53 protein-coding genes and 1 pseudogene (1 of these 54 cut by a window edge) are annotated in these 57,671 nt (G+C 36.7%); 28 read left to right on the top strand and 26 right to left on the bottom strand.

Annotated elements, in window-relative coordinates; genetic code table 11:
- Window positions 1-191: the start of a transposase gene (locus HMPREF9699_RS04475; protein WP_002662764.1), read on the bottom strand. It extends 406 nt beyond the left edge of the window; 191 of the gene's 597 nt are visible here — the first part of the coding sequence; the start codon lies at window positions 189-191; its stop codon lies off the left edge, out of view.
- Between the two features lie 75 nt (window positions 192-266).
- Window positions 267-608, bottom strand: a pseudogene (locus tag HMPREF9699_RS11560) (transposase).
- Here HMPREF9699_RS11560 and HMPREF9699_RS11420 point away from each other — a divergent pair.
- Window positions 567-692 carry a hypothetical protein gene (locus HMPREF9699_RS11420; RefSeq protein WP_260182244.1) on the top strand — a complete coding sequence of 42 codons (126 nt, stop codon included), beginning with the start codon at window positions 567-569 and terminating at the stop codon, window positions 690-692. The pseudogene HMPREF9699_RS11560 and the gene HMPREF9699_RS11420 overlap by 42 nt on opposite strands.
- Window positions 693-892: 200 nt before the next feature.
- On the top strand, window positions 893-1,141 hold the full coding sequence (locus HMPREF9699_RS04470; RefSeq protein ID WP_034985595.1) for a hypothetical protein: 249 nt from the start codon (window positions 893-895) through the stop codon (window positions 1,139-1,141).
- Here the strand turns inward: HMPREF9699_RS04470 and HMPREF9699_RS04465 are convergent.
- Window positions 1,138-1,719, bottom strand: a complete 582-nt coding sequence (locus HMPREF9699_RS04465) for a DinB family protein (protein ID WP_002662762.1) — start codon at window positions 1,717-1,719, stop codon at window positions 1,138-1,140. The genes HMPREF9699_RS04470 and HMPREF9699_RS04465 overlap by 4 nt on opposite strands.
- Window positions 1,720-1,753: 34 nt before the next feature.
- On the bottom strand, window positions 1,754-2,296 hold the full coding sequence (locus tag HMPREF9699_RS04460; protein WP_002662761.1) for a Crp/Fnr family transcriptional regulator: 543 nt from the start codon (window positions 2,294-2,296) through the stop codon (window positions 1,754-1,756).
- Window positions 2,297-2,425: 129 nt separating this feature from the next.
- Between HMPREF9699_RS04460 and HMPREF9699_RS04455 the strand changes: the two genes are divergently transcribed.
- From HMPREF9699_RS04455 to HMPREF9699_RS04440, 4 genes are all read left to right on the top strand, one after another.
- Window positions 2,426-2,638, top strand: coding sequence for a hypothetical protein (locus tag HMPREF9699_RS04455; protein WP_034985592.1), 213 nt, complete (start codon window positions 2,426-2,428; stop codon window positions 2,636-2,638).
- A 247-nt stretch (window positions 2,639-2,885) separates the two neighbouring features.
- Window positions 2,886-4,361 (top strand): 3'-5' exonuclease, encoded by a 1,476-nt coding sequence (locus HMPREF9699_RS04450; RefSeq protein WP_002662760.1) that lies wholly within the window; start codon window positions 2,886-2,888, stop codon window positions 4,359-4,361.
- Window positions 4,362-4,384: 23 nt separating this feature from the next.
- Complete coding sequence (locus HMPREF9699_RS04445; protein WP_002662759.1) at window positions 4,385-5,068, top strand: DarT ssDNA thymidine ADP-ribosyltransferase family protein; 684 nt, start codon at window positions 4,385-4,387, stop codon at window positions 5,066-5,068.
- Window positions 5,068-6,588, top strand: a complete 1,521-nt coding sequence (locus HMPREF9699_RS04440; RefSeq protein ID WP_002662758.1) for an ADP-ribosylglycohydrolase family protein — start codon at window positions 5,068-5,070, stop codon at window positions 6,586-6,588. Before HMPREF9699_RS04445 ends, HMPREF9699_RS04440 begins: the two co-directional genes overlap by 1 nt.
- A gap of 140 nt (window positions 6,589-6,728) precedes the next feature.
- Here the strand turns inward: HMPREF9699_RS04440 and HMPREF9699_RS04435 are convergent, their stop codons facing one another.
- Window positions 6,729-9,185 (bottom strand): M1 family metallopeptidase, encoded by a 2,457-nt coding sequence (locus HMPREF9699_RS04435; RefSeq protein ID WP_002662757.1) that lies wholly within the window; start codon window positions 9,183-9,185, stop codon window positions 6,729-6,731.
- A 372-nt stretch (window positions 9,186-9,557) separates the two neighbouring features.
- Between HMPREF9699_RS04435 and HMPREF9699_RS04430 the strand changes: the two genes are divergently transcribed.
- The 3 genes from HMPREF9699_RS04430 (at window position 9,558) to HMPREF9699_RS04420 (ending at window position 13,957) form a co-directional block, all read left to right on the top strand.
- On the top strand, window positions 9,558-10,457 hold the full coding sequence (locus HMPREF9699_RS04430) for a pirin family protein (protein ID WP_034985589.1): 900 nt from the start codon (window positions 9,558-9,560) through the stop codon (window positions 10,455-10,457).
- A 117-nt stretch (window positions 10,458-10,574) separates the two neighbouring features.
- Window positions 10,575-11,426 carry a hypothetical protein gene (locus tag HMPREF9699_RS04425; protein WP_002662755.1) on the top strand — a complete coding sequence of 284 codons (852 nt, stop codon included), beginning with the start codon at window positions 10,575-10,577 and terminating at the stop codon, window positions 11,424-11,426.
- A 251-nt stretch (window positions 11,427-11,677) separates the two neighbouring features.
- The gene (locus HMPREF9699_RS04420; RefSeq protein WP_002662753.1) at window positions 11,678-13,957 is read left to right on the top strand and encodes an NADP-dependent malic enzyme; all 2,280 of its coding nucleotides are present in this window, start codon (window positions 11,678-11,680) and stop codon (window positions 13,955-13,957) included.
- A 113-nt stretch (window positions 13,958-14,070) separates the two neighbouring features.
- On the opposite strand, the gene HMPREF9699_RS04415 is transcribed toward HMPREF9699_RS04420, so the two are convergent.
- From HMPREF9699_RS04415 to HMPREF9699_RS04370, 10 genes are all read right to left on the bottom strand, one after another.
- Window positions 14,071-17,220 carry an efflux RND transporter permease subunit gene (locus tag HMPREF9699_RS04415; protein ID WP_002662751.1) on the bottom strand — a complete coding sequence of 1,050 codons (3,150 nt, stop codon included), beginning with the start codon at window positions 17,218-17,220 and terminating at the stop codon, window positions 14,071-14,073.
- 402 nt (window positions 17,221-17,622) lie between these two features.
- On the bottom strand, window positions 17,623-18,672 hold the full coding sequence (locus HMPREF9699_RS04410) for an efflux RND transporter periplasmic adaptor subunit (RefSeq protein WP_002662749.1): 1,050 nt from the start codon (window positions 18,670-18,672) through the stop codon (window positions 17,623-17,625).
- 216 nt (window positions 18,673-18,888) lie between these two features.
- The gene (locus HMPREF9699_RS04405) at window positions 18,889-20,223 is read right to left on the bottom strand and encodes a TolC family protein (RefSeq protein ID WP_002662747.1); all 1,335 of its coding nucleotides are present in this window, start codon (window positions 20,221-20,223) and stop codon (window positions 18,889-18,891) included.
- Between the two features lie 67 nt (window positions 20,224-20,290).
- On the bottom strand, window positions 20,291-20,908 hold the full coding sequence (locus HMPREF9699_RS04400; protein ID WP_034985586.1) for a TetR/AcrR family transcriptional regulator: 618 nt from the start codon (window positions 20,906-20,908) through the stop codon (window positions 20,291-20,293).
- 121 nt (window positions 20,909-21,029) lie between these two features.
- Window positions 21,030-22,109, bottom strand: coding sequence for a diphosphomevalonate decarboxylase (locus HMPREF9699_RS04395; RefSeq protein WP_002662744.1), 1,080 nt, complete (start codon window positions 22,107-22,109; stop codon window positions 21,030-21,032).
- 86 nt (window positions 22,110-22,195) lie between these two features.
- Window positions 22,196-23,209, bottom strand: a complete 1,014-nt coding sequence (locus tag HMPREF9699_RS04390; RefSeq protein WP_002662742.1) for an SDR family oxidoreductase — start codon at window positions 23,207-23,209, stop codon at window positions 22,196-22,198.
- A gap of 4 nt (window positions 23,210-23,213) precedes the next feature.
- Window positions 23,214-23,987, bottom strand: coding sequence for an alpha/beta fold hydrolase (locus HMPREF9699_RS04385; RefSeq protein ID WP_002662741.1), 774 nt, complete (start codon window positions 23,985-23,987; stop codon window positions 23,214-23,216).
- Window positions 23,988-24,145: 158 nt separating this feature from the next.
- A complete protein-coding gene (locus HMPREF9699_RS04380; RefSeq protein WP_002662739.1) occupies window positions 24,146-24,451 on the bottom strand; it encodes a DUF6922 domain-containing protein in 306 nt (101 codons plus the stop codon).
- A gap of 68 nt (window positions 24,452-24,519) precedes the next feature.
- The gene (locus HMPREF9699_RS04375; protein ID WP_002662737.1) at window positions 24,520-25,239 is read right to left on the bottom strand and encodes a pyridoxine 5'-phosphate synthase; all 720 of its coding nucleotides are present in this window, start codon (window positions 25,237-25,239) and stop codon (window positions 24,520-24,522) included.
- Window positions 25,240-25,320: 81 nt separating this feature from the next.
- Window positions 25,321-26,586 carry a mechanosensitive ion channel family protein gene (locus HMPREF9699_RS04370; protein ID WP_002662736.1) on the bottom strand — a complete coding sequence of 422 codons (1,266 nt, stop codon included), beginning with the start codon at window positions 26,584-26,586 and terminating at the stop codon, window positions 25,321-25,323.
- A 74-nt stretch (window positions 26,587-26,660) separates the two neighbouring features.
- On the opposite strand from HMPREF9699_RS04370, the gene HMPREF9699_RS04365 reads away from it, so the two are divergent.
- From HMPREF9699_RS04365 to HMPREF9699_RS04335, 6 genes are all read left to right on the top strand, one after another.
- Window positions 26,661-27,149 carry a DUF456 domain-containing protein gene (locus tag HMPREF9699_RS04365; RefSeq protein ID WP_002662733.1) on the top strand — a complete coding sequence of 163 codons (489 nt, stop codon included), beginning with the start codon at window positions 26,661-26,663 and terminating at the stop codon, window positions 27,147-27,149.
- A 124-nt stretch (window positions 27,150-27,273) separates the two neighbouring features.
- Window positions 27,274-29,604 carry an ATP-dependent helicase gene (locus HMPREF9699_RS04360; protein ID WP_002662732.1) on the top strand — a complete coding sequence of 777 codons (2,331 nt, stop codon included), beginning with the start codon at window positions 27,274-27,276 and terminating at the stop codon, window positions 29,602-29,604.
- A 644-nt stretch (window positions 29,605-30,248) separates the two neighbouring features.
- Window positions 30,249-30,743, top strand: a complete 495-nt coding sequence (locus HMPREF9699_RS04350; RefSeq protein WP_002662728.1) for an RNA polymerase sigma factor — start codon at window positions 30,249-30,251, stop codon at window positions 30,741-30,743.
- Entirely contained in the window at window positions 30,736-31,419 is a 684-nt protein-coding gene (locus tag HMPREF9699_RS04345) for a hypothetical protein (protein ID WP_002662726.1), read from the top strand. Before HMPREF9699_RS04350 ends, HMPREF9699_RS04345 begins: the two co-directional genes overlap by 8 nt.
- A gap of 118 nt (window positions 31,420-31,537) precedes the next feature.
- Window positions 31,538-32,410, top strand: coding sequence for an SDR family oxidoreductase (locus tag HMPREF9699_RS04340; protein ID WP_002662724.1), 873 nt, complete (start codon window positions 31,538-31,540; stop codon window positions 32,408-32,410).
- Window positions 32,411-32,479: 69 nt separating this feature from the next.
- A complete protein-coding gene (locus tag HMPREF9699_RS04335) occupies window positions 32,480-33,460 on the top strand; it encodes a pyruvate dehydrogenase complex E1 component subunit beta (protein WP_002662722.1) in 981 nt (326 codons plus the stop codon).
- A gap of 555 nt (window positions 33,461-34,015) precedes the next feature.
- On the opposite strand, the gene HMPREF9699_RS04325 is transcribed toward HMPREF9699_RS04335, so the two are convergent.
- The 5 genes from HMPREF9699_RS04325 to panD form a co-directional block, all read right to left on the bottom strand.
- Complete coding sequence (locus tag HMPREF9699_RS04325) at window positions 34,016-34,780, bottom strand: 3'-5' exonuclease (RefSeq protein ID WP_002662718.1); 765 nt, start codon at window positions 34,778-34,780, stop codon at window positions 34,016-34,018.
- Between the two features lie 33 nt (window positions 34,781-34,813).
- Window positions 34,814-35,533: a CDP-alcohol phosphatidyltransferase family protein gene (locus tag HMPREF9699_RS04320; protein WP_002662716.1), complete on the bottom strand. Its 720-nt coding sequence runs from the start codon at window positions 35,531-35,533 to the stop codon at window positions 34,814-34,816.
- Window positions 35,534-35,615: 82 nt separating this feature from the next.
- On the bottom strand, window positions 35,616-36,806 hold the full coding sequence (sucC, locus tag HMPREF9699_RS04315; protein WP_002662714.1) for an ADP-forming succinate--CoA ligase subunit beta: 1,191 nt from the start codon (window positions 36,804-36,806) through the stop codon (window positions 35,616-35,618).
- A gap of 87 nt (window positions 36,807-36,893) precedes the next feature.
- The gene (locus tag HMPREF9699_RS04310) at window positions 36,894-37,892 is read right to left on the bottom strand and encodes a lysylphosphatidylglycerol synthase transmembrane domain-containing protein (protein ID WP_002662713.1); all 999 of its coding nucleotides are present in this window, start codon (window positions 37,890-37,892) and stop codon (window positions 36,894-36,896) included.
- A gap of 5 nt (window positions 37,893-37,897) precedes the next feature.
- Window positions 37,898-38,248, bottom strand: coding sequence for an aspartate 1-decarboxylase (panD, locus tag HMPREF9699_RS04305; protein ID WP_002662712.1), 351 nt, complete (start codon window positions 38,246-38,248; stop codon window positions 37,898-37,900).
- A gap of 422 nt (window positions 38,249-38,670) precedes the next feature.
- On the opposite strand from panD, the gene HMPREF9699_RS04300 reads away from it, so the two are divergent.
- A complete protein-coding gene (locus HMPREF9699_RS04300; RefSeq protein ID WP_002662711.1) occupies window positions 38,671-38,973 on the top strand; it encodes an HU family DNA-binding protein in 303 nt (100 codons plus the stop codon).
- 50 nt (window positions 38,974-39,023) lie between these two features.
- Here the strand turns inward: HMPREF9699_RS04300 and pdxH are convergent, their stop codons facing one another.
- Entirely contained in the window at window positions 39,024-39,668 is a 645-nt protein-coding gene (gene pdxH, locus HMPREF9699_RS04295) for a pyridoxamine 5'-phosphate oxidase (protein ID WP_002662710.1), read from the bottom strand.
- A gap of 27 nt (window positions 39,669-39,695) precedes the next feature.
- Here pdxH and HMPREF9699_RS04290 point away from each other — a divergent pair, with 27 nt between their 5' ends.
- The 7 genes from HMPREF9699_RS04290 (at window position 39,696) to HMPREF9699_RS04260 (ending at window position 46,066) form a co-directional block, all read left to right on the top strand.
- Window positions 39,696-40,244: a YqgE/AlgH family protein gene (locus HMPREF9699_RS04290; protein WP_002662709.1), complete on the top strand. Its 549-nt coding sequence runs from the start codon at window positions 39,696-39,698 to the stop codon at window positions 40,242-40,244.
- Window positions 40,245-40,274: 30 nt separating this feature from the next.
- A complete protein-coding gene (locus HMPREF9699_RS04285) occupies window positions 40,275-41,279 on the top strand; it encodes a long-chain-fatty-acid--protein ligase (RefSeq protein ID WP_002662708.1) in 1,005 nt (334 codons plus the stop codon).
- A gap of 113 nt (window positions 41,280-41,392) precedes the next feature.
- A complete protein-coding gene (locus tag HMPREF9699_RS04280; RefSeq protein ID WP_002662707.1) occupies window positions 41,393-42,319 on the top strand; it encodes a T9SS type A sorting domain-containing protein in 927 nt (308 codons plus the stop codon).
- Window positions 42,320-42,444: 125 nt separating this feature from the next.
- Window positions 42,445-43,212 (top strand): class I SAM-dependent methyltransferase, encoded by a 768-nt coding sequence (locus HMPREF9699_RS04275; RefSeq protein ID WP_002662706.1) that lies wholly within the window; start codon window positions 42,445-42,447, stop codon window positions 43,210-43,212.
- Window positions 43,213-43,334: 122 nt separating this feature from the next.
- Window positions 43,335-43,706 (top strand): BlaI/MecI/CopY family transcriptional regulator, encoded by a 372-nt coding sequence (locus HMPREF9699_RS04270; protein ID WP_002662704.1) that lies wholly within the window; start codon window positions 43,335-43,337, stop codon window positions 43,704-43,706.
- Window positions 43,706-45,211 (top strand): M56 family metallopeptidase, encoded by a 1,506-nt coding sequence (locus tag HMPREF9699_RS04265; RefSeq protein ID WP_002662703.1) that lies wholly within the window; start codon window positions 43,706-43,708, stop codon window positions 45,209-45,211. Before HMPREF9699_RS04270 ends, HMPREF9699_RS04265 begins: the two co-directional genes overlap by 1 nt.
- A gap of 12 nt (window positions 45,212-45,223) precedes the next feature.
- Complete coding sequence (locus tag HMPREF9699_RS04260) at window positions 45,224-46,066, top strand: GLPGLI family protein (RefSeq protein WP_002662701.1); 843 nt, start codon at window positions 45,224-45,226, stop codon at window positions 46,064-46,066.
- 138 nt (window positions 46,067-46,204) lie between these two features.
- Here the strand turns inward: HMPREF9699_RS04260 and HMPREF9699_RS04255 are convergent, their stop codons facing one another.
- Genes HMPREF9699_RS04255 through HMPREF9699_RS04245 form a run of 3 tightly spaced genes read right to left on the bottom strand, consistent with a single transcriptional unit; the run spans window position 46,205 to window position 49,906 of the window.
- Window positions 46,205-46,708 carry a hypothetical protein gene (locus HMPREF9699_RS04255; protein ID WP_002662699.1) on the bottom strand — a complete coding sequence of 168 codons (504 nt, stop codon included), beginning with the start codon at window positions 46,706-46,708 and terminating at the stop codon, window positions 46,205-46,207.
- Window positions 46,709-46,718: 10 nt separating this feature from the next.
- Complete coding sequence (locus tag HMPREF9699_RS04250) at window positions 46,719-48,014, bottom strand: AAA family ATPase (RefSeq protein ID WP_002662697.1); 1,296 nt, start codon at window positions 48,012-48,014, stop codon at window positions 46,719-46,721.
- Complete coding sequence (locus tag HMPREF9699_RS04245) at window positions 47,981-49,906, bottom strand: ATP-binding cassette domain-containing protein (RefSeq protein ID WP_002662695.1); 1,926 nt, start codon at window positions 49,904-49,906, stop codon at window positions 47,981-47,983. Before HMPREF9699_RS04245 ends, HMPREF9699_RS04250 begins: the two co-directional genes overlap by 34 nt.
- Before the next feature lie 281 nt (window positions 49,907-50,187).
- On the opposite strand from HMPREF9699_RS04245, the gene hutI reads away from it, so the two are divergent.
- Genes hutI through HMPREF9699_RS04230 form a run of 3 tightly spaced genes read left to right on the top strand, consistent with a single transcriptional unit; the run spans window position 50,188 to window position 53,669 of the window.
- Window positions 50,188-51,423: an imidazolonepropionase gene (hutI, locus tag HMPREF9699_RS04240; protein WP_002662693.1), complete on the top strand. Its 1,236-nt coding sequence runs from the start codon at window positions 50,188-50,190 to the stop codon at window positions 51,421-51,423.
- An 11-nt stretch (window positions 51,424-51,434) separates the two neighbouring features.
- Window positions 51,435-52,346 (top strand): formimidoylglutamase, encoded by a 912-nt coding sequence (gene hutG, locus HMPREF9699_RS04235; RefSeq protein WP_002662691.1) that lies wholly within the window; start codon window positions 51,435-51,437, stop codon window positions 52,344-52,346.
- A 24-nt stretch (window positions 52,347-52,370) separates the two neighbouring features.
- Window positions 52,371-53,669, top strand: a complete 1,299-nt coding sequence (locus HMPREF9699_RS04230; protein WP_002662689.1) for an aldehyde dehydrogenase family protein — start codon at window positions 52,371-52,373, stop codon at window positions 53,667-53,669.
- A 151-nt stretch (window positions 53,670-53,820) separates the two neighbouring features.
- Here HMPREF9699_RS04230 and HMPREF9699_RS04225 read toward each other — a convergent pair whose 3' ends face one another.
- On the bottom strand, window positions 53,821-55,458 hold the full coding sequence (locus HMPREF9699_RS04225) for an ABC transporter ATP-binding protein (RefSeq protein WP_081580579.1): 1,638 nt from the start codon (window positions 55,456-55,458) through the stop codon (window positions 53,821-53,823).
- Between the two features lie 198 nt (window positions 55,459-55,656).
- On the opposite strand from HMPREF9699_RS04225, the gene HMPREF9699_RS04220 reads away from it, so the two are divergent.
- A complete protein-coding gene (locus tag HMPREF9699_RS04220) occupies window positions 55,657-56,076 on the top strand; it encodes a CD225/dispanin family protein (RefSeq protein ID WP_245946063.1) in 420 nt (139 codons plus the stop codon).
- On the top strand, window positions 56,073-56,492 hold the full coding sequence (locus tag HMPREF9699_RS04215; RefSeq protein ID WP_002662684.1) for a DUF2752 domain-containing protein: 420 nt from the start codon (window positions 56,073-56,075) through the stop codon (window positions 56,490-56,492). The genes HMPREF9699_RS04220 and HMPREF9699_RS04215 overlap by 4 nt, the downstream gene beginning before the upstream one ends.
- A 270-nt stretch (window positions 56,493-56,762) precedes the next feature.
- On the opposite strand, the gene HMPREF9699_RS04210 is transcribed toward HMPREF9699_RS04215, so the two are convergent.
- The gene (locus HMPREF9699_RS04210) at window positions 56,763-57,314 is read right to left on the bottom strand and encodes a hypothetical protein (RefSeq protein ID WP_002662682.1); all 552 of its coding nucleotides are present in this window, start codon (window positions 57,312-57,314) and stop codon (window positions 56,763-56,765) included.
- Window positions 57,315-57,671 lie beyond the last annotated feature (357 nt).

Below are 57,671 nucleotides of genomic sequence, written 5' to 3'. Positions count from 1 at the left end.
CACATCCCGATGAGTAGCATTTTGAACAGCAGGAGTCCATCGTAAGGTTTTTCACCCGAAGCGGAAAGCCCTTTTTGATAATGTTGGTCAATGATAGCGGAAATGAGGTTCCAATCGATAATGGTATCAATTTGTGCGTAAAAAGTGCCTTTTCGGGTGCGTCTTTCTACATCGTAAGCAGTAAAGGACATAGCGGATAGGGTTTTGGTGCGTTTTATAAAGTGAATAAAAAATATAATTAATTAATATTCAAATAATTAACATTTTTAGGAAAATTTACCTTTCAAAGGTCTCTGCAATTTAAAACCGTAAAACCATCCCATAGAAGACTTTCCTCTTTCTGCTATTCATTTGAAAACCTTATGATTATGTATTCGTTGATTCTTGCAGACTTTTAATGTGGTACTATCAATAAAGCTAATTCCAGTACATTTCCCCAAGCATTTTTGCTTTAAAAATAGAAAGAAAACTAAAAAATAACGATGTTTTATCTCTACAAATCTGCTGTAAGACAATGTTTTAGGAAATAAATCTTTCCAGTATTCGCAAACAAAATTTTGATAGTAATGCTTAAAAGTTTTATGATGTCCAAGATGGAAGCCTATCATAATGGTAAGAATCTCCGCATCGGACACTGTACATGGACGATTGCGAGCTTTTTTGCCATTGTTACCAGTGCCGATTTTCTTTAATTTTCTGATTTCTACATCAAGTTACCTCAATTTATTTATTTGTTTTCAGCGGTTTCGGTGATTACTTCGTAGTTCTTTACAAAAATCATCTACTTTTACAAAAATATCCGTAACTTGCTGTCTCAAATCAATCCATAGGTAATAATTCGGTTTATATATTTAATTTTCAAAACTTTAAATATACGAACTATTACCTTTTTTTGCAAATATTTTTTAATTTTTCTTATCCCGAACTCAGGTTAAATACTTACCTTCCTATTCCCGAAGTGATTACAAATACCATTACCCTCACAGCAAAAGCAGCATTGCATCTTACGCTATTTCTTATAGGCAGTACACTCTCTTATGAAACCTTAAGAAATGTAGGTGTAAAACCTCTGATTTTTTCCGTTTTACTATGGATAGGCATTAGTCTTTTAGGGCTTTTAATGGTGTATGAAATGAGCTAAGCTTTTGAATTTCTTCGGATTTCAAGTGTGTTTTTTTTATTTGCATCCAAAATATCTTGTACTTGCTTCATATGTCGCTGATTGTGGTAAACCACAAACTGCAAAGTATCGCCCAAACGAAGACGCAGGAATCTGGAAATGGAAATTTTGGTTTTTAGTTGAGTCAAATCCGTAGTGTGGGCTTTTTGTAGTAAATCAAGGAGTTGGTTTTGCTGACGGATAAAAACTTGCAAACAATTCTTTGTAAGCCTACACCCTTTGGGATTCATTTTAGTGGCGGTTTTCATTTTGTTGAGCCTAGGTTTGGGCTGAATAAGTTTCACAAAATAATTGCCTAAAAATCCGCTTTTGAACAGATTACGGTTGCTTTCATCAGCTTTTGCTATACACGAAGCTATTTCGGGCAGATAAAAATTTCCGTACAAATTCAGGTGTTCGATACATTCCAAAATACTCCAAGTATCATCACTGGGGCTATGGTTGAGTTCTGTTTCGGATTTTAGTAGCAGTGCTTCTGCAAAGGTTTTATTTTCAAGCGTTATTTGGGTAAGCGTGTCTAACAATTGTTTTCTGTCCATCTTTTTTGGGGCAAAGGTCAGCAAAATGGAGGTGCTAAATCTTGATTGGCGTCAATGTTTTTTTGAGTCTGGAAAGCGTCTCTTCGGTCATTCCCAAATACACGGCGATGTGCCTGTGCGGAATTTGCTGAAAAAGTTGGGGGTTGCGTTTCAAAATTCGCTGGTAGCGTTCTCTGGGCGAGGATAAGAGCAAATCTTGTTCGCGTTCCAATTGGTCAACAAGCAGTTTTTCTAAAATTTTGGTATAAATCCACAAGTTTTCGGAAGATTTTTGTGCAAATACCATAAAATCCGACTTAGAAACCACCGCCAAACGACACTTTTTGATTGCCTGAATATACAATTTGGATTTCTGTTCTGTCATAAAAGAATCCAATGCCGTGATTACATCATTCTCGTACCGGAACCTCAGTATTTTGTCTTCATTTTCGGTAAAAAATCCGATTTTCAAACTCCCTTCTTTTACAAGATAAATATGCGTATTTTTCGTATCGGGCGTTTTTAAAAACGCTCCTCTTGGGATTACGATTTCCTTTCCCAAGGAAAAGTTTTCCGTAAAAATCGTATGGAGATTCATTTTTGATTAGCTGTTTTTTTTGCAAAGGTATCAAGTTTCGAATGGTTTTGGAATCAAGAGATTAAATATTTCAGTATGTAACAAAAACACTTTACTTTTGCTGAAACCTCAATTTCACAGACTATAACAATGGGAAAATTTATTGATTATATACAAGCCTTAGTTGCGAACTGCTCCGTAGCCCTCTCGGATTTGGAAGATTTTTTCTCTTTAAAATCTTTGGAGAAAGGCGAAATTTTACTATCAATGGGAAGTATTGTAAATATTATTATTTTGTTAATCAAGATTGCTAAAAAAAATGTATATATTTGCAAAAAAAATAGCATAAAGATAAAGAAATAGTTTTTTAATTAACATAACGATATAACCAGCTTCCGGCTTTTATTCTCACCAAAAAAATCCGCCATTTTTTTAAAACAAACGAAAATAAGCTCACGGAGGTTCACGCGTATAGCGTGGACTTTTTGTTCCTTATTTGTGTGTTGGGTTCTTGGTGGAGCCTTTTGGTAAATAAGCAACAACGAAACAGCTATGTTTTTTATTTGCTTATCTTTGAATGATTTCCTGTGCCGAAAATCAACGAAAAAGTATGGCAATAAAACCAATCAAACTCACAGGCGAACAGAAAAAAGTATTGTTCCTTCCTACAACAGAACCTATTCAGATAAAAGGTGTTGCAGGTAGTGGAAAAACTACTGTAGCTCTTTACCGAGCGAAACATTTGATAGATACACATTCTGATTTATTTTTAGAAACCAAAGTTGCTATTTTTACTTACAATAAGACTTTGGTAAAATACTTAAAATCATTGGCTCCTTTCGTTTCGGGAGGTTATCAAAAAGATTCTGATGAAATCAACCCAACAAAGCCAAAAGGGTTAGACATTTTTATTACCAACTTTCATAGTTGGGCTTATCGTTTTATAGAAAGTAATGATATTTCTTTAAGAGGAAGATTGATTAATAAATGTACGCAGCAATTTGTAATTAATGACTTAAAATCAAAATATTCAGATTACAATATTTCCAACAAATCTGATGACTTTTTTATTGAAGAAATCTCTTGGATGAAAGGAAAGATATTTAAAACAAGAGAAGAATATTTAGAAGCAAAACGAATAGGTCGAGGAACAAACGATAGAATTACAAAAGCAGATAAAGAAATCATTTGGGAAATATTCAGTGAATATAATATTTATCTCAAAAACAACAATTTGGTTGATTTTGATGATTACGCTTTGATTAGTCTAGATATTATTGAAAATAATACAAGCTTTATAAAGCCTTTCTCTCATATTGTTGTAGATGAAGCACAAGATTTGAATAAAGCTCAAATTCTTGTTATAACCAAATTGGTTGCTGACGAGACTAAAAGTATTTCCATTTTGGCAGATGCCGCACAACGAATTTACAAAAGTGGTTTTAGCTGGAGTGAAGTTGGATTGAATGTACGTGGAGGTAGAACAATTGAATTTAAGAAAAACTATAGAAACACAGTACAAATTATAAAAGCAGCTCTCTCATTATTGGAAAAAGAAGATGATAAGAGTGAGTTTACAACTGTTGAGGCTGCACGAAAAGGGGAAAGTAAACCTATACTCGGCTATTTTAGTAACTGGAATGAACAATGTGATTTTATTCTAAAAGAGCTTAAACAAATAGCAATTGATGATGATTTGGGGTCAACAGCTATTCTACACAGAAGAAATGGCGGGCTAAATCAAATAGTAAATTTTTTATATCAAAATGGCTATAACTATCAAATAATAACAAAATCAGAAAATATTAATTTTAATGACGATAGTATTAAAGTATGTACACTTTCATCTGTAAAAGGATTGGAATTTGACAATGTTTTTATTATAAACCTTGATGAAAATGTTATCCCTCACCCACAAGGTTTTGTTGATGAAGATGATGAGTTCCATATTTCAACTGAAAGAAGATTACTTTATACATCTATGACAAGAGCAAGGGAAAAACTATATTTATTATCTTGTAGCAAATCTACTCGTTATCTTTCAGAAATCAATAAAGACTATGTTGAAATAATTGATAAAAGATAGACATTACATTGTATCTTAGAACTATGAAATCTAAATCAAATTTTATAGAATTTCAGAATGAAATCAGTCAAAGAGGGATTGAATATTTAATTCACTTTACACCCACAATTAATTTGCTAAGCATCTATGAACAAGGTAAATTATTATCAAGAGCATTGCTCGAACAATTTGATATTGAGCAAACAGATATATTTGATTATGTAGAGTTTACAGATGAAATACGATTTGATGATAAGAAGAATTATATCAATCTTTCCATTCAATACCCTAATTCATTTTTATTCAACAGGTTTCAGCAAAAAACAATAAATATGATTCATATTCGGTGGTGTGTAATAAAGATAAATCCTAAATACATATACCATCAGGATACTTTATTTTCTGTTACAAATGCGGCAAATAGTCATAACAAAAAGCAAATAGGAATTACAGGTGATATTGAAAAATTTAAAAAAATGTTTGATGAGCAAATTCAAGTTGTAACTTCTTATAATTCAAGGGTAGTATCAAGAAATGGATTATTAACAAAATATCCAACAGATGAACAAGCAGAAGTTTTGGTAAAAAATGAAATTCCCATTTCAGATTTTTTGCAAATTTGTTTTAGAAACGAAAATGAATTAAATAGTACAAAAGCGGCATTATCAGGGTTTAATACCGAAAACTTTATTGTTGATGAATCGCTTTTTAAAAGTGTTAGAAAATAATGAATGCGATATCAAAATATAAAGGAAGTATTAAATTATCAGCTATAGGAGATGCCTTAGGTTGGATAACTGAATTTGAAAGAAATACAACTTCATTAAGGGAAAAATATGGTGTTGAAAGGATTGAAAAATTCTATACTTGGAAAAAGTATGTTGGAGGTCGATTTTACGGATATTTAGATAACATAAAAGAGGGATCATATTCCGACGACACGCAATTACTATTGTCTGTTGCAAGAAGTATAGAAAAAAATGGAAATGTAAATCAAGATTATTTTGCGAAAATAGAACTTGCAAATTGGCTTGAATATGCAAGAGGTGGTGGAAGAACAGTAAAAACAGCAGCTGAAAAAATTCAAAGAAAATCAGTAAAATGGTTTTCAAACTTTTACAAATTCAAGGTTAATGGTAAAAGCTACGATTATAGACAGAGTGGAGCCAATGGTGCCGCTATGAGGGTGTTACCTATTGCATTGGCAAATTTGGGAGATACTAATAAAATCAAAGAAGAAATATTTTGTAATAGCATTGTTACACACGGACATCCAAGAGCTATTTTAGGAGCTATGCTTTATGGATATGCTATTAATAAAATCATCACATTAGATCCTAAAGATTTCAGTTGGGAAAATTATTTGACTCATATAGGAAAAAATTTCCCAGAAAAATTTGCTCTTACTTTTCTAGACAAATATGAAATAAAAGAATGGCTAAATGAATGGAATAAATCAAGTGAGGAACCTTTTGAAAAAATATATTCCGAAACTCTAATTGAAACTCAAAATTATTTGAGACTTATTTATCAGCAAATTAAACAAGATACTACCGTATTTGATACGCTGACAAAGTTAGGGTGTTATGCACCTGAGACAAAAGGCTCTGGTACTTCTACTGTTCTTGCAGGAATTTATCTTACTTTAAAATATCATAATAACCCATTACAAGCTGTTATAGAAGGGGTTAATTCTCTTGGAACTGATACTGATAGTATTGCTGCCTTTACAGGTGGTTTAATTGGTGCTTTGCACGGACAGCAAATTATTCCTTCAAAATGGAAAAATGTACAAGATGAATCCTATTTAAATACAATTTCAGAAAGACTTTTAGCGATTTCAGAAGATAGATATATAGAACAAACAATACAAGACTTTCCAAGTATTAAAAATATAAATGATATAAAAAATGATAATTTACAAATTTCTGATGAAGTACATTTTATTCCATTAGGAAAGGGAAAGATAGCATCCATTGATAGGCAAGACACCCTAACAAAAGGAAAATACAATGTAATAATTGAAATTATTTTTGAAAGTAACCAGAGTATTATTATCTCAAAACTATTTAATTATTCTAATGAAAATACCCAAAAAAATACTGATTATAAAGGTGATATACTAAAATTAGCAGAAAAAAAGCTAAATCCTAAAAATTTTGCTCTATTTAAAAAATACATTGAGAATAAAAGTATAGATAATTCTTTGATAAAAATTCTACAATTGATTATTGAAAATAAAGAATAACCCCCTTTCAGCACAAATTTCTAAAAATCAAAAAATGGAGCAACACCTTAAAATTTGATGTCGCTCCATTGAATTATTTTACTTGGTTTAAAGTTGCTTTAAACCCGTTTCAAAAGCACTTTACTAAAGGAAGTTCCCGATTAAAACAAGGCTTTTACTTCTTCCAATAGCTGTATTTGTTGTTGTACGGAGGCGGTTGGGGGGAGTTTTCGTTTGGCGGCGATGCCCTCGTCCATAACTTTGATGGTGGCTTTGTTGGCTTCTGAACCTTTGTCGGAATACGGAGCCGCCGCTCTGAAAGATTTGGCAATGATTTCTACCAAAGCCTTATCGTCTAAGCTCATTGCCCATAGGTAGCCCTTGCGGAAAATTTCAGCTTGTTTCGGGTTGTCCTTTTCTATGAACGGATAATAAATGATGTACGGAAGCACTTTTGGTAAATATTTCTCCATTTTGTTGTCCACGATTACGGAAAATACCCAAACCAATTGGTCGGAAGTGAAATTTTCGGGAGCGGATTTCAATAGGAAGTTTTTAGCTCGTGTAGGGTCTATTTTGCCGATGCCGTTAAGTGCTGCATTTTGTATGGCTGCCGAATGTACGCCCAAAGCATTTTCGAAAACAGGTAAATATTTTCGGTTTTGGGTCGCTGCCAAAGTCCACATTGCTGCCGATTTTACCAAATTTTTAGGGTCGGTTTTGGCAATTTTTTCTATCTCGGCAAATTCTTTTTTGCTCAATTTCTGACCTGCCAAAGCATTCAAGGCTTTAATTCGAACTTGATAGAAAGGGTCTTTTATCGCTTTCATTAGCAATAGATTATCCTGATTTTCTTCTGCAAATTCTACTGCTTGCCATCTGCTTTTGAAATCTTTGGCGTGTTGGTACTGAAAGGCGTATTCAGCAGGGGTTTTGTACGATGCTTCCACCCAAATAAGAACACCTCTCGGATTGACATTCACCAAATTAGGGTTTTTCTTCGCCGAGAAATAAAATTCGTTTTCCTTTTGAGCTTTTACCCAAACTTGGTGTCTGTGGTAGGTTCCGTTTTCATAAATATCCACTTCCAAAGGAAACTCAAAAAGCACATCTTCTTCCTGATTTTGAATGATTTTCAAATGGACTTTCTGCGTTTTTGTATCGTAATTTTTTTCCACAGCCACGAAAGGATGCCCGTGAGAGAAAAACCACTGATTGAAAAACCAATTGAGGTCTTTTCCACTAACTTTTTCAAAGGAAAGTCTTAGCTGATGGGCTTCTCCTGTGCCGAATTCATAAGTTTTTAGGAAGTCTGTAATCCCTTGAAAAAAAGCCTCATCGCCCAAATAATCGCGAAGCATATGCAGAATCGCACCGCCCTTGTTGTACGACACCAAATCAAACATATCTTCCTTGTCATCGTACCCAAAACGCACCAAATTTTTCAGAAAATCCGTTGAGCGGTGGCGGTATTGTCCCACTTTATTGTTGAGGTGATAGTCGGCGGCATCTTTTCCGTATTTGTATTCGTACCAAAGATACTCGGAATAATTGGCAAAAGATTCATTGATGGTGAGGTTTGCCCAGCTTTCGGTGGTTACCAAATCGCCAAACCAATGATGCCCCATTTCGTGAGCGATGACGGCTTCCCAATAGTTTTCGTCTGCCAAAACTTCGCTCGGCTGATGAGCAGACTCGGCGTGACTTACCGCTGTGGTATTTTCCATTGCCCCCGCCACAAAATCGCGAACTACCATTTGAGCGTATTTCTGCCAAGGGAAATCATATCCGAATTTTTTAGAGTAAAACTCCATCATTTCCGCCGTGTGACCAAAGATTTTTTTTGCCACCGATTCGTATTCTTTTTCCACATAATAATCCACAGGAATAGTGCCTCGCCACGGCGTGTCTTTCACTACGGCGAAATCTCCCACACCCATAAAGAAGAGGTACGGAGCGTGAGGCTTATCCATCACCCAATGGTCTGTGCGTAGGTGATTGGCCTCTTTTACGGAAGATTTTAAAATCCCGTTGGACAGGGTTACGAATTTATCGGGAACAGTCATATAAATTTCCTGCGTGGTCTTTTGGTTGGGCTTGTCGATGGTAGGAAACCAGCACGATGAAGATTCGGTTTCGCCCTGCGTCCAAATTTGGGTAGGCACATCAGGAATTTCTCCTTTCGGATTGATGAAATACAAACCTTTAGCATCACTTCTTGTCCCCTCTTTTTCAATGACTTTTTCAGGCTGTGCCGTATAGCGAATGTACACGGTGTAGTTTTCGTTTTTCTGATAGATTTTATCCAATTTTATTTTCAGAAAATCGTTTTCATAGGCATATTTCAGCGGTTGGTCATTGAGTTTTACCTTGTGGATGAGCATTGATTTGGCATCTAAAATCAGGCTATCGGTGGCATAAAAATAAGGCGAAGCCGTGAGCCATTCCTCCCCATTTAGGGTTTGATTCTCAAAGTTAAAGCCTACTTTGAGTTTGGTATGTTGGAGTTTGGTTTTCATTTCGGGAGTCGCTCGGTGAAGGGTTCTCCCCGAAGTATCGGTTTGGGCGTAAAGACAAGTCCCTCCCCATAAAGCAATGGCAAAAAGTATGTATTTCATATTATCCTTTTTTGGTGCAAAAATACAAGGTTTTTTGAAGCGGGATACGATTTTCTTTGATTGTGTTTTTTTGTTTCTATAATTCAACTTATAAAGCTATTTCGACTTATTGAGTAGTAAGCATTCATCAAAAAAATAAAAAGTCAAGACGAATTCTATTAGAAGACCCTTCTAAAAAAAATGTTGTCTATTTGATCCAAAAATAGAAGTAATTAAGCCTCCGAATAGAATACAAAAGATAAAAAAGCCATAAAAATGCTTCTTTTTTATTTTCATCACAAAAAGTTGGATTATATCGTTATTACCCTATGTCAATGGCAGGGAATGAAAAATACGCTAGTTTTGCAGCATAGAACGATTAAAATCAAAAATATGTCAAACATCGGAATTATATTAGAAGAAAAAGCAGCAGATATCGGCAACTTTTTGGTAGGAAGATTACTTCCTTTTCGCGAAAAACGAGCAGTAGGACCTTTCGTGTTCATCGACCATATGGGACCTGCCGACCTGAAAGATTATCAGAATTTGGATGTGGCACCGCATCCGCATATTGGGCTTTCTACGCTCACTTATTTGTTCGAGGGGTCTATTTTTCACAGAGATAGCATCGGTTCGCAAATGGAAATTCAGCCTGGAGCGGTCAATTGGATGACGGCAGGAAAAGGCGTGGTGCATTCCGAGAGAACGCCTGATTACCTAAGAAATACGGAGAAAAAACTACACGGACTCCAAATTTGGGTGGCTCTACCGAAACATTTGGAAGATTGCGACCCTAGTTTTCATCACATCGAAGCGGAGGAACTTCCGCATTGGGAGGAAAATGGCGTACAGGTAAAACTGGTTGCTGGAGAGGCTTTTGGGAAAAAATCGCCCGTGCCTGTGCATAGCCCGTTGTTTTTCATTGAACTGAAAGCCAAGGAGAAAACCAAACTCCACATCGGCGAAGACCTCTACGGAGAAGCGGCAATGTATGTACTGGAAGGCACAGTGAACATTGAGGGGAACGACTATGGTTCTAAACAATTGTTAGTGGCTAAAAACAGTAAGTTATGCGAGTTTGAGATGAGTGAAAATTCGGTAGTTTATATTTTCGGTGGAGAGCCTTTTCCTGAAGAACGATTTATGTTTTGGAACTTCGTGAGCTCCGACAAAGAGAAAATAGAAAAAGCTAAACAAAATTGGAAAGAACAAAACCACGAAGCCTTCCCAAAAGTCATTGACGATGAAGACGATTTCGTGCCACTGCCTACTTATCCGCTGAAAAGTAAGTAATTTTAACTAAAAACTATCCCAAAAAGGATGGTTTTTTAATTTTTGCATTAAAACTAAGAAAAATCTTATTCCTTACTCGTAAGAAATGCGTATTTTCGCTCTCTAATAATTGATCATATGATAGCCATTATAGATGGAGGTTCTACTAAATGTGATTGGGTGCTCATTACGCCTGAAGGAAAAGAAACGGCAAGATGGGAAACCACAGGGTTAAATCCTAACCATATTTCTAAAAATCAAATCATTGAAGTACTACAGAATCAAGACTACACTTTTCCCGTTTCAGAGGTAAAAAGCATTTATTTCTATGGTTCTGGATGTGGTATAGAAAAGAATCAGAAAGTACTGGCAGAAGCATTAGAGGGCGTATTTCCTATGGCAGACATTACCGTAAAGGAAGATATGCTGGGAGCAGCCTATGCGGTGTATAATGGAAGCCCTGCATTGGTAGCCATTTTAGGTACAGGCTCTAATATTTGTTTTTTTGATGGAGAAAAGATTCGTTTAGATATTCCGTCATTGGCATTTATTATGGGAGATGAAGGCAGTGGCTCTGCACTAGGGAAAGCTTTGGTAAAAAATTTCTTTATGAAAAAATTACCTCAAGATTTACATGAGGCTTTCGCTTCTGAATATGGATTAACCATAGAGGAACTCATACAGAGATTATATCATCAGCCTAAAGCCAATGCTTTTTTGGCATCGTTTAATGGTTTTTTGGTCAAGCACAAAGCACACGCATTCGTGCAGCAGCTTATTAAAGAAGAGTTTAAGCATTTCCTCTATTTTCAGGCGTCTGCTTATCCTGAGAGTAGCACTTTGGAGATTCATTGTGTAGGTTCTATCGCGATGATTTATTCGGATTTGCTTCGGGAAGTAGCTCAAGAAATGGGAATGAAAATAGGAAATATCATTCAGAAACCGATAGATGGTTTGGTGGACTATCATAGGAAAAAACTCGGCTTATAAACCTTGAAGATAGAGGTGTTTTTTCATTGTCCCTAAAAAGCACGCTAGGTTTTATTCAAAAGTATGCTAGGTTTTGTCCAAAAGTACACTAGGTTTTACTCAAAAGTACACTAGGTTTTCCCAAAAATCTCGCCTGCTTTTAATAATAACTCAAATAGGATAAAAAAGGAAAAATCCTTATACTTATCAGAATAATAAATTACAATTACCAGAGGGGCATCATTTACTCCTCTTATTTATCACTCAAAATTATGAACAATAAAAGAGATGAAAAGGCTTTCAATAAAGCCGCATTACAATACCATCAGGCAGAGCCTAAGGGGAAAATAGTAGTAGTGCCTTCTAAACCTCACGCTTCGGCAAGAGATTTATCTTTGGCCTATTCTCCAGGGGTAGCCATTCCTTGTTTGGAAATAGAAAAAGACCCTAAAACTGCATACGAATATACAGGAAAAGGAAATTTAGTAGCTGTAATTTCTAACGGAACTGCCGTATTAGGGCTAGGAGACATTGGGGCAGAAGCCTCTAAACCCGTGATGGAAGGAAAGGGGCTTCTATTTAAAATCTTCGCAGATATTAATGTTTTTGATATAGAAATAGATGAAAAAGACCCTGATAAATTCATTGAAATAGTAAAAGGCATCGCCCCTACTTTTGGAGGAATTAATCTGGAGGACATCAAAGCACCAGAGGCTTTCTATATAGAACAAAGATTGAAAGAAGAATTGGATATCCCACTCATGCATGATGACCAGCACGGTACGGCCATTATTTCCGCTGCGGCGTTGCTCAATGCTTTGGAAATTGCAGGAAAAGACATCGGTAAGGTAAAAATGGTGGTCAATGGTGCAGGGGCAGCAGCTATTGCTTGTACCAAGCTCTATATCGCTCTCGGGCTGAAAAGGGAAAATATTATCATGTGCGATAGTAAAGGGGTTATCAATGAAAAAAGAACGAATCTAACGCCTGAAAAAGTGGAGTTTATCTCTACTACCTCTGCACAAACGCTGGAAGAAGCACTGATAGGTGCCGATGTTTTCGTGGGCTTGTCTAAAGGAGATGTTCTTTCACCAGAAATGCTCCTTAAGATGAATGAAAACCCTGTGGTCTTTGGCCTGGCAAATCCTGACCCAGAAATTAATTATGATCTTGCGGTGAAGACCAGAAAAGATGTCATCATGGCCACTGGACGCAGTGATTTCCCTAATCAGGTGAACAATGTACTCGGTTTTCCTTATATCTTCCGTGGTGCTTTAGATGTTCAGGCTTCTGGAATTAATGAAGAGATGAAGCTGGCAGCGGTAAAGGCCATTGCAGAACTCGCCAAAGAGCCTGTTCCAGAAATGGTAATGCTTGCCTATAACTTAAAAAATCTTTCTTTCGGAAGAGAGTATTTTATTCCGAAGCCTTTTGATAATAGATTGATTACCAAAGTATCCATAGCAGTAGCAAAAGCAGCAATGGAAAGTGGCATTGCAGGTAAACCGATTACTGATTTTGAGCAATATGAAACTCAACTCCTCGATAGAATGGGTAGAGACCAAAAGCTCATCCGTATGATGCAAAACCGTGCTAAAGCAAATCCAAAGAGAATTACTTTAGGAAATGCTGAGGAATACAATGTACTGAAGGCGGCTCAGATTTTATATGAAGAAGGCATTGCTCATCCTATTTTATTAGGCGAAAAAGAATTCGTGAAAGCCCAAATGCAGAAATACGGAATAGAAATAGATGTGCCTATCATAGACCCTAATAGTGATGAAATGAATGATAAAAGAGTGGAATACCGCGAAACCCTCTGGAAACTTCGTCAGCGTAAAGGGATTAATGAATATATTGCCAAAAGATTAGTAAGACAGAGAGATTATTTCGGGCCACTGATGCTGAAACATGGAGATACAGATGCACTGCTCATAGGATATTCTAAAAACTATAGAACGGTGATAAAACCGGTAATGGAAATCATAGAAAAAGAACAAGGCGTAGAAAAAATAGCTTCTATGGTAATGGTGCTGAGCGATAAGAAACAATACTTCTTTGCTGATGCCTCTATTCAGCCGAATCCTTCTGCGGAAGAGTTGGTAAGCATCGCTAAAATGTCAGAACTTACCGTAAAGACCTTCGGAGTACAGCCAAGAATAGCCATGCTTTCTTATGAAAATTTCTCTGGAAACTCTGAAATATCTAAAAAGATGGCAAAAGCTGTGAAAATACTCCATGAAAAATATCCTAAGATGATAGTAGATGGAGAGGTACAGCCGGATTTCGCCATGAATGAAGACCATCTGGCAGACTATCCGTTCAGTAAATTAGGAAAAAAACCTGCCAATACTTTTATTTTTCCTAATCTAGAAAGTGCGAATATTTCTTATAAAATATTGAGAGGAATGGGAAATACAGAAGTCATTGGTCCTATTGTTATGGGACTAAAACAGCCTGTCCATGTACTTCAGATGCGTGCAAGTGTAGATGAAATAGTGAATTTGGCTACCATTGCCGTTTTAGATGCTCAAAAAAGAGAAAAACAATAGTTTCTTTAGCTTTGCTTTTTCATGGTAGTTATACTTAACTTCCTAATTCATATATCAATAAAAGGGACGGATATAATCCGTCCCTTTACTATTATAATATTTTATACCGCCTCTTACCTCATCTCCACTTCTTTATGTTCATATTCTTCTTTCATTTTTGCCTCTACATCGATGGTTTTATGCCCAAAGAAACGCTCCTCTAGGCTTACGAAAATCATATACACCACAGGTACAATGATAAGGGTAAGGAATAAAGATGAAATAAGTCCACCAATGATAACAATGGCAAGACCATTATTCATAGATGAGGCTTCGCCGTCTGCCAATGCGATGGGCAACATCCCGATAACCATCGCTATGGTGGTCATCAAAATCGGACGGAGACGAGCGTGGTTCGCCTGTACCAATGCATTAAATATGGTTTCGCCTTCGTCTAATCGGTGGTTCGCAAAATCTACCAAAAGAATTGCGTTTTTAGCTACCAATCCTACCAACATAATAATCCCCAAGATGGTAAAAATATTCAGCGATTGATTGGTAAGTGCCAAGCCCCACAATGCCCCAATGAAAGATAAAGGAATGGAAAACATCACGATGAATGGACGAATAAAGTCATTGTACAAAATCACCATCACCATATACACTAGCATCAAGGCGGCCAGCATTGCTACTCCCAAAGTACCAAAGCCTTCACTCTGGTTCTCCATATTACCACCCCATGCCCATTCTACGCCTGCAGGTTTTTGTACTTTTTCTAGCTTAGCAGTCCATTCGTTCGCTACATCACCTCCCGTTCTACCTACTACTTGGGAATTTACCGTAACCGATGGCGAACGGTCATACCTTTCTAAAAGCGATGGTCCAGAAGCATAATTAACATCAGCAAACTGAGCCAATTTCACTTTCATTCCTTGCGGATTCAGGAAAGTAATATTTCTTACATTGTCTATATCGGTACGGAAAATATCGTCCAAAATCACATTGATATCGTATTCATTATTCCCTGTACGGAATTTAGAATCCGTATTTCCACTGAAAGCTGTTCTGAGCGTTTGCCCCACAGTAACTACATTCAGTCCTAGTGCCGTCATTTTATCCCTATCTACCTGAATGGCAATCTCTGGGTTACCATCTTCCACACTCAGCTCAACCTCGCTGGAGCCTGGCACAGTCTTTAGGAGGGCTTCCGCTTCTCGGGCATATTTCATCACATCTTCTAGTGTATTTCCTGTGATATTCATCTGGAGTGGTGCTTGTTCTGCCCCCATGATGCCCATTGGTACTATTTTTATTTTCACCCCTGCCAGTTCTTTTTCTAGCTCTCTTTTCAGTTTTGCTGCATATACTTTGGTAGATTTTTCCGCTCGCTCATCTTTATTTACCATTTCTACGGTAATTTCAGATTTGTATGCAGTAGCCTGAGACGCTCCCATTCCCGAGCTGGATTGTCCTACGGTAGAGATAGTCTGAATTACTTCTGGTTTTTGATTAATAAAGGCTTCAGCTTTCTGAGTAGCAAAATTGGTCTGTTCCAATGACGCATCTTTATTCAGCTCAAACTGAATCAAAAACTTGCTTCGTTCCGTAGATGGGAAAAAATCTCCACCGATGTAGCCCAAGAACAATAGAGCGAAAGAAGAAGCAAAAAGAACGAAAGTAACAATAAAGGTTTTGAGTTTATTATTCAATGCCCACTTCAGTAAATTAGACATCCAATGGGTGAATTTGTCCAATTGTCTCTCAAATGCATAAATAATCTTACCAAAGAAATTATTAGGACTAATATGCTCTAATTTCCCAAATCTAGAGAAAAGCCAAGGCACTACCGTAAAAGATACCAATAAAGATAATAAAGTAGAAATCACTACCACCACCGCAAACTGACGGATAATATTAGCTACCATTCCTGAGCTCATCGCTATGGGGAGGAATACCACTACTATCACCATGGTAATAGCCGTTACAGTAAAACCAATCTCCGATGCACCATCATACGCCGCACGGTATTTATTTTTGCCCATCTCCATATGTCTGTGAATATTCTCTATCACCACAATGGCATCATCTACCAAGATACCTACCACGAGGGAAAGTGCCAAGAGCGACATTAAATTCAGCGTATAGCCAAAAATCATCATTCCGATGAAAGTAGCTATCAAGGAAGAAGGAATGGCTACCATCACAATCAAGGCATTTCTAAAAGAATGTAAGAAGAACAGCATCACAAATGCCACCAAACCAATGGCGATAAATAAGTCTTTCATCACTGAATTAGCTGCCTCTAATGTAAATATAGAAGTATCATCAGCCAAACTAATTTTCAGACCTTGTTTTTCATATTGCTTTTCTATTTCCTTTATTTTAGCCTGAATCAATGAAGAAACTTCTACCGCATTCGCCTCCGATTGTTTTTGCACCTGAAGTAAAAGCGTATTTTGGCTATTGATTCTCGCTATTTTAGAAGCCTCTTTTTGGGTGTCTTGTACATCGGCTACATCGGAAAGTAAAATATTGATTCCGTTTTGGGAAGCGATGGTCAAGTTTCTGAGCTGCTCTACGGAAGAAATGTTTCCAGATAGCCTTAGCAAAGTAGTATTATTCAGAGTCTTAAGGTTCCCTGTAGGAAATTCCATATTGGAAGCCTGAATAATTTGCTGAATTTGTGGTATAGAGAGCCCATAACCTTCCGCCTTATCTTGGTCTATGCTCACGCGGATTTCTCGTTCTCTTCCACCCACTATATTCACCTGAGCCACCCCCGAAGTACGAGCAAAAGCGGGCTGGATTTTTTGGTCTACCAAATCATACAACTCACTATCGGATAAATTACCCGTAACCCCCATTGTGGCAACAGGTAAATCCGAAAGGGAAAATTTAGAAATAGACGGTTCTTTGGCATCATCTGGTAAATCTGAACGAATGGCATTAATCTTCCTTTGGGCATCATTAAGGGAATTATCTACATTTGCCTCATTGGTCAAAGTAATAATCACTACTGAAAGTCCCTCATAAGATTTCGCCTGTATTTTTTTCACATTTTCTAATGATGATACAGCATCTTCTATTTTTTTGGACACGGTGCTTTCCACCTCTGAAGGTCCTGCACCAGGATAAATAGTACTGATACTAAGCACCTTAATGTCCATTTTAGGAATCAGCTCATAGCTGAGACTCTTATAACTGAAAAGCCCTCCAATGATGAGTGCTGCAAGCATCACAATCACCAAACTGGGTCTTTTTATGGATATTTCTGCTAATTTCATTATATGTTATTTAATTTAATTTTAGAACTTGTTTAGACTTTTTGGGCAATAAAAATGCTATAAGCCGTAAGCAATAGGCAGGAAGCAGGAGGCTATATACCGAAGGTCTCCAATGCTTCATTCCTTGTCTTTCTTTGCTAAACACTTGTGCCTTTGTTCCACTTTTTATATTTCAATAGCTCAATTTGTTTTTCTTTGTGATTAAAAGTTAAGTGGATTTAGGCTAAATTTCAAAAAGATAAATACGAAACAAAACCTTCATCAAAGGGAAGTTTAATTTTCATCGGGACGCAGTAAAATTTTCGTCGGGACGCAATAAAATTTTCGTCGGGATGTAGCAAAATTTTCATCAGGACGAAAATTTATTCCCCTCTCGGTATAATATCTCTTCCCTTTTGGGTATTATTTCAATACACTTACTTTCGCTCCATTCGTTAGGTTAATTTGTCCCGATGTGATGACGATATCTCCCGCTTTCAGCCCTGAGATGATTTCTACCTTATCCCCGTAATTCACACCACTCTGTACAGTAACCTGCTGAGCTACGCCATTTCTATTCACAAATATTTTATTCTCACTGACCGAGCCTACGAAAGCCTCTCTGGGCACTGTGAGTACAGAAGATGATTTTCCTCCAAAATGAGCTGTAGCGTACATTCCTGCTTTTAGGGTATTGAGGTCATTATTTACAGTAATTTCCACAGGAAATTTCATTGCTCCCGTTGCAGCCGGTGCGATAAAGGTAATGGTACCATTAATCTCCCCATCTAATACCGATGGTTTTACCTTCACCGTTTGCCCTACGGAAAGCTGTGTAACCATGTTTTCATCTACCTCTACACGAAGTTTTAGCGAACCAATGTTCACCACTTCTACGATGGTGGTTCCAGCTCCTACCACCGTTCCTACTTCAATGTTTTTTCTATTCACCACGCCACTAATTTTAGAACGCACGGTAGTATCTCCAGAATTCAACTGAGCCGACTGTAATTGCATTTTGGCTTGTTTCACTTGAAATCTCGCTTGGTCTAGTTGAAGTGCGGTAACTCCTCCCGTTTTATACGCTTCTTCATATCTATTTAATGCCGAAACAGCTTGTTCTAAAGCGATTCTGGCATTATTAGTACCTACATCTTGCTTATCTCCTTTCAGCTTCGCGATGACTTGCCCCGTATTTACGCGGCTACCTTCTTTCACATAAAGAGCGACCACTTGCCCTCCAGTTTCTGCAGCTACTACCCCTGCCGTAGCGGGTAAGAAGTTACCATTAACAGAAAAATCTCCATTCATCATTTCTTGCTGTACCACAGCGGTACGAACGGATATACTAGGATTTTTCTCTGCCACGGCAGCTACTTGTGCTTCATTTTTTGCCTTATTCTTGTTAAGAACCATGACTGCTCCCGCAATTACAAGAGCCAATACTAAAACGGTGATGATTATTTTTTTCATTGTGAATTAAATTAAAAAGATTATTAAGCAGTAGGCTGTAAGCTATAAGCAGTAAGCTTTTAACTCTATGACCTTACTTTCATTATGAATTAAATTAAAAAGATTATTAAACAGTAGGGGTAGGCTTTTGGCGGATGGCTATTCGCTTATAGTTATTAGCTTTTGGCGATTAGCATTTAGCTTTATAACTTTATAGCCATTTTAGCCTTTTAGCAACTATTTCAACCTTCCCAACTTTCCTTGTGACTTTAAAAGTTCTATTTCTGCGAGTTTATATTCTAGTTTGGCTTTGGTAAGATTATTCCTAGCATCTGCAAGATCTCTTTCTGCATCTAAAATATCATTCAGTGTAGCCAAACCGAACTTATAGTTATTTCGGGTATTTTCCATTACTTCATTAGCTAATTTTACATTGGCTTCCTGATTAGAAATGGTGATGGCAGAATTTTCCAACTGAGACAATGCATTTTTGTACGCTAAATCCAGCCCCAATTCTGTCTCTCTAAGGTCTGCCTGAGCCTTTTCTATCTCGATTTGATTTTTTTCTATTTTTGATTTTGTAGCAAATCCATTAAAAATAGGAATGCTAACATTCAGGCTCACAGAAGCTACATCAGACCAGAAAACGCCATTATTAGAACCGTTCCACCAAGGCATATTTTTCCCTTGTCCGAACCAGCTATAGTTTCCTGTGAGTGCTACCGATGGATAATACTCAGACTCTGAGGCTTTCTTTTGCCAGCGAAGTAGTTCCAGCTGTTTACTGAGTACCTTTAGTTCTGTCCTCTCACTGAAATTTGCTCCCTCTGTAGTCAATAGCATGGGTTCAAAAGACTGTTCTGGAAGGGTAATCTCTTGTTCCATCGCCATGCCTATCATAAATTTCAAAGCGTTTTCGCTGAGATTCACTGCATTGATGAGCTGTTGTTTTGTAGATTGTATATTATTCAGTGCTACTACCGTTCTATCGTAATCTATTTTCTTTGCCAATCCTGCATCGTATAGCCCTTTGATGATTTTTGCCGTCTGCTCGGTGATTTTCAGGTTTTCCTTCAAATTTTCCAGCATTTGCTCGGTTTGATAAACTTGATAATAGGCATTGGCTACTTTTTCTATAATTTGCTCTTCGGTGAGCTGGGCATTAAGTATATAAAATTCTTTGGTGCTTTTTGCTGCCTTTAGCCCTATGAAAACCGACTGATTAAAAAGCATTTGCTGCACTTGTACAGCATTGGTAGATGTCCACTTTTGCCCCATAGTGAGTTTCATCGTTTGGGTAGGATTCACAAAACTCGGAATCACCAATTCTTGCAAAATAGGATTATAAGTAGTAGCACTTACTACGGTTACTTTGGGTAAGGCATTGGCTTTTACTTCCGCAATTTCGGCATCCCCTTTTTTAATATTCAGCCGAGCTTTTTCTGCTTCAGACTTATGCTCTAGAGCGTGGGTAATGGCTTCGGAAAGACTTAGCGTTTTGACCTCTTGCCCCATCGCTATGCCGTGGAATAAGAGCATGGCTAGTCCTAATGGTTTTATTTTATGGATCATTAGATGTTATTTATTTAAAGATTAAATGATTACAAGATTAAAAAGATTAAAAAATTGTGATTATAGCTTATGGCTTACCACTGATTTTCAAATATTCATTCAATTGTTTCTTACCTTTCTCAGTAGTCATTGCATTGAGCATCATCACAATAGCACTCTGCGTATAGTCATGCCTTGATATTTTCTCGGTATCTACCAGAGGAGAGTCATCATAAGAAAATACGATAAGCATAAAGAATTTAGCATATTCCTCAGCCTGAAAATCTCCACGATACAGCTCTAAAGCTCTTCCTTTTTTTACATTTTTGGCGAACATCTTTGCTACGGCATTTTCTATTTTATTTGCTTGCTTCTCAAAGAGATGGCAATAGTACTTCTTTAGCTGTCTAGCGAAAATAGAATGATTACTGCTTTCACTAAGGTCTTTTATTTTTTCATCTCTGCAAAGCATCTTTTTAATAGGACATTCCTCTTGATTATCAAAATTTTGCAGTGTTTTCATGATAAGTTCTAGCTCATAGCTCAGCACCTCTTCCAGCAGTTCATCTTTGTTGGCATAAAGCTGATAGAGCGTCTTTTTGGACATAGAAAACTCCCGAGCAATGTCATCCATCGTAGTAGTTTTCGCTCCATTAAGGTAGAATAACCTAAGTGCCTTATCTAAAAAATCGGTTTTATTTTCCATAATTCTGAGTGCAAAGATAAACAAAGAAACTTAAATAAAAAAAAAGTTTCTTAGTTTTTTAGTTTCTTACACCATAAAAAAACTGCCCTAAATGGGCAGTCTATTGTATTCATCAGCTTCTTTACCACTTCATCACATCCTTTACCACACCCCCATTTTGTGTATGAGGCAATAGTTCTTTTTCAATAAATTCAGGAATAGATGAACCATCAGAAACAGATGATGGAAATAACAAATGTACATTGGCTCCTGCATCTAAAGTAAAAAATAAAGGTAATCCTGTCTCTTTTCGGAAGTTCCAAATTTTGTTAATTACTTCCAAGGTTCCTGTTTTCATTAGAATAAAAGCAGGTGCACTCATCATCATCATAGCATGAAGTGTAAGTGCCTCATGCTCTACCAAAGTGATGAACCTTTCTATATCCCCTGATTTTAAAATTTCTTTCATCGGCACAAAATTCTCTCTCGCTTCTTGGAATCTTCTCTCTGCATAAGGATTGGTATTCATCAGCCCATGTCCCACAGTAGAACTCACAGATTTCTGCCCTTCATGAATCAGCAGGACCCAATCATTAAAATCTCTAAAAATAGGATGAATTTCTTCATTAGGATAAGGTACAGCATACAAATCAGAACTTCCTTGTACTTCGGGAGTTTTACCCCAAACCACCAAACCATCATAAAGACTTCTGCACGCAGAGCCACTCCCCAAACGAGCTAAAAAAGAGGCTTTCTTTAAAGTATAATCAATGTCATCTTTCTCCTCCGCTTTCTGCTCCTGAGCGGTAAACTGCCGCTCTATTTCTACCAGACACTTGGCTATAGCACCAAAACCCGATGCAGAGCTGGCTATTCCCGAACTATGAGGAAAAGTATTTTCAGTGTGAATCTCAAAACTCCCTTTCAGTATCCAAGGAAGATATGCTTCTATATTTCTAAAATATTTTGCTATTTTTTCGGCAAATTGCACTTCCTCTTTCCCTGATAAAAAAGTCTTCACGGTAAAAGGTGCATTGGCCTTAAAAATCATTTTCGTATTGGTTTTACAGTGATTGAGTGTAAAACTAATGCTGGGGTTAGCAGGCATCTGATGTGCATATTTTCCCCAATATTTTATCAGTGCAATATTACTGGGACAAGAAGCGTTTACAGCAATATCTTTTATAGTGAAATGAGGATTTCCAATAAACATTTGAGTCATAATCATTATTTTTAAGTCCAAACTGATATTAAAATCATACATCATCCATTGGGAAAAATCACATCCCGCCAAATGATTTATCCATTTTAATTTTGTTTCTCCATATCTTGAATATAGTTTTTTACATGAAAGTCTATACTTTCTTCTATGGGGATAAACTCATATTGTAACTGAGTTTTTATTTTTTGGTTAGAAATAGGTGTAAAAGTAGAAATCGCTTCAATATTGACTTTATTAACCATACGAAGAACAGGCACACACCAGCCGAAGAAGGCATTCGCTACCCTTCCCAGCTGGAGCCAAAAAGGAGCAATAATTTTATTTTCCTTAAGTCCCAATTTCTTACGAATCTTATTCCCTATTTCGTGGTACTTTTTATTTTCACTGATGATGATGAATCTTTCTCCAAAAATTTCTTTATCCATCAGGGCTGTGCTGATTTTTGCCACATCCCGAACATCTACATACGCCGCCCCTCCAGAGAAAGAAAAAGGCACTTTCTGAAAAGAAGAAAATAGCGTACCACTACTATTTTTCCAATTCCCACTGCCCACAATAATTCCAGGATTAATAATCACCGTATTCATTCCCTCAGCACTGGCACGCCACACTTCCATTTCTGAAAAATGTTTGGAAATGGCGTACGATGAATGATGAAGTTTAGAATTAAAATCAGAGCTTTCATCCATCATGCCGTTTTCATTCACTCCATCTAAAACTGCTATAGAACTGACAAAGAGAAATTTATGAATCTGCAATTCTTGGGCTATATAAAGTAAATTTTTGGTACCATCAATATTGGTCTGGTACATTCTTTTTTCATCCTTAGGATGAAAGCTCACGATAGCAGCACAATGATAGATTTCCTCTATGCCATAAAGTGCATTTCTAAGGGAATCTAAATCTTCAAAATCCGTATCTACCCACTCTATTTTACTAAAATAAACCTCATGATGCTCTGTATAGAAACGAAGGGAATTTTTCACTTCTTCTAGATTACTCGTAGGCCTTTTAGTGGCACGAACCACCTTTCCTTGCTTTAGCAATTCCAAAGTAATAACTCTCCCTAAAATCCCCGTTGCTCCTGTTACTAAGACCATATTATTATTTTTTCAAAAATTCTTCTACTGCGGCTGTAAAGTCTTTCGGGTTTTCCGCATGTACCCAATGCCCCGCATTAGAAATAGTAACTAATTGATAATTGGGAAACTGCTGCTTGATAAGAAATTCATCTTGTGGTAAAATATAATGAGATTTAGCTCCTGCAATGAAAAGCGTTTCTCCACTGAAAATACCAAATTTAATGGCATTAGAAACAAAATCATTGTATTTTTCTGCCAAAGTTTTGAGATTAAAACGAAAGTTCAGTTTTTTCTCATCTGTCCAATAAAGATTTTTTGCAAGAAATTGGATTACTGGTTTTTCTTTAATGTAACCAGAAAGCACCTCTTCCACTTCCTGACGAGATTTCACAGACTGAAAATCTACTGTTTGTAATGCTTTTATAATCCCCTGATGATGCGGAGGATATGCCTTAGGAGAAATATCTACCACAATAAGTTTTTCCATTTTTTCAGGATACCGAATAGCAAACTGCATCACCGCTTTTCCTCCCAAGGAATGCCCCATAAGATGTGCTTTCTCTATGCCATAATGGGTCATATAGTAGGCAATATCATTGGCCAAATCATCATGAGACATATCTTCAGAATGAAAACTTTTACCATGATTTCTAAGGTCTATGAGGTGTACAGGATATTCCTCTCCGAGCTCTTTCCCGAAACTCCCCCAATTGTCCAGCATCCCAAACAACCCATGAAACACCAATAACGGAGTCCCCTCCTTTTCTTCACCGTATATTTTTGAATGTAATAACATTATTCCTATAATTTTTCAAATTGTTCTATTATTCTTACTTTAATACTTTCCCAACAGGTATTATCATAGATTAGAGGAGTAGCTTGTTCATCGGCATCGTCAAAATACTCCTCCTACCAATACAAAATTTGAGAAAAGCTCAGATTTCATAATGTTTTTTAGGAGTTCCAATAATTCTGCACTGACTGCTTGTGTCTGTAATATCTAAATTCTTTTTTATCTATTTTAAAAAGCGTGGCAACAAAAGACAAAGCTACAGGATCTAAACTTCTCAAATTCAAACATACTTCTTTGATAGTTTCCATTCCATAACACGCTTTAATCAAATTCCAATCCTCTATTTTACCGTATTCCAAAACTTTATGTATCAACTGAACTTTATGCTTCTGAAGATCAAATCGGTCTAAATCCACATCCCAAAATAGGTGCTTAGAGAAATCATTAACAGTGATATTAGCTTTCATTTTATTAAATACTATTTACATAAATTGATTTACGGTAGATAAATTATCTTTTTTCAAACCGAATAAAATTAATATTTCGCTAACCTTTTCTGATAACTTTGAATAGTATTTTCCAAGCCCAAATAAAGTGCTTCTGAAATCAGTGCATGCCCTATGGAAACTTCCAACAAATTTGGAATATGGGCAGCAAAATATTTTAAATTATCCAAACTCAAATCATGTCCAGCATTCACCCCCAATCCGTATTTTTCGGCCTCTAATGCCGTAGCAATATATGGTTTTATAGCTTCTTCTTTATGATTAGTATAGCCTTTAGCGTACGCTTCGGTGTAAAGCTCTATTCTGTCTGTGCCTGTTTGTGCAGCATATTTTACCATTTCAGGATTAGGGTCAAGGAAAATAGAAGTTCTTATACCTGCCACCTTAAACTCTGCAATCACTGATTTTAAGAAATCCAAGTGTTCTTTACAATCCCACCCAGCATTAGAAGTAATGGCATCATCTGCATCGGGTACCAAAGTAACTTGTTCAGGTTTTACCTCCAAAACCATATCAATAAAAGTACGATGCGGATTCCCTTCGATATTAAACTCAGTAGTTATCAATGGTTTAAGATCATACACATCTTTTCTGGTAATATGCCTTTCATCAGGTCTGGGATGGATGGTAATTCCGTCTGCACCAAATTTCTGAGCGTCTACCGCCACCTGCGTTACACTGGGAACATCTCCACCTCTTGCATTTCTCAGAGTGGCTATTTTATTGATATTTACACTTAATTTCGTCATTTTTATTGATAGTTTAATTCACTAAAAAACAGAAACGAACAGTATTTATGCTTTTGCTCATCCCACTGTTTTAGTTATTTTTTAATTTTTAAGTCCTATAGTTTGCATCACTTCTAAATCAAAAATTTTGGTAGATGCTAAAAGATGATCAAAAATATCCGCTTGTATTTCTTCAAAATCTTTCATTGTTGCCTTATTGGCAAAACAATAAATCTCCAAGGGCATCCCCTGAGGGGTAATATCCAACTGCCTTACCAAAACCACCTCTTTCCGGTCTATATTTGGGGACTGATTGAGATAATTAAGCACATAGCGTCTGAATACGCCAATATTGGTCAGCTGAGGCCCATTAATGATATTATCCGCATAAGGAATTCCCATTCTCATTTCATTAATTTCTGCTTTTTTACTTTCCAAGTAGTCTGAAAGCAGATTAATGGATTCTAATTTTTGATACAATGCCTCATCTACAAACTTAAATGAATTGATATTAAAAACAATCGCTCTTTTTATTCTTCTTCTATTTCCCTCTGCCATCACTTGATTATTCCTAATCTCAGTACTCAGAAGGTCATAAGTAGGCACAGTGGAAACCGTTTTATCAAAATTTCTAATCTTAGTAGTGAGCAGATTAATGTCCTCTATATTTCCTTCGATGTCATACTTAGGAATCCCTATCCAGTCCCCCACCTTTACACTTTTAGATGCTGAAACATGAAGCCCCGTGATAAAGCCCAATACAGTATCTCTAAAGATGAGCAAGATAAGTGCCGTCATGGCTCCTAAACTTTTAAATATATTTTCTAATGTTACCTGAAAGATAATGGAAACCCCAATAAAAATACAAAGAACGATACCAATAATTTTCAGTGTCTGTGTTACCGCACGGATTCCCGTGATTCGGGCATAGTCTCCTTTAAGAAAAAAATAACGCTCCACCGCTTTTAGCGTTCTCACATAAAGAAAAGCGAATACCAAAACCAAGATAAGCCCAAAAATAGTGTCAAAAAATACATGGCTCTTAGGATGTCTATAAAATACTGATGAAACCATCTTTGCCGCCACACCTACCGCTAAAAAAATAGACATCATATTAAGCACCTTAGACTCATATATGGCTCTTAATACCAAATTTTGAGAATATTTTTTTATGAGCTTAAAAACGAAGTGCACCACAATCTTAAACACAAAATTGAGTACGAATAACAATGCCAAAAGTAAAATGGTTTTCGCTAAAATCTGGGTAACAAGAATCATCCCATCAGGCATAGTATCCCTGATGAAAACATGCAGTCCGTCACTGATATTTTGTAAAAAACCTTTTGTCTCTTTAAACTCGTCATTCATAATGGCAAAATTAGTAATAAAAATTGTTTATCTTGGTACGAAAATTAGTAATAATACGATAAAAACACATCATCATGCAAGAATATTTTTGGCTCATCATCAGTTTCCTACTCATTATTATAGGAATTTTAGGTACGGTACTCCCTGTTTTACCCGGGCTTATCCTCAGCTTTGCAGGGCTTTTGGCTTATAAATTCGGGGTAGATAGCTCTTTTAATTCCATTTACCTTTGGATTTTCGGATTCTTCACACTTCTTTCCATGACTTTAGACTATATAGTCCCAGCAAAACTCAACAAAAAATATGGAGGAACAAAATGGGGAAGCATAGGTGCCGTATTGGGTATGCTCATCGGGCTATTTTTCATTCCTACTCCATTTGGTTTTCTCATAGGCATGGCAATGGGCGTACTTACGGGGGAACTTCTTCACGATAAAAAAGACTACCAAAAAGCAATTAACTCTACCAAAGGTGCTCTCATCGGGTTTCTCATGAGCACCTCCTTTAATCTCATCATCGGATTCACCATGCTTATTACAGTACTGGTACATTGGATCATGTAAACGGATATGGTGAACCAAGGTTTTAGAAACGCTTTAAGTTCAGTACGCCTCACAACAAAATCCATCTTTCAGGGACTATTTCTCATTTCATTTCCCTATTTTTGTGGCTTAAAATTCAGTGAAAATGGAGGATTATTTGAAAGGATTAAACCCTGCTCAGTATGAAGCGGTTACCACACTAGAAGGCCCACTGATGGTACTAGCAGGGGCGGGTTCTGGGAAAACGCGTGTACTTACCATGCGTATTGCACACCTGATTACCAATCTAGTAGATCCTTTTCATATTCTAGCACTGACCTTTACCAACAAAGCAGCAAGAGAAATGAAAGAAAGGATAGCCAAGGTGGTAGGCGTAAGCGAAGCTAAATCCTTATGGATGGGGACTTTCCATTCTGTTTTTGCTAGAATCCTTAGAAATGAAGCACATCACTTGGGTTTTCCATCTAATTTCACCATCTACGATGCCCAAGACGCTCTCAATGTCCTTAAAAAAGTAATTAAAGACCTCGGGATAGATTCGGATTTGTATAAACCTAAAAAGGTAATGGCAAGAATCTCCAATTATAAGAATAACCTCATCACCGTAAGGGCTTACCATAACCACCCCGAACTGATGGAAGCCGATGCCAAAGCTAATATGAAACTCATGGGGCAAATCTATCAAAAATATGTGGAAACTTGCTTTAGAAATGGGGCAATGGACTTTGATGATTTACTCCTACGAACCAATGAATTACTTACCCGATTTCCAGAAGTTTTAGCCAAATACCAAGACCGCTTCAGATACATCTTGGTAGATGAGTATCAGGATACCAATCACTCCCAATACCTCATCGTGAAAGCATTGGCATCCAAATTTGAAAACATCTGTGTAGTGGGAGATGATGCCCAGTCCATCTATTCCTTCCGTGGGGCAAACATCCATAACATCCTTAATTTTAAAAAAGACTATCCCGATGCTGTAACGGTTTCCTTAGAACAAAACTATCGTTCTACGCAAAACATTGTCAATGCCGCCAATGTGGTCATTTCTAAAAATCTACAACAGTTTAAGAAAAATGTCTTCAGTGAAAATGAACTGGGGGAGAAAATAAAAGTCTATCGTGCATTATCAGATGCCGATGAGGCGAGCTTCGTGGCAGGAAACATTTGGGAAAAACATAATTTCCAACAGAGAAAACTGAGTGATTTCGCTATTCTCTATCGTACCAATTCTCAAACCAGAGCTTTTGAAGATGCACTTCGGAAGAAAAATATCCCCTACAGAGTTTATGGTGGGCTATCTTTCTATCAAAGAAAAGAAATCAAAGACCTTGTAGCATACCTTCGTCTTCTAGTAAATGAAAATGACTCCGAAGCACTTCTCAGAGTCATTAATTACCCTACCAGAGGCATAGGAGAAACCACCCAAAATAAACTCATCGCTTTTGCAGATACCCAAAATATAAGTATCTCCAAAGTCCTTGACAACTTGGCATTTTACAGTCAACACATGGGGCTTAATACCACTACACTGAATAAACTAGCAGATTTCTGGGCAATGATTAAGGCATTCCAAGCCATGCTAAAAACAGAATCTGCCTATACCGTAACTATGGAAGTGGCAAAGAGAAGCGGTATCATAAAACACCTTAAAGAAGACATGACCCCCGAGGGCATTTCCAGAGTGGAAAATGTACAAGAACTCATGAACTCTATGCAAGGATTCATAGATGAGCAGCTTCAGCTGGAAGACGGAGATCCTTCGCTTCCTAATTTCCTAGAAAACATTGCCCTCTCTACAGACCAAGATAAAAAAGATGATGATGGAGACAAAGTTTCTCTAATGACCATTCACCTTTCTAAGGGATTAGAATTCCCCATTGTCCACCTCGTTGGGTTAGAAGAAAATCTTTTTCCCAGCTTCCTAAGCACCGCCAACAGAGAAGACCTAGAGGAAGAAAGGAGACTTTTCTATGTAGCCCTCACCCGAGCCGAAAAAGAGGCCTATATGAGCTATGCCGTTACCCGATTCCAATGGGGAAAAATCACCGATGGTGAACCCTCAAGATTTTTGAGTGAAATAGACTCACAATTCATTGACTTCCTCAATCCTTCGGTAACCAATACGCGTTTCTCTAATGCCTCAGGGCTTAGTTCATCTATTTTTGATGATACACCTCCTGCCCCGAGGAGTTTTAAAAAATTAGCACCTAAAAAGAAACTTTCCAGCCTAAAATCAGAAGTTCCTCCAACACAAGGCAAAATTCATATAGCGTCTGCTCCGTTTTTCACTCCTGACGGAAACCAAGGCGTACTCTCCGTAGGTGATCAGGTTCGGCATGACCGCTTCGGTGTGGGCATCGTTCAGCGTTTAGACGGCACTGATACCGAAAACATCAAAGCGATGATAGATTTCCAAAACGAGGGACAAAAGAACATCATTCTCAAGTTTGCAAAATTGAGAAAAGTGTAGATGAGAACTTAGAAATGAGAGGTTAGAGATTAAAAACTTCCTAGCTTGTGCATGGTTTACACCAGATGGATTTTTGTTTTTCCTATATAGGATTTTTAATTTCCCAGCTTGTGCATGGTTTACACCACATGGATTTTTGTTTTTCCCAAATGAATTTTTAATTTCCCAGCTTGTGCATTGTTTACACCACATGGATTTTTATTTTTCCTATATAGGATTTTTAATTTCCCAGCTTGTGCATGGTTTACACCACATGGATTTTTGTTTTTCCTAGATGAATTTTTAATTTCCCAGCTTGTGCATGGTTTACACCACATGGATTTTTGTTTTTCCTAGATGAATTTTTAATTTCCCAGCTTGTGCATGGTTTACACCACATGGATTTTTGTTTTTCCTAGATGAATTTTTAATTTCCCAGCTTGTGCATGGTTTACACCACATGGATTTTTGTTTTTCCTAAATGAATTTTTAATTTCCCAGCTTGTGCATGGTTTACACCACATAGATTTTTGTTTTTCCTAATTCATGCTTTGTATTCCTAAAAGTAACAGTACACCACAAACTAAAAGTCTTTATACTTTGTACATTGTACATTAATTTACTCAATAAAAAATAGTATCTTCGCCGTCAATAATTCATTATCATTGGCTTCCAAAGAGAAAATATTCGCACAGTTAATAGAAGAGCATCAGGGACTTATCATCAAAGTCTCTCGTCTCTACACCAATACTTTGGAAGATGAGGAAGACCTTTTTCAGGAAATTGTACTCCAGCTCTGGAGAAGCTATGATTCCTTTACAGGAGGTAGTAAAATAAGCACTTGGATGTACCGCGTAGCACTGAACACTGCCATTACCCTCTTCCGAAAAAAAAATCGTTCCCCACAGTCTGCGGATTTTTGTGAAAATACTCTCGAGAAAATAGAGCAGCCTACCAATGAGAAACAGCAGCAGATAGATCTGCTCTATACCGTCATCAAAAAACTACCCAAGATAGAAAGGGCCATCGTGATGATGTATTTGGACGAACAACCCTATAAAGAAATAGCTGATACACTGGGTATCTCTGAAGTAAATGCGAGAGTGAAAATGAACCGACTCAAGAAAACCCTTAAAGAAATGATGGAAAAATATGCCTGAATTTAATTTTGATCAATATAAATCTGCCTGGAAAGAACAAGATATTCCCCGTAAATACTCTGAGGGACAGATACTAGATGTACTGAATCATCGTTCCAAAAATAATGTAAAATACATCTTATGGATAGGGGTATTAGAGTTTGCCCTTTTCCTAGGACTCATAGTTTTCTACCTCATCACGGGAGAAAAAGATGATTTTTCAGACCTCTTTAAAGCACTCGGCATTAGGAAAGCTGACGAGTATCAAAAAAGCTTTGAACAGAGTTACTTCCTCCTAAAAGTAGTAAGCCTACTGCTCACAGGAACCTTCGTAGTTCTCTTTTACCTCAAATACAAAGCCATAAAAGTAGAGTCTCAGCTCACCGCATTCATACAGCAACTCCTCCGCTTCCGAAAAACCGTTCAGCTCTTTGTATGGCTCAATATCGGGATGGTATGCCTATTCATGCTGGGAGGTACTTGGCTGCTCTATGACGCTATAAAATCAGAATCCATGGGAGGACAAACCGTATTTGCACTGCTCATTGCCTCTGTAGTTGCCATCATCTTTTCCCTCCTATTGGCATGGATATATTACAGAATCGTTTACGGAATACTCCTCAGAAAACTCACTAAGCACCTGAAAAACCTCCAAGAAATGGAAAAAACATTAGAGGAAAACATGGAAAAAGGCTAATTTACCATATCCACTAGGCATCAATATACCATACCCCCTTATTCTACTGGTACTCTGAGAGTAAAATTGACACAAAAAGAATTGGCTAAAAATTCTTATCTTCATCCAAAATTTCAATATGAACTACACCGAAGGAATGCTCAGAGAAGGAGCTTTAAAAGATAAAATCATCATCATAACAGGTGGCGGTAGCGGACTAGGAAAATCTATGGCAAAGTATTTTCTACAATTGGGAGCGAAAATCATCATTACTTCCAGAAACTTAGAAAAACTAGAAAAAGCCGCTGAAGAACTGAGACAGAATACAGGCGGAGAGGTACTTCCCATCGCTTGTGATGTAAGAAATTATAGCGAAGTAAAAGCCATGCTTAATGAAAGTATCGCCCACTTCGGGAAGGTAAATGGGCTGGTAAATAATGCTGCAGGAAATTTCATCTCCCCTACCGAAAGACTTTCTGCCAATGCCTTTGATGTCATTATAGACATTGTACTGAAAGGAACCAAAAACTGTACATTGGCATTAGGTAAATATTGTATGGAACAGAAAATCCCTGCATCGGTGCTCAATATCGTTACCACTTACGCATGGACAGGTTCTGCATTTGTAGTTCCCTCCGCTTGTGCCAAAGCAGGCGTTCTTGCCATGACCCGAAGCCTTGCTGTAGAATGGGCAAAATACAATATCCGATTTAATGCCATCGCTCCAGGTCCGTTTCCTACTCAAGGAGCTTGGGATAGACTACTTCCTGGAAACCTCCAAGAGCAGTTTGACATGAGAAAGAAAATCCCCCTAAGAAGAGTAGGAGAACATCAGGAACTTGCTAATCTGGCGGCTTATCTCATCTCTGATTTTTCTGCCTTTGTCAATGGTGAAGTAATTACCATAGACGGTGGCGAATGGCTACAAGGTGCAGGCGAATTTAATATGCTGGAAAAGATTCCTACAGAAATGTGGGATAGCCTAGAAGCTATGATTAAAGCAAAAAACTAAAACTCCACCCTGTTAAGAACTGAAATATGAAAATATTTCAGTATTTTTGTGCCTTTAAAAATGCAAATTATGGCAGAATATACTTTCCGTGAAGTGATTGCTCAGGCGATGAGCGAGGAAATGCGTAAAGACGAATCCATCTACCTAATGGGAGAGGAAGTAGCTGAATATAACGGAGCTTATAAGGCTTCCAAAGGAATGCTTGCTGAGTTTGGTCCTAAAAGAGTCATTGATACACCTATTGCAGAGCTTGGCTTTGCTGGAATTTCCGTAGGTGCCGCAATGAATGGTAACCGCCCTATCGTAGAATTTATGACCTTTAACTTCTCATTGGTAGGTATTGACCAAATTATCAATAACGCAGCAAAAATCCGCCAAATGAGCGGTGGACAGTGGAACTGCCCTATCGTTTTCCGTGGACCAACGGCTTCTGCTGGACAGCTCGGTGCTACCCACTCCCAAGCATTAGAAAGCTGGTATGCCAACTGCCCTGGACTGAAAGTAGTAGTGCCTTCTAACCCTTATGATGCAAAGGGACTGCTAAAAACTGCCATCCAAGATAATGACCCTGTTATTTTCATGGAATCTGAGCAGATGTATGGTGACAAAATGGAAATCCCTGAGGAAGAGTACTATATCCCTCTTGGAAAAGCCGATGTGAAAAGAGAAGGAAAAGATGTTACCTTAGTTTCTTTTGGAAAAATCATGAAGCTGGCACTCCAAGCGGCAGAAGATTTAGAGAAAGAAGGCATTTCTGTAGAAGTAATAGACTTAAGAACGGTGCGTCCTTTGGATTATGATACTATATTGGCTTCTGTAAAGAAAACCAATAGATTAGTAGTATTAGAAGAGGCATGGCCATTTGCTTCTGTGGCATCAGAAATTGCATATATGGTACAGCAAAAAGCGTTTGACTACCTAGATGCACCTATTAAGAGAATCACTACACCTGATGCACCAGCTCCTTATTCTTCGGCACTTTTCGCAGAATGGTTCCCGAAACTAGAGAAAGTAAAAGAAGAAGTAAAAAAAGCAATGTATAAGAATTGATTTTCCATAATTAATATTTTTTAGTGACTGAAATAAGCTCGGTGTAAACTGAGCTTATTTTTTTACGGTCTAACCCAATGTACTCAGCTTTTCTCCCAATGCATCAACACTATTTCACAAATACTTCTCTCATCATTTATCTTCTAATTCTCTCAAAACTATCGAATTTTCTTTACAAACATTAGAAAAATTATTTTTAATTTTGCTCATAATCAAAATAAATCCGTCCAAATGAAAAACATCATACTATTTATTTCATCATTAATGATAGGAATTATTTTATCTCTAATCCTATCCCAAAACATGATAAACCTTTCTGAGAGCAATATTTATGCACTTATTTTCCTATTGGTATTTTCCGTTCCCATTCTAAAATTTTTATTTCCAACGATGAGAAAATTAGAAATCGGAACCAGTAGATTTTATCCCAACTTGTTCAAACTTATTGCTGGAAAATTAAAAAAATGAGATTCAACACATGGCTATATTAAAAAACAAATCGTCATAGAGAATGACGATTTGTTTTTTTTACCATGCCGAATTTATCTTTCCGTTTTAAAACTTTGATTTAAGCTGAATGGCCGTTAATACTTTTTTGGTGTATAGTGGAAAATCTGCATTCTGAATCCACCCATAATAACCGATATCTTTTTGGAAAACTTCTTTTACTTTTTGTCCTTTGTACTTCCCGAAAGTGAAAATCTCTTCCTTTTTATCATTATATCCGATATATCCTGCTAAATCTGCAAATTTATGATGATGAGAGAATTCACTCAGCCCTTGTATATCATTAGGCACATCTTCGTACTTTCCTACTTGAGCATCCAATACTTCAAAAGTGGCCCACACATCTGCTTCCGCAGAGTGAGCATTTTCTAATGTTTTATCACAATAAAACTGATATGCTGCTGAAAGCGTTCTCGGTTCTTTTTTATGATAAATAGTCTGTGCATCTACCAATCGGAACTTAGATAAGTCAAAATCCATTCCCGCTCTCAGAAGTTCCTCTGCTAGTAGAGGTACATCAAAACGATTGGAATTAAAACCTCCTAAATCACAGCCTGAAATCATCTCAATAATTTTAGGGGCAAGTTCATTAAAAGTGGGGGAATTTTTTACTTTTTCATCAGTAATTCCATGCACATCCGAAGCCTCTTTAGGAATAGGCATTTCAGGATTCACAAGCCAAGTTTTGGATTCTTTACTCCCATCAGGATTTATTTTAAGGATACAAATTTCTACTATTCTGTCTTTGCCTACATTGATACCCGTAGTCTCCAAATCAAAGATACACAACGGTTTATGCAAAATTAAATTCATTATCGTTAATTAAAAAATTACATGATTTAAATATTATTTTTCAGATAATTGCTTCTGAAAAATAAGAGAAACAAAAATATAGTATATTACTAAGAGGGGCATCGCTTTCAGTTGGAAAAAAGCCAATAATAAAATTCCACCCAATAGCAAGGCCATTTTAGGATAATTATCTTTTAACTGCATACTTTTAAATTTCATGGCAATCATTTTTATAGGAGATACCAATAGCCAAGAACTGAGCAGAGTAAGGATGAGCAGAAATAGGGCGTTATTCACTAAAAAATTATAGCTTTCATATTGAATATTCGTGTACAATAATCCAAAAATAAGCACCGTGTTAGTAGGGGTATTTAAGCCTTTAAAATAAAATTTCTGCTCTTCATCGATATTAAAAATAGCGAGTCTCAAACAAGAAAATAGTGTAATGAAGATGCCCAAATAGCTCAACTCAAAAGGCAAAGAAATTCCCATCAATTGGCTCCCAAATGGCTTAAGCATCTGAAACATTGCGAGCCCTGGTATCACTCCAAAACTTACCATATCTGCCAAAGAATCCAGCTGAACTCCCAGATTAGAATTAGATTTCAATGCCCGAGCAATGAAACCATCAAAGAAATCCAAAATTAAAGAAATCATCATACAGAGTGCCACCACGGTATAATCCGCTTTTAGAATGTGAACTACGCCAATAACTCCAGCAAAAAGATTTCCTAGAGTAAAAGCATTGGCTAAATTATTTCTAACAAAATTCATAATACAAAAGTACTGATTTTCTTTATCATAAAAAAGGCTGCCCCTCCATGGACAGCCTTATTAGTGAGCAGTAAAGGCACTTTTATGCCAATACTTCTTTTACTTTATTTGCTGCTTCTTCTAAGGTAATTGCAGAGTGGATAGGAAGCCCTGCCTCATCAATGAGTTTTTTAGCTTCTTCCGCATTCGTACCTTGAAGACGAACGATTAATGGCACTGGGAAATTACCGAATTGCTTATATGCGTCCACTACCCCCTGTGCTACTCTATCACATCTCACAATTCCTCCGAAGATATTGATAAGAATCGCTTTCACATTTTCATCTTTTAAGATGATTTCAAAGGCTGTTTTTACACGAGCAGCATCTGCTGTACCTCCCACGTCAAGGAAGTTAGCAGGGTTACCTCCAGAAAGTTTAATCATATCCATGGTAGCCATTGCCAGTCCTGCACCGTTTACCATACAAGCCACATCCCCATCTAATTTCACGAAGTTCAGCCCCGCTTCACCCGCTTCTACATCCATTGGGTCTTCTTCTCTCTTATCTCTTAGCTCAGCTAAATCTTTATGACGATAAAGTGCATTTCCATCTAAAGTTACTTTAGCATCTACTGCGATGATTTTATCATCTGAAGTTTTTAATACTGGATTGATTTCAAAAAGTGAAGCATCAATACCGATATACGCATTGTACAATGCCGTAATGAATTTTTTAAATTCTTTATTTGCCTGCCCTTCAAGACCCAAGTTAAAAGCAATTTTGTTTGCTTGGAAAGGAAGGAGCCCTAAAGTAGGGTCAATCACTTCTTTATGAATCAAATGTGGTGTTTCCTCTGCCACTTGCTCTATATCCATTCCCCCTTCTGTAGAATATACTACGGTATTTTTTCCTAAAGCTCTGTCTAAAAGAATAGATACATAGAATTCCTTAGTTTCTGAAGCACCAGGATAATACACATCTTCTGCAATCAATACAGAATTTACCAGCTTACCTTCTGCCGAAGTTTGTGGCGTTACAAGACGCATCCCAAGGATATTATTAGCGTTTTCTTTTAATTTATCCATATTTGGGGAGAACTTTACACCTCCACCTTTACCACGGCCACCAGCGTGTACTTGGGCTTTCACTACCCAGCCTTCTGCTCCGGTCATCGCTTTAAGTTTATCGGCTGCCTCCACCGCTTCGTCCACATTATTTGCTACGAAACCACGCTGAATAGCCACTCCATACTTTGATAAAATCTCTTTTGATTGATACTCGTGAAGATTCATATTTTTTTGATTAAATTTTTACTGAATTGAATTTAAGCACAAAAGTACTAAAAAGTTAGCGAATGTACCACAAAGTTTTGGAAAAAATTAAGCCTCCTCCTTTTTTGCCTTTGCTAACATCGGGATGGAAATCAGCCCCATCACAAGCATAATGACCAGCTGCATGGTATGGGAAATAAAAGCATATGCTAACCCCACCTGAGCTCCTTCCTCAAAAGATTTTCCCATAGATAGAAATAAGGCTCCCACACCTATTTTCAGTGCAAAATGAAACGCTCCTATTCCTCCCGAAGCGGGCACCATCATTCCAAAAGTACCCACCACTATAAGGAAAAACCCATCAGCAATACTAAAATGAGCCGTCTCTGGCAATGCAAAGCATACCAAATACGCCGCCAAATAATAGCATACCCATATCATCAAGGAATGAAAGATGAATACACCTGGTTTTCTAAGTTTAAAAATAGATAAGAGCCCATCTAATAATCCATCTACAATCTTGTATATCTTAGCAAAAAAAGAGTTTTTCTCCAATTTTTTCCGAAGAGAAAAAAACAATATAGCACCGAGTAATCCTATTCCTGCTATCCCATAGCCCAGCGATGAAGAAGTTCCGTTTTGACTCCCTGATTGGGCTTGTTGCCAAAACGCTTGAATGGCATCAGATTTTAATACAAAAGTCAAAATGAGAAAAAGCATCATACATAGTAAATCAATGATGCGTTCCAAAACAATAGTGCCGAAGGAATTTTCTACTGGTATCTTCTCCACCTTATACAGTGCCGTAGCCCTTGCCAGTTCTCCACTTCTAGGAATGGTAAGATTCATAAGGTAACCAAAAGAAATAGACCAAAAAGAATTAGAAACCGAAAACCGATACCCCATAGGCTCGAACATTATATTCCACCGAACGGCTCTAAACCAATAAGCCAAAAGCCCAAAAACTGCCGCCAAAGCTACCCAAAAATAATTTGCATTAGCGAAATAATTTTGGATTTCTTTAAAATCTAATCCTCGGGTTGCTAACCACATAAAGAATACTCCTACTAAAACAGAGAGTACTACGGTAATAATCTTTTTTACCATGAAAATCAAGTTAATAGATTTGTTTTCTCATTAGGGAAAATGATTCTCGGCTGGAAGTTTTTAGCTTCTTCTGGGGTCATCTGTGCATAAGCAATGATGATAATGATATCTCCCTTGTGTACTTTTCTTGCCGCAGGACCATTGAGACAAATTTCCCCTGAGCCTCTTCTGCCACGAATGGTATAAGTATCAAAACGCTCTCCATTATTCACATCCACAATATACACCCTTTCTCCCACCAATATCCCTGCAGCATCTAGCAGGTCTTCATCCACAGTAATACTTCCTATATAATTCAAATCGGATTCGGTAACTTTTACTCGATGAATTTTTGATTTAAATACTTCTATTAACATGGTGCAAATGTATTATTTTTTAGAAAAACGAAAGCGAGGGACAAAAGAAAAGTCACCTATTTTTTTCTCTGAATTCGTATTAAACTTTTGATTTTGCTTAATTTTTTAACTTTAAGAAAATTCGAAATCGCTTCAACAAAGTACCGAAAACACTAAAACTTGATTAAACACAACACTTGTAATAACCTTATTTAAAGATTCTTAACAAAAAGAGTAATTGTACTTTATTTTTTCACTTCTTAAATGGACACTTTCATCCAATAAATGGAGGTAGCTTTACTATCCTACGATGTGAGTTCATAGAAAAAATAATTTTCGATTCTAAAAAATGATTTTTCTAGAAAATTTATTTGCACAATTCAGATTTATTTATATATTTGCCTACACAGACACTATATTTATTTATTTAAAAATAAACAATTATGAACAAAACAGAACTCATTGATGCGATGGCACAAGATGCGGGCATCAGCAAAGCAGCAGCAAAACTTGCACTTGAATCTTTCACTAAAAATGTAATAGAAACATTAAAACAAAAAGATGGTAAAGTTTCTTTAATCGGATTCGGGACTTTCTCAGTATCAGAAAGAGCTGCAAGACAAGGTATCAACCCAGCTACAAAACAACCTATTAACATTCCTGCTAAAATGGTGGCTAAATTTAAGCCAGGAACAGAGTTTGCTGAAGCAGTAGCTGCTGGAGATGCTAAGAAAAAGAAAAAGTAAAGATTACTTTTCACAAAGCAAAAAAGCTGTCCAAAAAATGGACAGCTTTTTTATGGTGCTAAACGGACTCTATCCCAATTGTACTCCTCATCTAAAACATACAGCAATCTATCATGGAGTCTATTAGGTCTGCCTTGCCAAAATTCTATTTCATAAGGTATTGCCTTAAAGCCTCCCCAATTCTTTGGACGCACCAGAAGTTTGCCCTCCATTTCCTTTTCTAATGCTCGTAATTTTTCCTCTAAAAACGCTCTATCAGGAATGATCTGACTCTGAGGAGAAACCATTGCCCCCAACTGACTGCCTCTAGGTCGAGATTCAAAATAACCATCGCTCAGATTTTCAGCAATCTTCTCTAAACGAGCTTTGATAATCACCTGCCTCTCTAATCCTGGCCAAAAAAAATGCAAACATACCGCAGAGTTTTCTGCTATAGCTTTCCCTTTTCGGCTATCATAATTGGTATAAAAAACAAAACCTTCCCAATCAAAAGACTTGAGCAGCACCATCCTCGTCCTTGGGCATCCATCTGCTTCTATAGTGGATACAGACATGGCATTGGCTTCTGCTATCGCTGGATTTTCCTCTGCCTCTAAATACCAATTTCTGAACTGCTCCATAGGATTTTCTTTGGCATTTTGCTCCAATAGCGTATCTTTGGCATATACTTGGCGGTGGTCATGTAAATTTTCCATAGTATTAATTCTGTTAAATGTAGAACAATGAAAACTTCGTACAAAGGTAAGCTATTAATCTCCAAACCCAGTATTTCTGGTGATATATTTTCCAGAGCGGTAGTCCTTATCATAGAACATAATGAAGAAGGGGCTTTCGGACTGATCCTTAACAAGAGAAATCCAGCATTATCATCCGCCGCTACAGGCCTACTCCATACCTCAATAGATGTCTATGAAGGAGGTCCCGTGGAAATAGGCAAGATTTTTTTCATCGTAAAAGGAGTACCTCACAGAGATAGCCACCTTGCCTTAAATGAAAATTTTTACCTCACCCAAGAAATGGAAAATATCATTGATGATATACTTAGAAATCAACTTAACACAGATGATATAAAAGTATTTACGGGTTACTCTGGATGGGAGCGTAATCAGCTAGACAATGAAGTGGCCAATAATTTTTGGAATATCATTGATGATCCTTCTTTTGACTATACAGCTCAAGAAGATGATACACTCTGGAAAAATCTGATGCAAAATTTAGGTGGCGAAAATTTACTTTGGGCTAATGCTCCAGAAGATATCACCATGAATTAATCTATTTTTTCATTCTTAATAATTGTATTTGTGAATACCATTTCTACCATTCAAGACGAAAAAGATTTTGAAAAAATCGCTTTAGAAACCTTCCATTATCAATACGAAAACATAGAAATTTACAGAAAATTCGTAGATTTTTTGGGCAAAAAAAGAGAAGATATTTTAAAAATACAAGATATCCCCTTTCTCCCAATAGAAATGTTTAAAAAACATACGGTAATTCATAAAAATTTTGAACCAAAAGATTTTTTTCAAAGCTCCGGAACTGCCGATATGCTCATTCGTTCTAAACATTATATCACAGATTTTATACTGTATGAAGAAAGTATTTTACATAGTTTTCAAGCTTTTATGGGAAAACCTGAAGATTATGTTATTTTAGGACTACTTCCTAATTATTCAGAAAATCCACATTCATCACTTATTTACATGGTAGATTTCTTGATGAAAAAAAGCGGAAAACCAGAAAACCAATATTTCCTTTATGACCATCAGGCATTATATAATATGCTTAATACACATCAAGATAAGAAGATTCTACTTTTTGGCGTTTCTTTCGCTTTGTTGGATTTCTTAGATTTTCTATATGAACACCAGCTCACATTGTCTCTCCCGCATCTGCACATCATAGAAACAGGAGGGATGAAAGGGAGAAAAACAGAAATGACTAAGAAAGAGCTTCTAAAAACTTTTCAGGAAGGATATCGTACTTTGAATGTTTTCTCAGAATACAGTATGACTGAACTTCTTAGCCAAGCTTATTCTATAGGAGAGAATACTTATTTTTCTCCGAATTGGATGAAAATTATGATTCGTAGCCTTGAAAACCCTTTTGTTTACTTAGAAAAAGGAAGGACAGGAGGGGTAAACATCATTGACCTTGCTAATAAAAATAGCTGTGCCTTCATCGCTACCCAAGATTTAGGAAAAATAGGAACCCCAAAACACCCTGCAAGCATTCACTCTGCTTTTGAAATTTTAGGGAGAATAGACCATTCAGACCTACGAGGATGCAGCTTACTAGTGTCATAACATAAAGTCATCAAAAAATAATCAGTATCTTTTTAAACATTTTTTCTTCAAATTATTTGGAATATTAATATTATTTAATATATTTGGTACCACAATATAAAAACAATTTTATTATGAAGAAAATTTTATTATCTGGAATGGTAGTGCTAGGATCACTACTTTCCGCTCAACAGCTCATTTCTTTTGAGGGATCTGAAGGTTACACAATTGGAAACATAGATGGACAGCAGGGATGGACTACTACCTCTACTGGACCTGGAAATCCTAATATTGCAGGACAATTAGTAACCGCAGAGCAATATTCAGATGGAGTACAATCTTTAAAAATTGCAAAAGAATCAGCTTACGGTGCACAACAGAACCCTGTTGTTGGGGCTTTTAAAGCCATCACTTCCCCACTAGATGCCACCAATTTTACTGTATCTTTTGATGTAAGAGTTAACTTGCAAAGTAATAATAGCTCGGATTTTGTTTTCCGTGGTATCAATACAGCAAGCACTCCTGCTTCTATTGTCTATTATATCGATTTTAGTTATGATGGTGCTATAAAAGTAGCTGACATGCCAACAACTGGCTTGGTAAACACTTCTGCTAACTGGAGTGCCGATACTTGGTATCGTGTAAAAATTGTAGGTACAACGAATGGTGTAGAATACTATCTCAATAACACCCTGATCCATACAGCTGCTCATTTAAGCACTTCTACCCAGCTGAACAGAATAGACTTTGTTCATGATAACTATAATGGAGATGGATACATTGACAGAATTGCCATCAATAACGAGGCAGCTCTTAGCGTAAAAGAAACTGTAGGGAATGATACTGCTATTGCCATCTACCCAAATCCTACCACAGATATGCTTCACATCTCATCTGATGAGAAAGTAAATGGTGTAGCTATTTTTGACCTGACAGGTAGAAGAATGAATGCTGACCTAAAAGAGAACCAAGTGAATGTAAATCACCTTGAAAAAGGAAGTTACATTATCACTGTTTCTACTAAAAAAGGAAAAGTTTCAAAGAAATTTATTAAAAAATAATTTCTATTCATAAGATGAAAAGTGGCGTTTCAAATGACTGAAACGCTGCTTTTTTTAATGGTTTTATTGATAAATTAAGGCGTATTATTATCATTACAGAAACTTTGATTAAAAAAACTGTTATTTTGAAAAAATTTGCTCTGTTTTTTTTAAACTTATTTCCAAGACCTTGGCTAATCAATATAAGCCTATGGGCGAGACCGTTAATGAATATCCTCTTTCAAGGTAGCCAATTTACAGACCCTATCAATGGAAAATCTTATCGCAAATTTCTTCCCTATGGCTATGGAAAAGCCAGAGCTAACGCCCTTTCTCCAGGAACACTTAGCCTAGAAAGACACAGACAAATGTGGCTTTACCTCCAGAATGAAACGGATTTTTTCTCGGCAAAACTAAAAGTACTTCACATTGCCCCTGAACAAGAATTTCTGAGACGATTTAAGAAAATGCCTCACCTTAATTATATCTCAGCAGATCTATTTTCTCCCATCGTAGATGTGAAAGCCGATATTTTAAACTTACCTTTTGAAGACAACAGTTTCGATGTTGTTTTTTGTAATCATGTATTAGAACACATTCCAGATGATGCCCGAGCCATGAGCGAACTATACAGAGTAATGAAGCCTGGAGGCTGGGGAATTTTACAGGTGCCTATGAAGATTCATTCTCCTACCACTTATGAAGATTTTACTATCACAGAGCCCAAAGAAAGACAAAAACATTTCGGACAGTATGACCATGTACGCTGGTACGGAATGGATTTTTTTACTCGATTAGAAACAGCTGGATTCCAAACAGAAATTAATTTTTATTCAAAAAAATTCTCTCCAGAAAATCAAAAAAAATTCGGGCTGAATCCTAATGAAATCTTGCCTATTGTAAGGAAATCATAAACTCCATCTACATCCTAAAAATGACCATTATATTTTTATCACTAAAAAAATAGTTGTACAATTAGAAAATATTTTTATCTTTGTATCACTATAAAACTAGTGATAACTTTTTTTTAAAAAATATGAATCCTAAAATTCCTACACTCACAAAAGCAGAAGAACAGGTGATGCAGTACCTATGGACGGTAAAAAAAGGCTTTCTAAAGGACATCCTAGAGCAATTCTCTACTCCTAAGCCACATACCAATACCGTATCCACCATCCTAAAAATCCTAATAGAAAAAGGATATGTAAACTATACCCTACAAGGAAGACAGCATGAATACTTTCCCCTGATTTCCCAAAAGCAGTACAGCGGAAAATCACTCAGCGGATTGGTAGAGAATTATTTCTCAGGATCTTACAAAAATGCCGTTTCATTTTTAGTAGAGAAAAATGAACTGACGGTAGAAGATTTAGAACTTTTACTTCACGAACTTAAAAATAAACGCTGATGGAAACCCTCGCTCTCCATATACTAAAAGTTATCATTTGCTCAGCCATTTTGTTTGGCTACTATTTCATTTTTTTAAAAGATAAGACTTTCCACCATTACAATAGATTTTATCTCCTTGCTTCAGTGCTGGTCTCCTTGCTATTACCATGGCTAAAAATTGACTATTTCACTATAGAAGTAAGCCAAGAAGTTTTGGTGCTTTTTGATGCACTACAGCCTGCCCAGCTGAGCACGGTAATGAATGAGTCCTCAAGATTTATTTCGATAGTTTTTATAGGATTAGGCCTCGGAGCTTTGTTTTTATCAATAAAATTTCTCATCGGAATATGGCAAATTTTGAAACTAAAAAAACATCACGAATGCCAGCAGTGGAACGGAATTTCATTTTACCTCACCGAGTTAGAAGAGGCTCCATTTTCATTCTTCAAAAATTTATTTTGGAAAAAAACTATTCCTCTTTCGTCAGATTTAGGACAGCAAATTCTAAAGCACGAAATGGTACATATAGAGCAAAAACACAGTTGGGACAAATGTTTTTTAGAAGTAATCTGTGCGGTATTTTGGTGTAATCCATTTTTTTGGCTCATCCGAACAGAAATGGGACTCATCCATGAATATTTGGCAGACCAACAAGCCGTAAAAGAAAAAGATACCCAAGCCTTTGCACAGATGCTCTTAGCAAGTCATTTCTCTGGAACACAGTGGCAAGCCGCCCATTTATTATTATCGTCTAACATTAAAAAAAGATTAAAAATGATTACAAAAACAAAAACGAAACACAGCTACCTAAGAAAATTATTAGCACTACCTATTCTTTTCATCATCAGTTTTGCTTATTTGGTTAATGCAAAAAACAAAGAAATCATCCGCCTGAACACCAAAGCGAAAATCATTGTAAAAGAGATGGAAAAATCGGCTTCAACACAATTTTCTGAGTTAAAAAACGAATCATTCCTAAAAAAAATGGATACTTTGAAGGAAAAAAAGCAACATGAAGCAAAAGCTAAACAACATGAAGCAACAAAAAAACAATATGAAGCAGAAAGAAAGCAAATTGAAGTAAGAGCAAAGCAACTTGAAGCTGAGAAAAAACAACTTGAAGCAAAAGCTGAAAAGCATGAAGCAGAAAAAAAGCAATATGAACAAAGTGACATGAATATGAAGCAGATGGAGAAAGCCATGGAAAAAATGGAAAAGGATATGAAGCAAATGGAAGAAAACATGGAAAAGATGGAAAAAAGTATGATACAGATAGAAAAAGATATGGTAAATGCTATTCAAAAGAAAGGTTTACCTAAGTCTTCCTCAGATAAAATAGGAGCACATAATCATGTAACCTATCCTAATACCTTTTTCTCAAAAAATGTCCTATACACCCTTGATGGCAAAGAAATCTCAAGGGAAGAGCTCAATAAATACCCTGTTGATAAAATTAAAAGGATATCAGTTTTTAAAAACGGAGATACACCAGAAGTTAAAGTAGAAAGTAAAGAAGCAAAGTAAAATCATCTTATAATGAAAAAAATCGTTTTCTTCCTTTTTTTGTATATCGGAATATTCATTCCAGCACAAAACACACGCATCATCTATGATTACCAATTCCTGAAAGATAGCACAGATACAAATAGTAAAATCATAGAACGAATGGTGCTGGATATCTATAGTCATCATTCAGAATTTTATAGTGAAGCGGTAGCCCAATCAGATAGTTTAAGGTTTGAAAGTGCTATAAGACAAATGAAAACAAGCAATAGCATTACCATTACTTCTGATATGAAAAAAGGAGAAGTAAGAGATAAAATAGCAAAGTACTATCCGCACTATGTTACTTTCCTCCACACAAGAGTTGGTGGAACGAGCTATAAAGTGAAAGACGAAAGAAAACTTCACTGGCATCTGACCTCAGAAACTAAAAAAGTGAACAACTGGGAGGTACAGAAAGCGAAAGTAACTTTTGCAGGAAGAAATTGGGAGGCATGGTTTACCAAAGATATCCCCCTACAAGAAGGTCCTTATAAGTTTCATGGCTTACCTGGGCTCATTGTAGAAATGGAAGACACCACAAAAACTCACCGATTTTCACTGTTGGAAATAAAACCGATGCCTAAAATAGAACTGGATAAAAACCCAACTAAACTATCCAAAAACTCGGTAGAGATTACCTTAGAAAAATTTAGGGAACAATTTCAGAAACACCGAAAAGATCCAACAATAGTAATGAGAATGGACACAGGAAAAATTTTTGATGCCAATGGAAATCCATTAGATATAAATAAAATCATTCGAGAAAGGGAACACAAAATGAAAGAGAAGATAAAGAAAGAGAACAATCATATAGAAAGAGATTTGTTATATTAAAAACCACATTCTATACCGGCTAAAAAATACAACTTTCTCGTTTAGTTCAAGATTTAGCTTCCTCAGAAAGTCCGTTAAAAAAGACACCGTCCTAGTTCAGAGGACGATGTCTTTTAGTCTATGGAGATTGTGAAATTATCATATTTCAATTCTTTGCTGAATACTCAAAACATAACCTGTATCATCCTTAAACTTTTCCATTCTATTTTGATTTTTCTCATTTGATTTTCTAACTTTTTTATTACAAGTATATGCTCTTTTAATCTTAAATTTTTTTGCTTCCTGTTGTTGTTCAAAAAGAATTATTGTTTCTTTAAGTTGGTTTACAGCTTTCTCCTTCCAGCCTTTAGGATTCCCCCCTCTTTGTTTCAATTCAACAAAAATAATGGTGTCATCAAAATAGAGTAACCCATCACATTTTGAGACATCTGTACCATCATCCCTTTTTAGAGTAATGCAGTTGTCAATAGCCACAAAATGAACCTTTGTTTGATGGTGATTTTCTATTACAGCAATCCAATTCTGTCCATTTTTTTCATCTATATAGGCAGGATTTTTTGCTGGTGGTGGGTCATCACACAATCCAAATTCTTTTTTAGATGAAAAGCTATTACAATTAGTGTTAAAAAAGTCAATTTTCATTTCTAATTTATTACTCAATTTCTAAAAGTTGTGCAAAATCCTCGTTACTTTGTACGAGTTCTTGGTTTAAGAAATCATCGTCATCAGGAATGCCATTATAATTTCCTAATTTTTCTATGCTTCCGTCTAAATTCATTTCATAAATAGCAACTTTTTTCCCTTTAATGGCTGACTTTGTAGGTACTATTTCGTTAATTTTTTTTTCTATAGAGCTGTATTTTTCTAATAAATTTCCAGCTTTAACTAAAATTCCGATATGATTAACAAGGTATGGACTATGCGTTGTGATGATGAGTTTGTTAGCTTCGTTACTATTGTTGAATTCCATCAAGCTATTGAACATTTTTTGCTGAGAAGTTGGATAAAGATTTTGCTCTGGTTCTTCTACAATGTTAATAAAAGAAGACTTATTAAAACGAGAAGCTACTTCTGAAACAAGAATTCTTTTCTGCTCTTCTGTCAAGTCTTTATTAGAGTAAATATCTAATGCCTGTTTTCTAAAACGCTCTCTCTCGTCAGAGCTCATACCTTCCTCTTTGTCATCTATTCCTTTTTTTATTCTATCCGTTAGATACTTAGAAACAAGATATAAAGGAGCTAAGGATTGGAAGCCACTAGAAGCTTCGGACAATTTTATTTTATATTCCTCTTCATTCGAAATATTTAGCACATCATTTAATCTGTCATATTCCAAATAAATATCATTGATAGGTAATTTTAGTTTTTGTTTGATATTTTTTTTGGCTTTTTCAAATTCTGCATTAAAATCTTGAAAAGAATCTGAAGAAACTTTTAACTCTTTTGCAGTCCTTACATAAGCAATAAAGTTTCTCTCGGCAGGGACATACATAACTTGGGGAAGAGCATACTTTTTATCAAGTTTTTCAATGTTTAAAATATCATTTTTAAAGGTAATACGGCAAGCATCTCCTTCGTATTCTATTTCAGAAATTGTTTTACCATTTTTCTCTATAAGATAATTTTCTAGACGATGATAATTCAAAAATTGATTTTTTAATTTATTCTTCCTTGAAAACCATTTATTATCATAATCACCTCTATAATAAGCCTTTTCCATCCAAGTAAAAGTAGAAATAAGTTTAGCGATAGTACTTTTACCACTTCCTTGATTCCCAATGAAGATCGTAGTTTTTTCTATATCCACCCACCCATCATTGTCTTTTAATCCTTCTTTTATAGGACCAAAATTTTTTATTTTTATTCTACTCATTGCTATTCTAATTAATCCATCAAAAGTACTAAAAAAATAAACTACATGTCCATTTCCATCATCAGCGTTTCCCATTCCTCCATTATTTCTGTGAGTTCTTGTTTCAGTTGGTTGTATTTTACCAGTTCCTCATCGGTAGGGTTTACCTTGCTAAAAATCTCTTCCAGCGTTGCAATTTCCTTTTCATAGTCCGCAATTTTTTCTTCCGCCTTTTTTATTTTGTTTTGCAACTGCTTTTGCTCTTTGCTAATGGCAACTGGCTTTTGGCTATTAGCAGATGGCTTTTCTTCTCTCGTATCTTGTACCTTGTTTTTTATCTCTAATTTTGCTTTTTCAGCAGAGATTTCTCTAATGCTTTCCTTTTGGCGAAACTCTAGATATTCATCTATATTGCCTAGGAATTCTTTCATTTTACCATCTCGGAACTCAAAAATTTTATCACAAAGCCCTTGGAGAAACTCTCGATCGTGGGAAATGACGATGAGCGTTCCGTCATAATTTTGCAGAGCCAGTTTAATGATTTCCTTAGACTGAATATCGAGGTGGTTGGTAGGTTCATCCATAATCAAGGTATTGAACGGACGAAGGAGCAATTTACATAATGCCAAACGGTTTCTTTCCCCTCCCGAAAGCACTCGGGTTTTCTTGGTTACTGCATCCCCCTGAAAAAGGAAACTTCCCAGCAAATCTCTCACTCTTGGGCGGGTTTCTTCCGTGGCAGCATCTTCGGCTTCCTCCAGAACGGTTTTATTGGGATTCAATACTTCCTCCTGATTTTGGGCAAAATAGCCGATGTTCACATTATGTCCCAGCGTCCAGCTTCCCGTATAGTCCTTAATTTCTCCTGCAAGGATTTTTGCCAAAGTGGTTTTCCCTTGTCCATTTTGCCCGAGGAGTGCTATTTTTTGTCCTCTCTGCACGAAGAAGTCCACTTGGTCAAAAACTTTTTTATCACCATAAGATTTCCCCAGATTTTCCGCTTCAAAAATCACTTTTCCAGGCACTACACTTTGCTGAAAACGAATATTAAATTTAGAAACATCTTCATTATCCAGCTCTATTCGTTCTATTTTTTCTAGTTTCTTAATTAAAGATTGGGCAAAACTCGCTTTGGTAGCCGATGCACGGAAACGGTTGATATTATCTTCCATTTGCTTAATTTCCGCATCTTGATTTTTCTTGGCTTGTTCCAGTTTCTCTCTTCTTTCGGCTCTTAGGGTGAGGTATTTAGAATAATTTGCCTTATAATCGTCAATTTTTTTATTGTTGATGTCAAAAGTTCGGTTGCACACCGCTGTCATAAACTGTTTATCGTGGCTCACCAAAACAATAGCCCCTGGGTAATCTTTCAGGAAATTTTCCAACCAAATGATGGACTCCATATCAAGGTGGTTGGTAGGCTCATCGAGGAGCATAAGGTCATTTTTTTGAAGTAAAAGCTTCGCCAACTCAATTCTCATACGCCAACCGCCCGAAAACTCATCGGTAATTTTATTGAAATCATCCGCCTTGAAGCCCAGCCCAAGCAATACTTTCTCCATATCACCTTCCAGATTATAGGCATCATGGTGGTGCAGCAGGTCATTTAGTTCGGTCATTCGGTGGATAAGGTCATGGTAAGCCTGGCTTTCATAATCGGTACGAGTGGCAAGTTGATGGTTTACCTCTTCCAGTTCCGCTTTCATAGCATTGATTTGCTCAAAAGCCTGCATGGTTTCGTCCCAAACGGTTCGTCCCTTCACGAAATCCAAATCTTGTTTCAGGAAACCAATCGTAATATTCCCTTCAGGAACAACATTCCCTTCATAGAAGCTTATTTCCCCCGAAAGCATTTTAAGCAAAGTGGATTTCCCTGCACCGTTTTTCCCTACCAAACCTATTTTATCTTCTTTTTTGATGGTAAAGTTTACATCTCTAAACAAATAATTCCCCGAATGATGCAAGCCTAAGCCCTGAACTGATAACATATTTCCGATAATTTAAGCGGCAAAAATACGAATTTTAATTGGGGAGGAGAAAGCAAAACAATGAAGCATCTAAAGCTCAGACAAAAGATTAATCATCCCCTTTTTTATTTTTTCAACGAGAAAACTCACCCGAGTACTTTTATGTGTACCTTCTCAAAACATTAGCACTTTGAGAATTTCCCTCTTCGGATATCTAACAAAAACTTCACCTGAAAACTTTAAAATCGTTGCTCTTTAACACAAAATTTGCCTGAAAATAGATTTTTGCCTACCTTTCGGCTATGAAAATCGTAGGACCTTTTACACAATTGCTCACGCTGGATAAAATGCCATTGCGTGGGAGCTTAAAAGATGAACAGTTAGAAATTATTTCGCATGGAGCCTTGGTTTTAGAGGGAAACAATATCATCCAATCAGGGAATTTTGAAGAGCTAAAATCGCAGTATCCTCATGCGGAAATAGAAGAAATAAAAACCCCTTCTGTAGCACTTCCGGCTTTTATAGATGCCCATACACACATTTGTTTCGGGGGAAATAGAGCAAATGATTTTGCGATGAGAAATGCAGGGAAAACCTATCTGGAAATTGCAGCAGCTGGAGGAGGGATTTGGAGTTCGGTACAGCATACGCGTACCGCCAGTGAAGAGGAGCTATTAAATTCTATGCTAGAAAGAATAGATTTCCTTATCGCTCAGGGCACTACCACTATAGAAGTAAAATCAGGCTACGGATTAGATAAAAATTCGGAACTCAAAATGCTCAGGGTAATCCAAAAAGCACAAGAAAAAACTACCGCTACCATTATCCCTACTTGTCTTTCGGCACATACATTACCCAAAGATTTTAATGGAGATTCTAAAGCTTATTTACAATATATCATAGATGAAATTTTACCTGTAGTAAAGGCAGAAAACCTCGCCCAAAGAGTGGACATCTTCATAGAAAAATCAGCTTTTGGGACAGAGGAGAGTAAAGCGTTTTTACTGAAAGCAAAAGCTCTAGGATTCTCTATCACCGTTCATGCCGATCAGTTTACGCCAGGCAGCTCTCGCATTGCGGTAGAGGTAGGAGCGAGTTCCGCAGACCACCTAGAAGCCACTAGTGAAGAAGATATCACTTTTTTGGCAGCATCAGACACCGTAGCCGTGGCGCTACCTGGAGCTAGTTTAGGCTTAGGAGAGCCTTTCACACCTGCTAGAAAACTTTTAAATGCTGGAGCTATTCTCGCTATTGCCACCGATTGGAATCCAGGTTCAGCACCGATGGGTAACCTAATTTGCCAAGCGTCTATTTTGGCCACTTATCAAAAACTTTCCTCTGCGGAAGTTTTGGCAGGAATTACCTACCGAGCGGCACATGCACTAGAACTTTCGGATAGAGGAGTTTTAGCAAAAGGTAAAAAAGCAGATTTTGTTATTTATCCTACGGATAATTTCCAAAACATACTGTATAGACAAGGCACATTACTCCCTTCGGAGGTGTATATTTCAGGAAAAAAAGTACTCAAAAACGGATAAATATAAACATGATGAATACAATTTGGCAAGGTAGAAATGATGGCGATGACCCATTGGTAGCAAGGCTTTTTCAAAGTGTAACAATGAATGGCGTGGTAGAAGAAAAGGATTTCTTTCTTCACGGCTTTGCAGTGGACGAAGGGGTAAGAAGAAATAAAGGCAGAACAGGAGCAGCCCAAGCTCCAGATATCATCAGGAAATCTATGGCCAACTTCCCCGTAACTACGCCTCATTTTTCGCTCAAAGATTTTGGTAATATAGCGTGCAAGGATGGTAATTTAGAACAAAGTCAAAATGATTTGGCTGTGGCGGTAGCTCAGAAGCTCATGGCAGGGGGGAAATCCATTGTCTTGGGTGGAGGACACGAAGTTACTTTCGCTCATTATTCAGGGATAAAAACCGCCTTTCCGAATCAGAAAATAGGTATCATTAATTTCGATGCACACTTTGATAATAGAACGCCCGTAAATGGGGAAGCAACATCTGGAACAGGATTTTATCAAATCGGACAGGGAGATCATTGGGCTTCACTACACATAGGTATTCAAAGAAATTCTAATACCTTACTACTATTTGATACCGCCCATCAGCTGGGTATGAAATACATTTTAGCAGATGAGTTGTTCTTTGAAAATCTCCCGAATTTGTACCTCAAAATAGATGCTTTTTTAGCAGAAATAGATGTGCTATACATTACCATTTGTATGGATGTTTTTAATGCAGCCATTGCCCCTGGAGTTTCTGCCTTGGCGTACAATGGTATCTTTACTGATGCTGCTTTTATGCATCTGTATAGGCATATTCTACAATCGGATAAGCTGAAAGCATTAGATGTAGCCGAAGTAAATCCGCTGTATGATATAGACAATAGAACTGCCCGACTGGCCGCTTCACTGGTCAATGAATGGTTTATGCATAGCTAATGCACAATTAAAATCAATTAAACAATGAGTTCACAATATAATTTCCCTTTGGATATAGAAGCCTCTCAATCGGCGTATGAAGCGTGGAGAAATGTCTCCTTTTCAGAAAGACAACAATTACTGCATCGTTTGGCAGAAATTCTTGAAAAAGAAAAAGAAAGCCATGCTCATACCATCACTACGGAAATGCATAAGCCCATCTCTCAATCTATAGCAGAAGTGGAAAAATGCGTTTCTATGATTCGGTATTATGCCCATATTCAAAATGTTTTGGAAGTGGAAAAAGTTCCAACAGAATTTTCTATCTCCGAAATTCATCATGAACCATTGGGAGTAATTTTAGGAATCATGCCATGGAATTTCCCTTATTGGCAAGTATTTAGGTTTGCAGTACCTACACTGTTATCAGGCAATGGGGTGATTTTAAAACATGCCTCCATCTGTTTAGAAAGTGGAAATCAAATTCAAAAGTTATTTGAAAAAGCAGGTTTTCCTATTCACATTTTCACTCATATCGAGCTCAATTACACACAAGTAGAGCAACTTATAGCACATCCCATTATTAAAGCCGTTTCTCTTACAGGAAGTGAAGCAGCGGGTAGAAAAATAGCTGCATGGGCGGGGCAAAATTTAAAAAAATGTGTTTTAGAACTCGGAGGGAATGATGCATTCATCGTATTAAAAGATGCTGATATAGAGAAAGCGGCAAAAGCTGCTGCTTTGGGAAGACTCCAAAATACAGGGCAAACCTGCGTGGCTTCTAAAAGATATATTGTAGAGGAAACTATTGCAGAGCAATTTGTAGATGCATTAATCAGTGAATACAGACAATACTCCCCTCAAGATGTATATCAAACTTCTACCCATTTAGGAAAAATGGCAAGACCCGACTTGGCCGATGAACTGGAAGCTCAATACCGAAAAGCCCTAGACCATGGTGCAAAAATCATTTTACCATTGGTACGGTTAGACGCTTCTTCATTTGAACCAGGATTATTACTCATGAATGAAGAGAATCCTGTGGCTCAAGAGGAATTATTTGGTCCTTTGGGAATGCTATTCGTGGTACCTAATGCAGAAAAAGCGGTACAACTGGCCAATAATACGCCCTACGGACTTGGAAATGTAGTTTTTACACAGAATACAGAAAAAGCAAAAGCCGTGGCTCAGCGTTTGCAAAGCGGTGGCGTAGCCGTGAACCAAATATTTCGTTCTGATGAACGCATGCCATTTGGAGGCGTTAAGAATTCGGGGTATGGTACAGAGCTTTCTCCTTATGCACTATTTGAATTTACCCACAGAAAAACCATATTAGGAAATTAGAAAGAGGAAAATAGGCGATAGGCAATAAGCTTTAGGCAATAGGCTTTTTTAAAAAAAAGGCTTCCAGCTTTTGGCGGATGGCGATTAGCCATTAGCTTCTAATCTCTAACATCTCATCTCCAACTTCTAAAATCATTGTACACGAATAATATCATTCTAACACCAGTACTTTATCGGCAAATTTAGTACTGCTTTCTCGGTGGGTAATGATGATGCCCGTTACTTTAGAGAAATCTTGTAAGGTATTTTTCAGGATATTTTTTTCCGTTTCGGTATCTAATGCAGAGAGTGAGTCATCGAAAACCAAAATTTTAGGCTGTGTAATTAGAGCTCTGGCAATGGCAATTCTCTGCTTCTGTCCGCCCGAAAGCATTACGCCTCTTTCTCCTACCATGGTATCGTATCCGTGCTTAAAATCCACAATATTTTTATGAATATCTGCTTTCTTAGCATAAGCGATGATTTCCTCTTGAGAGGGATTATCCTTGGCAAAACCAATATTTTCTGCAATGGTATCAGAAAAGAGGAAAGACTCTTGAGGTACAAAACCGATATTTTTTCGGTACAAATCTAAATTATGTTCTTTCAGATTTTTTCCATCTACTAAAATTTCACCTTCCGTAGGGTCTATTAGCCTGCAGAGTAGGAGTACAATGGTAGATTTTCCACTCCCCGTTTTCCCCATAATGGCAAGGGTTTCTCCTGCTTCTATGGTAAAACTGAGATTCTTAATCGCTTCTACACCCGTATTAGGATAGGTATAAGACACATTTCTAAATTCTATTTTTCCGTGAATAGGATAAATGGCTTCATTATGATTCTGAATGTCTGATTTTGCATCTAAAAATTCATTAATCCTTTCCATAGATGCGGCAGCTCTTTGGTTAATAGAGGTAACCCAACCTACCAATGAAAAAGGCCAAATCAATATATTAATGTACATAAAAAAATCTGCAATTTTACCAATAGAGATTTCCCCTACCAAATATTTTTGCCCTCCCATATAGAGAATAAATACATTAATAAGCCCTACCACGAATAACATTATCGTATAAAATGAAGCCTCTGTTTTGGCTAAATCTAATGCTTTTTTTTGGTAATCTGTTATATTTTCGTTGTATTTAGAAGCGATGTATTTTTCTTTAGCAAAAAATTTTATTACTCGGATTCCTGAAAAACTATCTTGTACGAAAGTAGAAATCTTGGACTGACTTTTTTGTGCAATTTTGGATTTTTTATTGATAATAGAACTTACTTTATAAATAAAAAAGGACAAAACAGGAAAAGGAAGCAGGGTCCACAGCGTCATCTCTACATCGGTTCTGAGCATGTACACGCTCGTTATCATCAAGAGAATACCGAGATTAAAAAGATACATCACGCCAGGCCCTAGATACATCCTCACCGCCACTACATCTTCGCTCAGTCTATTCATAAGGTCTCCTATGGTGGTTTTCTTATACTGAGTGATACTCATATTTTGGTATTGATGATAGATTTTATTTTTGAGTTCAAACTCTATTCTTCTAGAAGCCACAATAATGGTTTGCCGCATCATAAAAGTAAAAAAACCCGTAACCAATGAAGACCCCACTATAATAGCCACATTAATCAATACTTGCTGATTAAAACCTATATCAGGATGGGCAGCTATTTCGTCCACACTTTTGCCTATAAATTGTACCTTGTATATCATGAAGAAATTACTGGCTATGATGAAGAGTAGGCCATAAAAAAGAAGCACACGATGCTTCCAAAAGTAAGGATTAAGTGTTTTTAATGACTTCACGATTAGATTCTGTAAGTTTACAAAAGTACATAATAATTAAGATATCCTAAGGATGTTTTAATGAAAAAGAATAGGTTTTTGTACTCCGTGAAAATTCTAAGAATTACCGTGGATAATTTTTTCGTTCATTTACTTTAGTTTACAATGCCTCTATTTTTTGGGTAAAATTTATTGTTTATTTTTGTTTAAAACTAAAAAATGATGGGAGAGTACAATACTTATGAAGGAGATTATCAGAAAGACGAAAGAGGCCATTCTTCTAAGAAAACAAAGCAAAAAGAAAATGCTGATACAGTAAAAGGTACTTCACAAGAAAAATACGCTTCTTCTACCGCTGAGCAAAAAGCATCTCAAAAAGAAATTCCTGAGAAAATGCCTTATCATCAGTTGGCTCCCGCCATTATTGTTACGCTCTTCTGCTGTCAGCCTTTGGGAATTTTCGCTATTATCAAAGCTATCCAAGCAAAAAGAAAGTGGTCAAAAGGAGATCAGCAAGGAGCAATAGAAACGGCACAGCTTGCAAGAAAACTGAGTATATCTGGGGTCATCGTTGGTGCTGTAATGCATGTGTTATTCGTACTATTTTCCATTTTTCTAGCTGCCGTCCAAAGTCCATGAGAAACAAAAAACTTTTTTTATTCCTTATTATAATTGGAGGAGGACTGGTGGCATTGTATTATTATTACAATCCTGCCGCTCCATCTACCTTTTTTCCCTCTTGCCCTACGAAGACTTTTCTAGGTATTTATTGTCCAGGGTGTGGCTCTCAAAGGGCTACGCATTATCTTCTTCATGGAGATATATACACCGCTTTGAAATACAATCCGCTATTTGTGGTTCTTCTCCCTATTATTATGTTAATGCTCATTCAGTTGGCCGTACAAAAATTCACTTATCAGCAATTTAGAATTCCTTTATTTGAAAAACAATGGTTCATCTTAGGTTTGTTTTTTATTTTCTGTATTTATTTCATTATCAGAAATATTCCTTTAGATTTTTTAGAATTCTTACGACCTCCAAAGAAAATATTATGAAAAATGATACTAAAAAAGAGGGTATTGTCCCATGAAAAAAAAACGCAATCCCAATTACCAAAAAGCCTTTATCCTAATGACTTAAGGAAGTATCCTTATCACGGAGCAAAATCCTTTTTCCCCTAAAGAAATGGCAAAAGTTATTGTTCAGCAAATGATATAAGGAATTGTTTTCTAATTTTTGGGGACATATTCTCAAAATATTCATTTTCCAAAAAGCAATACCACAACATACAAATGAGAACAACCACTTGATAGGAAAAAGTCATTCTAAAACGCTTTCCTTTTTACCCATTTTTTAGGGAGTACATAGAGATTAATGAAAATAAACAATAGACTGAGGGAAATCCAAATGGCATTTCTGTTATTGGTATAGATATGAGCTTTCACCGCTTTTTTCCCCTCCTCAGAGAGCTGCTTGGAGCCTAATAAATAATTTTCTACTTCAATAATGGCATCTATATTTTTATTAGAAATGATATGCTGTGAGAAATACACCATATTATCTTTACCTAAAAAACCTATGAGCCATAATTCATGAGCATCTTTCATCTGAAGCCTTTCTAATCTGTAATACTCAGGACGAATTTTACCACTATGGAGCGTTTCTTTGTCGGTTGTACTAGGATTTTCAGAGTTTTGGGTTACTTTTATCAGATAGAAATCTATGGCTTGGGGGAGCTTATTTCTTATCTCCACACTGTATGCATCTTTTGTGTTTTCAGAAATAAACCCTTTAGTAAACCAAAAAACATAGAATACCAAACCTACTAAGGTAATCACTTGCCGTACCCCGATCAGCCGAATACGATATTGCTCCATAAATTTACCCGTGAACAATACCGAAAACAACAACAATAAAAATATCGGAAAAATATAATGCTCCATACTGCAAATATATAAAAGATTTAAAGACCTTTACACCTAAGGTACGGGGCAAACGCATAAGATTTTATTTGCAAAGCTCTTATAAAACTATTGACGACCATTAACCAATAGCTATATGTAGTCTTAAAAGACGATAAGCAATAGGCAGAAACCATATGCCAAAAGTCTTTATACTTTTTACATGGTACAACTCTTGGTGCAGAAATGGACCAGCACAGTGCAGAAATGAACCAGCACGGTACAGAAATGAACCAGCATGGTGCAGAAATGAATCAGCACAGTGCAGAAATG

It is taken from the genome of Bergeyella zoohelcum ATCC 43767 (genome assembly GCF_000301075.1).
Lineage (GTDB): Bacteria > Bacteroidota > Bacteroidia > Flavobacteriales > Weeksellaceae > Bergeyella > Bergeyella zoohelcum.
This window is presented reverse-complemented; position numbering and strand designations above follow the sequence as displayed.

What these genes read in the sequence shown, in the direction of transcription:
- HMPREF9699_RS11420 (WP_260182244.1), top strand. Translation starts at nt 567, where the DNA reads ATGCTTAAAAGTTTTATGATGTCCAAGATGGAAGCCTATCATAATGGT.
- HMPREF9699_RS04465 (WP_002662762.1), bottom strand. Translation starts at nt 1,719, where the DNA reads ATGGACAGAAAACAATTGTTAGACACGCTTACCCAAATAACGCTTGAA.
- HMPREF9699_RS04460 (WP_002662761.1), bottom strand. Translation starts at nt 2,296, where the DNA reads ATGAATCTCCATACGATTTTTACGGAAAACTTTTCCTTGGGAAAGGAA.
- HMPREF9699_RS04455 (WP_034985592.1), top strand. Translation starts at nt 2,426, where the DNA reads ATGGGAAAATTTATTGATTATATACAAGCCTTAGTTGCGAACTGCTCC.
- HMPREF9699_RS04450 (WP_002662760.1), top strand. Translation starts at nt 2,886, where the DNA reads ATGGCAATAAAACCAATCAAACTCACAGGCGAACAGAAAAAAGTATTG.
- HMPREF9699_RS04445 (WP_002662759.1), top strand. Translation starts at nt 4,385, where the DNA reads ATGAAATCTAAATCAAATTTTATAGAATTTCAGAATGAAATCAGTCAA.
- HMPREF9699_RS04440 (WP_002662758.1), top strand. Translation starts at nt 5,068, where the DNA reads ATGAATGCGATATCAAAATATAAAGGAAGTATTAAATTATCAGCTATA.
- HMPREF9699_RS04435 (WP_002662757.1), bottom strand. Translation starts at nt 9,185, where the DNA reads ATGAAATACATACTTTTTGCCATTGCTTTATGGGGAGGGACTTGTCTT.
- HMPREF9699_RS04430 (WP_034985589.1), top strand. Translation starts at nt 9,558, where the DNA reads ATGTCAAACATCGGAATTATATTAGAAGAAAAAGCAGCAGATATCGGC.
- HMPREF9699_RS04425 (WP_002662755.1), top strand. Translation starts at nt 10,575, where the DNA reads ATGATAGCCATTATAGATGGAGGTTCTACTAAATGTGATTGGGTGCTC.
- HMPREF9699_RS04420 (WP_002662753.1), top strand. Translation starts at nt 11,678, where the DNA reads ATGAACAATAAAAGAGATGAAAAGGCTTTCAATAAAGCCGCATTACAA.
- HMPREF9699_RS04415 (WP_002662751.1), bottom strand. Translation starts at nt 17,220, where the DNA reads ATGAAATTAGCAGAAATATCCATAAAAAGACCCAGTTTGGTGATTGTG.
- HMPREF9699_RS04410 (WP_002662749.1), bottom strand. Translation starts at nt 18,672, where the DNA reads ATGAAAAAAATAATCATCACCGTTTTAGTATTGGCTCTTGTAATTGCG.
- HMPREF9699_RS04405 (WP_002662747.1), bottom strand. Translation starts at nt 20,223, where the DNA reads ATGATCCATAAAATAAAACCATTAGGACTAGCCATGCTCTTATTCCAC.
- HMPREF9699_RS04400 (WP_034985586.1), bottom strand. Translation starts at nt 20,908, where the DNA reads ATGGAAAATAAAACCGATTTTTTAGATAAGGCACTTAGGTTATTCTAC.
- HMPREF9699_RS04395 (WP_002662744.1), bottom strand. Translation starts at nt 22,109, where the DNA reads ATGACTCAAATGTTTATTGGAAATCCTCATTTCACTATAAAAGATATT.
- HMPREF9699_RS04390 (WP_002662742.1), bottom strand. Translation starts at nt 23,209, where the DNA reads ATGGTCTTAGTAACAGGAGCAACGGGGATTTTAGGGAGAGTTATTACT.
- HMPREF9699_RS04385 (WP_002662741.1), bottom strand. Translation starts at nt 23,987, where the DNA reads ATGTTATTACATTCAAAAATATACGGTGAAGAAAAGGAGGGGACTCCG.
- HMPREF9699_RS04380 (WP_002662739.1), bottom strand. Translation starts at nt 24,451, where the DNA reads ATGAAAGCTAATATCACTGTTAATGATTTCTCTAAGCACCTATTTTGG.
- HMPREF9699_RS04375 (WP_002662737.1), bottom strand. Translation starts at nt 25,239, where the DNA reads ATGACGAAATTAAGTGTAAATATCAATAAAATAGCCACTCTGAGAAAT.
- HMPREF9699_RS04370 (WP_002662736.1), bottom strand. Translation starts at nt 26,586, where the DNA reads ATGAATGACGAGTTTAAAGAGACAAAAGGTTTTTTACAAAATATCAGT.
- HMPREF9699_RS04365 (WP_002662733.1), top strand. Translation starts at nt 26,661, where the DNA reads ATGCAAGAATATTTTTGGCTCATCATCAGTTTCCTACTCATTATTATA.
- HMPREF9699_RS04360 (WP_002662732.1), top strand. Translation starts at nt 27,274, where the DNA reads ATGGAGGATTATTTGAAAGGATTAAACCCTGCTCAGTATGAAGCGGTT.
- HMPREF9699_RS04345 (WP_002662726.1), top strand. Translation starts at nt 30,736, where the DNA reads ATGCCTGAATTTAATTTTGATCAATATAAATCTGCCTGGAAAGAACAA.
- HMPREF9699_RS04340 (WP_002662724.1), top strand. Translation starts at nt 31,538, where the DNA reads ATGAACTACACCGAAGGAATGCTCAGAGAAGGAGCTTTAAAAGATAAA.
- HMPREF9699_RS04335 (WP_002662722.1), top strand. Translation starts at nt 32,480, where the DNA reads ATGGCAGAATATACTTTCCGTGAAGTGATTGCTCAGGCGATGAGCGAG.
- HMPREF9699_RS04325 (WP_002662718.1), bottom strand. Translation starts at nt 34,780, where the DNA reads ATGAATTTAATTTTGCATAAACCGTTGTGTATCTTTGATTTGGAGACT.
- HMPREF9699_RS04320 (WP_002662716.1), bottom strand. Translation starts at nt 35,533, where the DNA reads ATGAATTTTGTTAGAAATAATTTAGCCAATGCTTTTACTCTAGGAAAT.
- sucC (WP_002662714.1), bottom strand. Translation starts at nt 36,806, where the DNA reads ATGAATCTTCACGAGTATCAATCAAAAGAGATTTTATCAAAGTATGGA.
- HMPREF9699_RS04310 (WP_002662713.1), bottom strand. Translation starts at nt 37,892, where the DNA reads ATGGTAAAAAAGATTATTACCGTAGTACTCTCTGTTTTAGTAGGAGTA.
- panD (WP_002662712.1), bottom strand. Translation starts at nt 38,248, where the DNA reads ATGTTAATAGAAGTATTTAAATCAAAAATTCATCGAGTAAAAGTTACC.
- HMPREF9699_RS04300 (WP_002662711.1), top strand. Translation starts at nt 38,671, where the DNA reads ATGAACAAAACAGAACTCATTGATGCGATGGCACAAGATGCGGGCATC.
- pdxH (WP_002662710.1), bottom strand. Translation starts at nt 39,668, where the DNA reads ATGGAAAATTTACATGACCACCGCCAAGTATATGCCAAAGATACGCTA.
- HMPREF9699_RS04290 (WP_002662709.1), top strand. Translation starts at nt 39,696, where the DNA reads ATGAAAACTTCGTACAAAGGTAAGCTATTAATCTCCAAACCCAGTATT.
- HMPREF9699_RS04280 (WP_002662707.1), top strand. Translation starts at nt 41,393, where the DNA reads ATGAAGAAAATTTTATTATCTGGAATGGTAGTGCTAGGATCACTACTT.
- HMPREF9699_RS04270 (WP_002662704.1), top strand. Translation starts at nt 43,335, where the DNA reads ATGAATCCTAAAATTCCTACACTCACAAAAGCAGAAGAACAGGTGATG.
- HMPREF9699_RS04265 (WP_002662703.1), top strand. Translation starts at nt 43,706, where the DNA reads ATGGAAACCCTCGCTCTCCATATACTAAAAGTTATCATTTGCTCAGCC.
- HMPREF9699_RS04260 (WP_002662701.1), top strand. Translation starts at nt 45,224, where the DNA reads ATGAAAAAAATCGTTTTCTTCCTTTTTTTGTATATCGGAATATTCATT.
- HMPREF9699_RS04255 (WP_002662699.1), bottom strand. Translation starts at nt 46,708, where the DNA reads ATGAAAATTGACTTTTTTAACACTAATTGTAATAGCTTTTCATCTAAA.
- HMPREF9699_RS04250 (WP_002662697.1), bottom strand. Translation starts at nt 48,014, where the DNA reads ATGGGAAACGCTGATGATGGAAATGGACATGTAGTTTATTTTTTTAGT.
- HMPREF9699_RS04245 (WP_002662695.1), bottom strand. Translation starts at nt 49,906, where the DNA reads ATGTTATCAGTTCAGGGCTTAGGCTTGCATCATTCGGGGAATTATTTG.
- hutI (WP_002662693.1), top strand. Translation starts at nt 50,188, where the DNA reads ATGAAAATCGTAGGACCTTTTACACAATTGCTCACGCTGGATAAAATG.
- hutG (WP_002662691.1), top strand. Translation starts at nt 51,435, where the DNA reads ATGAATACAATTTGGCAAGGTAGAAATGATGGCGATGACCCATTGGTA.
- HMPREF9699_RS04230 (WP_002662689.1), top strand. Translation starts at nt 52,371, where the DNA reads ATGAGTTCACAATATAATTTCCCTTTGGATATAGAAGCCTCTCAATCG.
- HMPREF9699_RS04220 (WP_245946063.1), top strand. Translation starts at nt 55,657, where the DNA reads ATGATGGGAGAGTACAATACTTATGAAGGAGATTATCAGAAAGACGAA.
- HMPREF9699_RS04215 (WP_002662684.1), top strand. Translation starts at nt 56,073, where the DNA reads ATGAGAAACAAAAAACTTTTTTTATTCCTTATTATAATTGGAGGAGGA.
- HMPREF9699_RS04210 (WP_002662682.1), bottom strand. Translation starts at nt 57,314, where the DNA reads ATGGAGCAATATCGTATTCGGCTGATCGGGGTACGGCAAGTGATTACC.